This window comes from Streptomyces sp. NPDC102437, assembly GCF_044765565.1.
GTDB lineage: Bacteria > Actinomycetota > Actinomycetes > Streptomycetales > Streptomycetaceae > Streptomyces.
Map to the genome: position 1 here is coordinate 225,347 of NZ_JBIWKI010000008.1, position 44,171 is coordinate 269,517.

The window sequence follows — 44,171 nt, forward strand, 5'->3', positions numbered from 1 at the left end:
CCCGGCCATCCGGGCACTGTTACGCGTCCCCGGCCGTTGTTCCAGCGGCGGCCGGGGACGGTACGGTTGCCGTTCCACCAGCGCCAGTTGCCTGTACGAGACGGAGTGGCACCGGATGCAGCACGCAGTGGGGGCCCCGCTGCCGCCGCCCCAAGGACCCGGAAGCGGACCTGTCGGCTGGTCGCACCAGGCCCAGCACCCCGGCCACCCCGGCCACCCCGGTCCGCCGGGGCCGCCGCCCATGACCCCGCCCGCGCCCGGCGGGTGGAGCGGGCCCGCCCCGCACCATGCCCCGGGCCCTCCCCTCAGGGAGACCACGGGACACGTCCAGCTGCCGCCCGGCGGCCCGGTCCCGCTGCCCGCGCCGCCCGCCGAGCCCGGCACCGGCAGTACGACCCTCGCGGTCCTCCTGATCGGCCCCGCGGGCGCCGGCAAGACCACCGTGGCCAAGCTCTGGGCCAGCCGCCGCCGGGTGCCCACCGCCCATGTCAGCCTCGACGACGTCCGCGAATGGGTCTGCTCCGGTTTCGCCGACCCGCAGGCCGGGTGGAACGACCACTCCGAGGCCCAGTACCGCCTGGCCCGCCGCACCTGCGGCTTCGCCGCCCGCAACTTCCTCGCCAACGGCATCTCCTGCATCCTCGACGACGCCGTCTTCCCCGACCGCCCGGTCGTCGGGCTCGGCGGCTGGAAGCGCCACGTCGGCCCCGGACTCCTGCCCGTCGTCCTGCTGCCCGGCCTGGAGATCGTGCTGGAGCGCAACGCCGCCCGGAGCGGCAACCGCCGCCTCTCGGACGAGGAGGTCGCCAGGATTCACGGCCGGATGGCCGGCTGGTACGGCTCCGGCCTGCCGATCGTCGACAACTCGACGTACGACGTGGAGACCACCGCCCGCGTCCTGGACGACATCCTCGCCCGCTCCATAGCCAGCCCGCCGGCCTGGTGAACCGTCACCGGGTGGTGCATCCGGTGCCCGGTCGCCCCCCGGTCGGGCGCGCTGACCGAGCAGGCCCGCGCCACCGCTCGTAGGCTCGTGACATGTCAGAGGTGTACGCCGTCCGCCGCGGGCTGCTTCGCGACCGGTGCGCCGCCGTCGGATCCGCGGCCGCCCTGGTATCCCGCCCCGCCAACGTCCGCTATCTCGCGGGCGGTGCGCCGCCGGGTGCCGTGCTGCTGCTCGGACCCGCCGGGGACGTCCTGGTCTCTCCCCGGGCCCCGGGCGGCGACCCGGCCGACGGGCGCACCGACGATCAGCTGCGGGTCTCCCTGCTGCCTCCCTCCGACGGCGATCCCGTGGTCGCGGCCGCCGATCTGGCTGGTTCCACGGGCGCGGAGTCGCTGGCCGTCGAGGAGCACCACCTGACGGTCGCGCGCCACCGGGCCATGGGCTCGGTCGCCCCGCGGCTGAGGCTGGCCGACCTCGGGGCCACCGTCGAGCAGCTGCGGGTGGTCAAGGACGAGGAGGAGATCGCCTGTCTGCGGATCGCCGCCGAGATCACCGACCAGGCCCTGGGCGAACTCCTCGAATCCATTCTGGTGGGCCGCACCGAACGGCATCTCGCCCTGGAGCTGGAGCGCCGCCTCGTGGACCATGGCGCCGACGGCCCCGCATTCGCCACCTCCGTGGCCACCGGCCCGAACTCGGGCCAGGGCCGCCACCGCCCCTCGGACCGACGGGTGGAGGAAGGAGATTTCCTCTCCGTCTGCCTCGGCGCGAACTATCGCGGCTACCGCTGCGAGATCGGCCGCACGTTCGTCATCGGGACGACGCCCGCCGACTGGCAGATCGAGCTCTACGACCTGGTTTTCGCCGCTCAGCGGGCCGGCCGCGAGGCCCTCGTACCGGGCGCCGCCTACCGTGACGTGGACCGCGCGGCCCGCTATGTCCTGGACTCGGCGGGGCACGGCCGGGGTCTGGCACCCTGGACCGGGCACGGGGTGGGACTCGAAATCGACGAGGACCCGCAGTTGGCACCTGCGGCCATGGGTAAACTGGACGCTTGTGTGCCGGTCACCGTCGAACCGGGGGTCCACCTCCCGGGCCGGGGCGGGGTCCGGATCGATGACACGCTCGTCGTGCGCCCCGAGGCGGACGGCGGACCCGAGCTACTCACCATTACGACCAAGGAGCTGCTCGCGCTCTAGCGCGCATCCTCGGTCGTTCCACCAGCTTCAGTCCAGGAGATTCCGCAACCGTGGCTTCCACGAACGACCTCAAGAACGGCATGGTGCTCAAGCTCGACGGAGGCCAGCTCTGGTCCGTCGTCGAGTTCCAGCACGTCAAGCCCGGCAAGGGCCCGGCCTTCGTGCGCACCAAGCTCAAGAACGTGCTCTCCGGCAAGGTCGTCGACAAGACGTTCAACGCCGGTGTGAAGGTCGAAACGGCCACCATCGACCGTCGCGACATGGAGTTCTCGTACATGGACGGCGAGTACTTCGTCTTCATGGACATGGACACGTACGACCAGCTCATGGTCGACCGCAAGTCCGTCGGCGACGCCGCCAACTTCCTGATCGAGGGATTCAAGGCCTCCGTCGCTCAGCACGAGGGCGAGGTGCTCTACGTCGAGCTCCCGGCCGCCGTCGAGCTCGTCATCAAGGAGACCGAGCCGGGCGTCCAGGGCGACCGCTCCACCGGTGGCACCAAGCCCGCCACCCTGGAGACCGGTTACCAGATCCAGGTCCCGCTCTTCATCACCACCGGTGAGAAGGTCAAGGTCGACACCCGCACCAGCGACTACCTCGGCCGGGTGAACAGCTAACCGTGGCTGCCCGGAACAAGGCCCGCAAGCGCGCCTTCCAGATCCTCTTCGAGGCCGACCAGCGCGGCGAGTCCGTGCAGACGGTCCTCGCGGACTGGGTGCGGCACTCGCGGGCCGACAACCGTCAGCCGCCGGTCACCGAGTACACGATGGAGCTCGTCGAGGGGTACGCGCAGTACGCGGACCGGATCGACGACCTCATCGTGACCTACGCGGTGGACTGGGAGATCGACCGCATGCCGGTCGTCGACCGGAACATCCTGCGGCTCGGTGCCTACGAGCTGATCTGGGAGGACGGCACCCCGGACGCGGTGGTCATCGACGAGGCGGTCCAGCTCGCCAAGGAGTTCTCCACCGACGACTCCCCGTCCTTCGTGAACGGGCTGCTGGCCCGCTTCAAGGACCTCAAGCCGAACCTCCGCCGGGAGCAGTAGCTCCGGCGGCGTTCAGCCGCCGAAGGGCCCACGGTCGCTCGACCGTGGGCCCTTCGGCGTGCGTGGGCCCGTCACACACGCTCCGCCGCGGGCTGCCCGGCGCACACGAAAAAGCCGTGTCGGCGCGGGCACCCGATGGGGTGAACCGCACCGACACGGCGGTACGTTTCTTCAGGGGGCCGTCAGCCCTCTTCGTGGGCCACGGCGCGACGCGCGTCCGCGTCCAGCACACCCCAGCTGATCAGCTGCTCCGTGAGCACGGAGGGCGACTGGTCGTAGATCACGGCCAGTGTGCGCAGGTCGTCCTGGCGGATCGAGAGCACCTTGCCGTTGTAGTCACCGCGCTGGCTCTGGATCGTCGCCGCGTAGCGCTGCAGCGGACCGGCCTTCTCCGGCGGGACGTGGGCAAGGCGCTCCAGGTCCAGGACGAGCTTCGGCGGCGGCTCGGCGGCGCCGCCGGGCGTCGTACCGGGCAGGAGCTCCTGGACGGGGACCCCGTAGAAGTCCGCGAGCTCAGCGAGGCGCTGCACGGTCACGGCGCGGTCGCCGCGCTCGTACGAGCCGACCACGACGGCCTTCCAGCGGCCCTGGGACTTCTCCTCCACGCCATGGAGGGAGAGGCCCTGCTGGGTGCGGATGGCACGGAGTTTGGCCCCGAGCTGTTTTGCGTATTCGCTGGACATAAGGCTCCCCGGACGCTGGGACGTTTCGCGGCTCCGCCGCGTTGCTGGTGACTCACTGTGAGGTTACGCAGCGTTACTTGGATGCGTCAAGCCGAATGGTCCGGACCGGCATCTCCCGGGGGCGGGAGCGGGAGCCGGCGCAAGCCCTGGTAACGTGGTTGACGCAATTTCGACGTCCTTTAAGGTCCGTCCCGTGAGACGGAGAAGGAGGTCCGTTTCTTATGGACGCACAGCACGAAGCCACCGGCAATGCGGCACGCCCCGTTCTTGAGGCTCCCGACATCGCCCGGGTACTGACCCGGATCGCCCACGAGATCGTCGAACGCGCCAAGGGCGCCGACGACGTGGTTCTCCTCGGCATCCCGACGCGAGGCGTCTTCCTCGCCCGTCGGCTCGCCGAGAAGCTCGAAGAGATCACTGGCGGGAAGATGCCGGTCGGCTCCCTCGACATCACCATGTACCGCGACGACCTGCGGCTGCGCCCGGCGCGCGCCCTGGCCCGCACCGACATCCCCGGAGAGGGCATCGAGGGCCGCCTGGTCGTCCTCGTCGACGACGTCCTCTTCTCGGGCCGCACGATCCGCGCCGCCCTCGACGCACTGGGCGACATCGGCCGGCCCCGCGCCGTGCAGCTCGCGGTCCTCGTCGACCGCGGTCACCGCGAACTCCCGATCCGCGCCGACTACGTCGGCAAGAACCTCCCCACGTCGCTGCGGGAGACGGTCAAGGTCCAGCTCGCCGAGGAGGACGGCCGGGACGCCGTGCTGCTCGGTGTCGAGCGGACCGCACCCACGGGCGAGCAGTAGCCCCACCACACCCGTACGGCGCACCACGAGCCCGTACCGCTGCTTCCGCACGCCCGCATGCCTGAACCCTCCAGCCACCCGGAGAACACCCAGATGAAGCGCCACCTCATCTCGGCCGCCGATCTCACCCGCGACGACGCCGTCCTGATCCTCGACACCGCCGAGGAGATGGCCAGGGTCGCGGACCGGCCGATCAAGAAGCTCCCCACCCTGCGCGGCCGCACCGTCGTCAACCTCTTCTTCGAGGACTCGACCCGCACCCGCATCTCCTTCGAGGCCGCCGCCAAGCGTCTCTCCGCGGACGTCATCAACTTCTCCGCGAAGGGCTCGTCCGTCTCCAAGGGCGAATCGCTCAAGGACACCGCGCTGACCCTGGAGGCGATGGGCGCCGACGCCGTCGTCATCCGGCACGGCGCCTCCGGCGCCCCGTACCGCCTCGCCACCTCCGGCTGGATCGACGGCGCCGTCGTCAACGCCGGCGACGGCACCCACGAGCACCCCACCCAGGCCCTCCTGGACGCCTTCACGATGCGCCGCCGCCTGGTCGGGACCGACAGCGGTCTCGGCCGGGACCTCGAAGGCCGCCGGATCACCATCGTCGGCGACATCCTGCACAGCCGGGTGGCCCGCTCCAACGTGCACCTGCTGACCACGCTCGGCGCCCACGTCACCCTGGTGGCCCCGCCGACCCTCGTCCCGGTCGGCGTCGAGCGGTGGCCCTGCGACGTCAGCTACAGCCTCGACGACGTGCTGCCGCAGTCCGACGCGGTGATGATGCTGCGTGTGCAGCGTGAACGGATGAACGCCGCGTACTTCCCGACCGAGCGCGAGTACTCCCGCCGCTACGGCCTGGACGCCGACCGCATGGCGCGGATGCCCGAGCACGCCGTCGTCATGCACCCCGGCCCGATGGTGCGCGGCATGGAGATCACCGCCGAGGTCGCCGACTCCGACCGGTGCACGGTCGTCGAGCAGGTCGCCAACGGCGTCTCGATCCGCATGGCCGTCCTGTACCTGCTGCTGGGCGGGTACGAATCCGCCGCCCCCGCCGCCCCGTCCCGTACCGAGGAGAACAAGTAACCATGAGCAAGATCCTTATCCGCGGCGCGAAGATCCTCGGCGGCGAACCCCAGGACGTCCTGATCGACGGCGAGACCATCGCCGCCGTCTCCACCGGCATCGAGGCCGGCGACGCGACCGTCGTCGAGGCCGAGGGCCTGATCCTGCTGCCCGGCCTGGTCGACCTCCACACCCACCTGCGCGAGCCCGGCCGCGAGGACTCCGAGACAGTTCTCACCGGCACCAAGGCCGCGGCCGTCGGCGGCTTCACCGCTGTGCACGCGATGGCCAACACCTTCCCGGTCGCCGACACCGCCGGCGTCGTCGAGCAGGTCTGGCGGCTCGGCAAGGAGTCCGGCTACTGCGACGTGCAGCCGATCGGCGCCGTCACCGTCGGCCTGGAGGGCAAGAAGCTCGCCGAGCTCGGCGCCATGCACGATTCGGCCGCCGGTGTGAAGGTCTTCTCCGACGACGGCAAGTGCGTCGACGACGCGGTGATCATGCGCCGCGCGCTGGAGTACGTGAAGGCATTCGACGGCGTCGTCGCCCAGCACGCCCAGGAGCCCCGCCTCACCGAGGGTGCCCAGATGAACGAGGGCGTCGTCTCCGCCGAACTCGGTCTCGGCGGCTGGCCCGCCGTCGCCGAGGAGTCGATCATCGCCCGCGACGTGCTGCTCGCCGCCCACGTCGGCTCCCGGGTCCACATCTGCCACCTGTCGACCGCCGGCTCCGTCGAGATCGTCCGCTGGGCCAAGTCCAAGGGCTGGAACGTCACCGCCGAGGTCACCCCGCACCACCTGCTCCTCACCGACGAGCTCGTACGGTCCTACAACCCGGTCTACAAGGTGAACCCGCCGCTGCGCACCGAGGCCGACGTCATGGCCCTGCGCGAGGCGCTCGCCGACGGCACCATCGACTGCGTCGCCACCGACCACGCCCCGCACCCGCACGAGGACAAGGACTGCGAGTGGGCCGCCGCCGCCATGGGCATGGTCGGCCTGGAGACCGCGCTCTCCGTCGTCCAGCAGACGATGGTCGAGACCGGAATGATCGACTGGGCGGGCGTCGCCGACCGGATGTCGTTCCGTCCGGCCGCCATCGGACGGCTCGACGGACACGGCCGGCCCGTCTCGGCCGGTGAGCCCGCCAACCTCACCCTGGTCGATCCGGCTTACCGTGGTGTCGTGGACCCCGCGGGCTTCGCCTCCCGCAGCCGCAACACTCCGTACGAGGGGCGCGAGCTGCCGGGCCGAGTCACCCACACCTTCCTGCGGGGCCGTGCCACGGTCGTCGACGGGAAGCTCGCGTGACATCACTCACCTCTCTGTACCAGCTCGCCGCCGAACGGAAGTCGGCCGAAGTGACCGACTGGTCCGCCCGGATCAGCTGGGTCATCGGACTGATCGTCCTCATCGCCTTCGTCTACTGGCTGATGCGCCAGGGATGGAAGTGGCGGGGCAGCCTCCAGTCCGACCTGCCGGAGCTCGCCGCCACCCCCGAGGGGTTCGCGGACGGCGAGAAGCTGCTCACACTGTCCGGCCGGTACCACGCCTCGACCACCGCCGGGCAGTGGCTCGACCGGATCGTCGCCCACGGCCTGGGCACCCGAAGCCGCGTCGAGCTCACCCTGACCGAACAGGGCCTGGACGTCGTACGGCCCGGGGCCGCGGACTTCTTCTTGCCGGCCGCCGCCCTGCGCGGGGCCCGGCTCGACAAGGGCATCGCCGGCAAGGTCCTCCCCGAGGGCGGCCTGCTGATCATCACCTGGGCGCACGGCGACAAGCTGATCGACTCCGGATTCCGCTCCGACCGCTCCGCCGAGCACCCGGCCTGGGTCGAGGCCATCGACCAACTCACCAGAACTACGGAAGGCACCGCACGATGACGATCTCCACCCGGGGAGCCGCCAAAGCTCCCGCCGTACTCGTCCTGGAGGACGGCCGCGCCTTCCGCGGCCGCGCCTACGGGGCCGTGGGGGAGACCTTCGGCGAGGCGGTTTTCTCCACCGGCATGACCGGCTACCAGGAGACGCTGACCGACCCCTCGTACCACCGCCAGGTCGTCGTGATGACCGCCCCGCACGTCGGGAACACCGGGGTGAACGACGAGGACCCCGAGTCCGGACGGATCTGGGTCTCCGGCTACGTCGTCCGCGACCCCGCCCGGGTCCCCTCCAACTGGCGCTCGCAGCGCTCGCTCGACGAGGAACTGGAGCGCCAGGGCGTCGTCGGCATCAGCGGTGTCGACACCCGCGCGCTCACCCGCCACCTGCGCGAGCGCGGCGCCATGCGCGTCGGCATCTTCTCCGGTGACGCCGTCGCCGACGAGGCCACGCTGCTGGCCCGGGTCCTGCGGGCCCCCGAGATGGTCGGCGCCGACCTCTGTGCCGAGGTCGCCACCAAGGAGACGTACGTCGTCCCCGCGATCGGCACCAAGAAGTTCACCGTCGCCGCGATCGACCTCGGCATCAAGGGCATGACCCCGCACCGGATGGCCGAGCGCGGCATCGAGGTGCACGTGCTGCCCGCAACCGCCACCCTGGAGGACGTGTACGCGGTCGAGCCCGACGGCGTGTTCTTCTCCAACGGCCCCGGCGACCCGGCCACCGCCGACCACCCGGTCTCCGTCATGCAGGGCGTCCTGGAGCGGAAGACCCCGCTCTTCGGCATCTGCTTCGGCAACCAGATCCTCGGCCGCGCCCTCGGCTTCGGCACCTACAAGCTGAAGTACGGCCACCGCGGCATCAACCAGCCCGTGCAGGACCGCACGACCGGCAAGGTCGAGGTCACCGCGCACAACCACGGCTTCGCCGTCGACGCCCCGCTCGACAAGGTGTCCGAGACGAAGTTCGGCCGCGCCGAGGTCTCCCACGTCTGCCTGAACGACCAGGTCGTCGAGGGGCTCCAGCTCCTCGACCAGCCCGCCTTCAGCGTCCAGTACCACCCCGAAGCAGCCGCCGGCCCGCACGACGCCGCGTACCTCTTCGACCGTTTCGTCTCCCTGATGGAGGGCCAGCGTGCCTAAGCGCTCCGATATCCAGTCCGTCCTGGTCATCGGCTCCGGCCCGATCGTCATCGGACAGGCCGCAGAGTTCGACTACTCCGGCACGCAGGCCTGCCGCGTCCTCAAGGTCGAGGGCCTGCGCGTCATCCTGGTGAACTCCAACCCGGCGACGATCATGACCGACCCGGAGATCGCCGACGCCACGTACGTCGAGCCGATCACCCCCGAATTCGTCGAGAAGATCATCGCCAAGGAGCGCCCCGACGCGCTGCTCCCCACCCTGGGCGGCCAGACCGCGCTCAACACCGCGATCTCCATGCACGAGAACGGTGTCCTGGAGAAATACGGCGTCGAGCTCATCGGCGCCAACGTCGAGGCCATCAACAAGGGCGAGGACCGCGACCTCTTCAAGGGCGTCGTCGAGGCCGTCAAGGCGAAGATCGGTTACGGCGAGTCCGCCCGCTCGGTCATCTGCCACTCCATGGACGACGTCCTCGCGGGCGTCGAGACGCTCGGCGGCTACCCCGTCGTCGTCCGCCCCTCCTTCACGATGGGCGGCGCCGGCTCCGGCTTCGCGCACGACGAGGACGAGCTGCGCCGCATCGCCGGACAGGGCCTCACGCTCTCGCCGACCACCGAGGTGCTCCTGGAGGAGTCCATCCTCGGCTGGAAGGAGTACGAGCTGGAGCTGATGCGCGACAAGAACGACAACGTCGTGGTCGTCTGCTCCATCGAGAACTTCGACCCGATGGGTGTCCACACCGGTGACTCGATCACCGTCGCGCCGGCGATGACGCTCACCGACCGCGAGTACCAGCGGCTGCGCGACGTCGGCATCGCGATCATCCGCGAGGTCGGCGTCGACACCGGTGGCTGCAACATCCAGTTCGCCATCGACCCGACCGACGGCCGGGTCATCGTGATCGAGATGAACCCGCGCGTCTCCCGCTCCTCGGCGCTCGCCTCCAAGGCCACCGGCTTCCCGATCGCCAAGATCGCCGCCAAGCTGGCCGTCGGCTACACGCTCGACGAGATCCCCAACGACATCACCGAGAAGACGCCGGCCTCCTTCGAGCCGACCCTCGACTACGTCGTGGTCAAGGCCCCGCGGTTCGCCTTCGAGAAGTTCCCCTCCGCCGACTCCACCCTCACCACCACCATGAAGTCGGTGGGCGAGGCCATGGCGATCGGCCGGAACTTCACCGAGGCGCTCCAGAAGGCGCTCCGCTCGCTGGAGAAGAAGGGCTCGCAGTTCTCCTTCGTCGGCGAGCCCGGCGACAAGGCCGAGCTGCTGGCCGAGGCGGTCCGCCCGACCGACGGCCGGATCAACACCGTCATGCAGGCGATCAGGGCCGGCGCCACCCAGGAAGAGGTCTTCGAAGCCACGAAGATCGACCCCTGGTTCGTCGACCAGCTCTTCCTGATCAAGGAGATCGCCGACGAGCTCGCCGCCGCCGACGAGCTGGGCCCCGAACTGCTCGCCGAGGCCAAGCGGCACGGCTTCTCCGACGCGCAGATCGCCGAGATCCGCAGCCTGCGCGAGGACGTCGTGCGCGAGGTGCGGCACGCGCTGGGCATCCGCCCGGTCTACAAGACGGTCGACACCTGCGCCGCCGAGTTCGCCGCGAAGACGCCGTACTTCTACTCCTCCTACGACGAGGAGAACGAGGTCGCGTCCCGTACCAAGCCCGCGGTGATCATCCTCGGCTCCGGCCCCAACCGTATCGGCCAGGGCATCGAGTTCGACTACTCCTGCGTCCACGCCTCCTTCGCGCTGAGCGACGCGGGCTACGAGACCGTGATGGTCAACTGCAACCCGGAGACCGTCTCCACCGACTACGACACCTCCGACCGCCTGTACTTCGAGCCGCTGACGCTGGAAGACGTGCTGGAGATCGTGCACGCGGAGACCCTCGCCGGACCGGTCGCCGGTGTCATCGTCCAGCTCGGCGGCCAGACCCCGCTGGGCCTGTCGCAGGCGCTCAAGGACAACGGCGTGCCGGTCGTCGGCACATCTCCGGAGGCCATCCACGCCGCCGAGGACCGGGGCGCCTTCGGCCGCGTCCTGGCCGAGGCCGGACTCCCTGCCCCGAAGCACGGCACCGCCACCACCTTCGACGAGGCCAAGGCCATCGCCGACGAGATCGGCTACCCCGTCCTCGTCCGCCCCAGCTACGTGCTCGGCGGCCGCGGCATGGAGATCGTGTACGACGAGATGCGCCTCTCCTCGTACATCGCCGAGTCCACCGAGATCAGCCCCACCCGGCCGGTCCTGGTCGACCGCTTCCTCGACGACGCCATCGAGATCGACGTCGACGCGCTCTACGACGGCACCGAGCTCTACCTCGGCGGCGTCATGGAGCACATCGAGGAGGCCGGTATCCACTCCGGCGACTCCGCCTGCGCGCTGCCCCCGATCACGCTCGGCGGCTACGACATCAAGCGGCTGCGGGCCTCCACCGAGGGCATCGCCAAGGGCGTCGGCGTACGCGGGCTGATCAACATCCAGTTCGCGCTCTCCGGCGACATCCTCTACGTCCTGGAGGCCAACCCGCGCGCCTCCCGCACCGTCCCCTTCACCTCGAAGGCGACCGCGGTCCCGCTCGCCAAGGCCGCCGCCCGCATCTCGCTGGGCGCGACCATCGCCGAGCTGCGCGCCGAGGGCCTGCTCCCGGCCAACGGCGACGGCGGCACCCTGCCGCTGGACGCGCCGATCTCCGTCAAGGAGGCCGTCATGCCGTGGTCGCGCTTCCGCGACATCCACGGCCGTGGTGTCGACACCGTCCTCGGCCCGGAGATGCGCTCCACCGGTGAGGTCATGGGCATCGACTCGGTCTTCGGCACGGCGTACGCCAAGTCGCAGGCCGGCGCGTACGGCCCGCTGCCCACCAAGGGCCGCGCCTTCATCTCCGTCGCCAACCGCGACAAGCGCTCGATGATCTTCCCGGCGCGCGAACTCGTCGCCCACGGCTTCGAGCTGCTCGCCACCTCCGGCACCGCCGAGGTCCTCAAGCGCAACGGCATCAACGCCAAGGTCGTGCGCAAGCAGTCCGAGGGCGTGGGCCCGCAGGGCGAGAAGACCATCGTCCAGCTGATCCACGACGGCGAGGTCGACCTCATCGTCAACACGCCGTACGGAACGGGCGGCCGTCTCGACGGCTACGAGATCCGTACCGCGGCCGTGGCCCGGTCCGTGCCGTGCCTGACGACGGTCCAGGCGCTCGCCGCCGCCGTCCAGGGCATCGACGCACTCACCCACGGAGGCGTCGGCGTCAGTTCCCTCCAGGAACACGCGGAACATCTGACCGCGGCCCGCGACTAGCAGACCGACAGGGGGACACCGGAAACGGTGTCCCCCTCTCCGTGAGGACACCGAGGACACCCCGATGTACAAGTTCTTCTTCCGGCTGGTCTTCAAGCGGATGGACCCGGAACAGGCCCACTACCTGGCCTTCCGGTGGATCCGCCTCGCCGCCCGGACCCCCGTGCTGCGCACCTTTGTCGCCGCCGCGCTCGCGCCCCGGTACAAGGAGCTGCGCACGGAGGCCCTCGGCCTGCGGATGCACGGCCCGTTCGGCCTCGCCGCCGGCTTCGACAAGAACGCCGTCGCGATCGACGGCATGTCGATGCTCGGCTTCGACCACATCGAGATCGGTACGGTCACCGGCGAGCCGCAGCCCGGCAACCCCAAGAAGCGCCTCTTCCGCCTCGTCGCGGACCGCGCGCTGATCAACCGCATGGGCTTCAACAACGAGGGCTCGGCCGCCGTCGCCGCCCGCCTCGCCGCCCGCAGGCCGGTCTTCCGGACCACGGTCGGCGTCAACATCGGCAAGACGAAGGTCGTGCCGGAGGCCGAAGCGGCCGACGACTACGTGAAGTCCACCGAGCGGCTCGCCGCCCACGCCGACTACCTCGTCGTGAACGTCTCCTCGCCCAACACCCCGGGGCTGCGCAACCTCCAGGCCACCGAGGCGCTGCGGCCCCTGCTCAGCGCCGTGCGCGAAGCGGCCGACCGGACCGTCACCGGACGCCGGGTGCCGCTGCTGGTCAAGATCGCCCCGGACCTCGCGGACGAGGACGTCGACGCGGTCGCCGACCTCGCGGTCGAGCTGGGCCTGGACGGCATCATCGCCACCAACACCACCATCGCCCGCCAGGGCCTCGGCCTGAAGTCCCCGCCGTCCCTGGTCCAGGAGACCGGCGGACTCTCCGGCGCCCCCCTCAAGTCCCGCTCGCTGGAGGTGCTGAGCCGCCTCTACGCGCGCGTGGGCGACCGGATCACCCTGGTCGGCGTCGGGGGCATCGAGAACGCCGAGGACGCCTGGCAGCGCATCCTGGCCGGCGCCACCCTCGTCCAGGGCTACAGCGCCTTCATCTACGAGGGCCCGTTCTACGCCCGCGCCATCCACAAGGGCCTGGCCGCGCGCCTCGCCGCCTCCCCGTACGCCACCCTCGCCGAGGCCGTCGGCGCTCAGACCAGGAAGGCCACCGCATGAGCACCGAACACTTCGGCGTGCGCCTGCGCCGCGCCATGGACACCCGCGGCCCGCTGTGCGTCGGCATCGATCCGCACGCCTCGCTGCTCACCGCCTGGGGCCTGAACGACGACGTCGCCGGGCTCGAACGCTTCACGCGCACCGTCGTGGAGGCACTGGCCGACCGGGTCGCCGTGCTCAAGCCGCAGTCCGCGTTCTTCGAGCGCTTCGGCTCGCGCGGCATCGCAGTCCTGGAGAAGGCGGTCCAGGAGGCGCGGGCGGCCGGCGCGCTGGTGCTGATGGACGCCAAGCGCGGCGACATCGGCTCCACCATGGGCGCCTACGCGGCGACCTACCTGGAGAAGGACTCGCCGCTGTTCTCGGACGCGGTCACCGTCTCGCCGTACCTCGGCTTCGGCTCGCTGCGGCCGGCGCTCGACGCGGCGGTCCTCTCCGGTGCGGGCGTCTTCGTGCTGGCCCTCACCTCCAACCCGGAGGGCGCCGAGGTGCAGCGCGCCACCACCGCCGACGGCCGCTCGCTGGCCCAGCTCATGCTCGACCACATGGCCGCCGAGAACGAGGGGATGGCCCCGCTCGGATCCGTCGGCGCGGTGGTCGGAGCCACGCTCGGGGACGCGGGAGCGAACCTGGCGATCAACGGGCCGCTGCTCGCTCCCGGGATCGGGGCGCAGGGCGCCACGCCCGCGGATCTGCCCAAAGTCTTCGGCGCCTCGGTGGGCAATGTGGTGCCCAGCGTGAGCCGCGGCGTGCTGAGTCAGGGACCGGACGCGGCGGGACTGAGGCAGGCCGCCGAACGGCTCACGGACGAGATCCGGGCAGCCGTGGCGGGTAGCTGACCATGCCATGTAACCGGGTGTTGACTCTTTCCTGACCAAAAAACTCGGTTGTTATGCCGGAAATGTCCTGGTCGGCCAAGGCTGACCAGGACTTTTCGTTGGTTCTCGCTGACTCGGGCGGCCTTGGCCGCTAGTCTCCGACGAGAGCCGACGTACACAAGTTGTCCGTCGCTCACCTGGTGTGGAGCGTTCAGCTTCCGCACTGGTCCGTATCCGACAGATCGACATCCGAGGTGACGTAGGCGTGGCTCTTCCGCCCCTTACCCCTGAACAGCGCGCAGCCGCGCTCGAAAAGGCCGCCGCGGCTCGCCGGGAGCGGGCCGAGGTCAAGAATCGACTCAAGCACTCCGGCGCCTCCCTCCACGAGGTCATCAAGCAGGGCCAGGAGAACGACGTCATCGGCAAGATGAAGGTCTCCGCCCTCCTGGAGTCCCTGCCGGGCGTGGGCAAGGTCCGCGCCAAGCAGATCATGGAGCGGCTCGGCATCTCCGAGAGCCGCCGGGTCCGGGGTCTCGGCTCCAACCAGATCGCATCCCTGGAGCGCGAGTTCGGCGGCAGCGCCGCCTGACGTTCTCAGGCACTCCTGAGAACCTGGATAATCGCTCCATGGCTGCAACATCCCGGGGGACGTCCCCCGTACCCCCGGACGTACGTCCGCGGCTGACCGTGCTCTCCGGCCCCTCCGGGGTCGGCAAGAGCACGGTCGTCGCTCATATGCGCAAGGTCCACCCCGAGGTCTGGCTCTCGGTGTCGGCGACGACCCGCAAGCCGCGCCCCGGCGAGCGCAACGGTGTCCACTACTTCTTCGTGGACAACGAGGAGTTCGACAAGCTGATCGCCAACGGCGAGCTGCTGGAGTGGGCCGAGTTCGCGGGCAACCGCTACGGCACGCCCCGCCGCGCCGTGCTCGACCGCCTGGAGGCGGGTGAGCCGGTGCTGCTGGAGATCGATCTCCAGGGTGCCCGGCTGGTCCGGCAGTCGATGTCGGACGCCCAGCTGGTCTTCCTGGCCCCGCCGAGCTGGGAGGAGCTGGTCCGCCGGCTCACCGGCCGAGGGACCGAGGCGCCCGAGGTGATCGATCGCCGGCTCGCCGCCGCCAAGGTCGAACTGGCCGCCGAGGCCGAGTTCGACACGACGCTGGTCAACACCTCCGTCGAGGACGTGGCCCGTGAGCTGCTAGCCTTGATGCTGGAGGCTTCCGGCCACCGTGCCGACAGCGACTGACGGACGCTGAAGAATTCGGTACGCGCCACCGCGGAACTCCGCACCGTCAAAGATTTCTTTGATCTTTACCCCCTTCGGAAGGCAGAGAGTGTCCTCTTCCATCACCACGCCCGAGGGCATCATCAACCCGCCGATTGATGAGCTCCTCGAGGCCACCGACTCGAAGTACAGCCTCGTGATCTACGCCGCCAAGCGCGCGCGCCAGATCAACGCGTACTACTCGCAGCTCGGCGAGGGTCTCCTGGAGTACGTCGGTCCGCTCGTCGACACCCACGTGCACGAGAAGCCGCTCTCGATCGCGCTCCGCGAGATCAACGCGGGCCTGCTCACCTCCGAGGCCATCGAGGGCCCCGCGCAGTAAGCAGGAATTGCACCTTCACCTCAGGCCCGGCGGCCGCGACCGCCGGGCCTGAGGTGTGTCCGGGGCGACAGCGGCGGACCGGCCCCGGTGAGGCAGCATGGGGGTGTTCGTATCCGAGTGCGGGGAGACGCAGTGGACAAGCCGAAGGTCGTTCTGGGGGTCAGCGGAGGCATCGCCGCGTACAAGGCGTGCGAACTGCTGCGCCGGCTGACCGAGTCCGGTCATGACGTGCGCGTCGTACCGACCGAGTCGTCGCTGCACTTCGTGGGAGCGGCCACGTGGTCCGCGCTCTCCGGCCACCCGGTCTCCACCGAGGTCTGGAACGACGTCCACGAGGTGCCGCACGTCAGGATCGGGCAGGGCGCCGACCTGGTGGTCGTCGCCCCCGCCACCGCCGACATGCTCGCCAGGGCGGCCCACGGCCTCGCCGACGACCTGCTCACCAACACGCTGCTCACCGCCCGCTGTCCGGTCGTCTTCGCGCCCGCCATGCACACCGAGATGTGGGAGCACCCGGCCACCCAGGAGAACGTCGCCACGCTGCGCCGCCGGGGCGCCGTCGTGATCGAGCCCGCCGTCGGCCGGCTGACCGGCGTCGACACCGGCAAGGGCCGGCTGCCCGATCCCGGGGAGATCTTCGAGGTCTGCCGCCGGGTACTGGCCCGCGGACCCGTCGAACCCGATCTGGCCGGCCGCCATGTGGTGATCAGCGCGGGCGGTACGCGCGAGCCGCTCGACCCGGTGCGCTACCTCGGCAACCGCTCCTCCGGCAAGCAGGGCTACGCCCTGGCGCGCACCGCGGTCGCCCGCGGTGCCCGGGTCACCCTCGTCGAGGCCAACACCGGCCTGCCCGACCCGGCCGGCGCCGACGTCCTGCACGCGGGGACCGCCGTGCAGCTCCGCGAGGCCGTGCTGAAGGCCGCGGCGGACGCCGACGTGGTCGTGATGGCGGCGGCGGTCGCCGACTTCCGCCCCGCCGAGTACGCCACGGGGAAGATCAAGAAGAAGGACGGCCAGGAGCCCGCGCCCGTCACGCTGGTCCGCAACCCCGACATCCTCGCCGAGGTGGCCGGCGAACGCGCCCGGCCGGAGCAGATCGTCGTCGGATTCGCCGCCGAGACCGACGACGTCCTCGCCAACGGCCGGGAGAAGCTCCGCCGCAAGGGCTGCGACCTCCTCGTCGTCAACGAGGTCGGGGAGCGCCGGACCTTTGGTTCGGAGGAGAACGAGGCCGTGGTGCTCGCCGCCGACGGCGGCGAGACCCAGGTGCCGTACGGACCCAAGGAAGCACTCGCCGACACGGTCTGGGATCTCGTGTCGTCACGTCTCGGATGAATTCTTGTGACGTGCCCGTAGCCGGGCCGAAACCCTTGGGATATGGGCATAAATGGCATCGCCCGAGGGGAATCGGCCCGCTCCGGAGGGCCGTGCCGCAGGTCACAGAACTCCCAAAGGGCGAGACACGTGGTCCGCCGGACGGGCGCGAACGATAAACTGACCCCCGGACCGTGCCGGGCGCAGCTCCCGGCGGTCCGCCAAATGATCAGCCAGCAGCCGCTGCAACCCCAGGGAGCGATGTGTCCCGCCGTCTCTTCACCTCGGAGTCCGTCACCGAGGGTCACCCCGACAAGATCGCTGACCAGATCAGCGACACCATTCTCGACGCGCTGCTGCGCGAGGACCCCCGGTCCCGCGTCGCCGTCGAGACCTTGATCACCACCGGTCTGGTGCATGTTGCGGGTGAGGTCACGACCAAGGCCTACGCCGACATCCCGACCCTTGTACGCAACAAGGTCCTGGAGATCGGCTACGACTCCTCGAAGAAGGGCTTCGACGGCGCCTCCTGCGGTGTCTCGGTGTCCATCGGGGCGCAGTCTCCCGACATCGCGCAGGGTGTCGACACCGCGTACGAGAAGCGGGTCGAGGGCGATGAGGACGAGCTCGACAAGCAGGGCGCCGGCGACCAGGGCCTGATGTTCGGCTACGCCTGCGACGAGACGCCCGAGCTGATGCCGCTCCCGATCCACCTCGCGCACCGGCTCTCCCGCCGGCTCTCCGAGGTCCGCAAGAACGGGACCATCCCGTACCTGCGCCCCGACGGCAAGACCCAGGTCACCATCGAGTACGACGGCGACAAGGCCGTCCGCCTCGACACGGTCGTCGTCTCCTCGCAGCACGCCAGCGACATCGACCTCGACTCGCTGCTCGCGCCCGACATCCGCGAGTTCGTCGTCGAGCACGTGCTCGGGCAGCTGATCGAGGACGGCATCAAGCTGGACACCGACGGCTACCGGCTGCTGGTCAACCCGACCGGCCGCTTCGAGATCGGCGGCCCGATGGGCGACGCCGGTCTGACCGGCCGCAAGATCATCATCGACACCTACGGCGGCATGGCCCGTCACGGCGGCGGCGCCTTCTCGGGCAAGGACCCGTCGAAGGTCGACCGCTCGGCCGCCTACGCCATGCGCTGGGTCGCCAAGAACGTCGTCGCCGCGGGCCTCGCCGCCCGTTGCGAGGTGCAGGTCGCTTACGCGATCGGCAAGGCCGAGCCGGTCGGCCTGTTCGTCGAGACGTTCGGCACCGCCGCCGTCGACACCGAGAAGATCGAGCACGCCATCGGCGAGGTCTTCGACCTCCGCCCGGCCGCGATCATCCGCGACCTCGACCTGCTCCGCCCGATCTACGCCCAGACCGCGGCCTACGGCCACTTCGGCCGTGAGCTTCCCGACTTCACCTGGGAGCGCACCGACCGCGTGGACGCGCTGCGCGCGGCGGCCGGGCTGTAGGCCCGCCGCTCTTTCGTCCGTACGCCGGGGCCCGGACACCGCACATGGTGTCCGGGCCCCGGTGCGTCCCGTCCCGTCCCGGCACCGCCTCGAGGCGCCGCTGTCAGTCGTGTCTGGTAGGAATTTGGCTGTGAGCAGCGAGAACGAGCGGTCTGCGGACCCCGGAGACGGGGCCCCGGAGCAGCTTGCGCTGATCCGGGAGACGGTGCGCAAGGCCAAGGTGCCCCGGGCCAAGCCGCGGACCTGGCGCGGCGCCGCGCTCGCCAAGGAGCTTCCCGTCGCCCGGGTGCTGGTCAACAAGGGCGTGCTCCACCTCGACCAGTACTTCGACTACGCGGTGCCCGAGGAGCTCGACGCCGAGGCCCGGCCGGGAGTGCGGGTGCGGGTCCGCTTCGGGGCAGGCGGACGCAATGTGCGCGGCGGCAGGCGCGAAGGCGGCGGACTGATCGACGGCTTCCTCGTCGAGCGGCTCGCCGAGTCGGACTACCCGGGTGCCCTCGCGGCGCTCGCCTCCGTCGTATCGACCGAACCGGTGCTGGGCCCCGAGCTGCTCGCGCTCGCGCGGGCCGTCGCCGACCGCTACGCGGGCAGCCTCGCCGATGTGCTCCAACTCGCAGTGCCGCCCCGGAACGGCAGAGCCGAGTCCAGACCGTCGCCCGAGCCGCTGCCCCCGCCGCCCGCGCCGTCGGCCGCGAGCTGGGAGCGGTACGCACAGGGGCCGGCGTTCCTGCGGGCGCTGGCCGAGGGCGGTGCCCCCCGGGCCGTCTGGACCGCGCTGCCCGGACCCCACTGGCCCGAGGAGGTCGCCAGAGCCATGGCCGCGACCCTCGCGTCCGGGCGCGGCGCCCTCGTCGTCGTCCCCGACGGCCGGACCGCCGGGCGGGTGGACGCCGCACTCACCGCGCTGCTCGGCCCCGGGCGTCACGCTCTGCTGACCGCCGACTCCGGGCCGGAGAAGCGGTACCGGGAGTGGCTCGCCGTGCGGCGCGGCTCGGTACGGGCGGTCGTCGGGACGAGAGCGGCGATGTTCGCGCCGGTCGCGGACCTCGGCCTGGTCGCGGTCTGGGACGACGGGGACGCCAGCCACAGCGACGACAACGCCCCCTTCCCGCACGTCCGCGAAGTGCTCGAACTTCGGGCCGCGCACGGCCGCTGCGCCTTCCTGCTCGGCGGTACGAGCTGCACGGTGGAGGCCGCCCAGCTGGTGGAGAGCGGCTGGGCGCTGCCGCTGCGCGCGGACCGGGAGCAGCTGCGGACCGCGGCGCCCCTCGTCCGCACGGTCGGCGACGGCGAGCTGGCGCGGGACGGGGCCGCGAGGGCCGCCCGGTTGCCCAGCCTGGCCTGGCAGACGGTACGGGACGGGCTGCGCAGCGGTCCCGTCCTGGTCCAGGTGCCGCGCCGGGGATACGCGCCGCGGCTGGCCTGCGAGCGCTGCCGTGAGCCTGCCCGGTGCCGGCACTGCGCGGGCCCGCTTCAGGCGCCGGACCAGCAGGCGCTCGACTGCGCCTGGTGCGGTCGGGCCGAGACCTCCTGGCACTGCGCCGCCTGCGGTTCCAACCGGCTGCGGGCCCAGATCGTCGGCGCTCGCCGCACGGCCGAGGAGCTCGGCCGGGCGTTCCCCGCCGTGCCGGTGCGGACCTCCGGCCGCGACCACATCCTCGACTCGGTGCCGGGCACGCCCGCGCTGGTCGTCAGCACCCCCGGCGCCGAGCCCGTGGCCGAGGGCGGCTACGCGGCCGCGCTGCTGCTGGACGGCTGGGCGATGGTCGGCCGCCCCGACCTCAGGGCCGGCGAGGAGGCGCTGCGCCGCTGGACGGCCGCGGCCTCGCTGGTGCGCGGCCAGCCGGAGGGCGGCACGGTGGTGGTCGTCGCCGAGCCGACGCTGCGGCCGGTGCAGGCCCTGGTGCGCTGGGACCCGGTCGGCCACGCCCGTCGTGAGCTGGCGGAGCGGGCCGAGCTGGGCTTCCCCCCGGTGTCCCGGATGGCCTCGGTGACCGGCACGCCCGAGGCGCTGGCCGGGTACCTCGCGGCGGCCGAGCTGCCGCCGGAGACCGAGGTTCTGGGCCCGGTCCCGGTGCCGGTCACCGGACCGGGCAGGCCCCGCAGACCCGGGGACGCGCCCCCCGGGGAGTCCTGGGAGCGTGCGCTGCTCAGGGTGCCTCCGGGCAGCGGGGCGGCGCTGGCGGCCGCGTTGAAGGCCGCGCAGGCGGCCCGGATGTCGCGGGGGAGCGGCGAGCAGGTCCGGATCAGAGTGGATCCGCCGGACATCGGGTGACGGGGCGGGCCGGGCGACGCGACGGAGCGCGTGACGCCCGGGGCCGTTCGGCGGCCGGGAGCCCGGAGGCGGTATGCGGCTGCCCCGCCGGGCGTCGGGCGCGGCGGGGCAGTGGGCGGGGCGGTCAGCCGTTGCGCGGGCCGGGGAAGACGCCCGGGCGCAGGTCATCGCGCAGTGACGGACGGTCCGACGGCTGCGGCGGCATGGAGCGCGCGGCGGGCACGACGGGCGGCAACGCGGACGGGTTGGCGGAGCCCGGCAGCGGGCGCGGCACCGCGGTCTCCGCGCCGGAATCGGCCGCTCCCGGCTGGCGGGCGTTGCGGCGCGCGCCGTAGCGGCGGTGCACCGCCTGCTTGGTGACCCCCAGTGCGGAGCCCACCGCGTCCCAGGAGAAGCCCAGCGAGCGGTCGAAGTCGACCGCGGCGGTGACCAGGGTCTCGACGCTGTCGCGAAGTTCCTGGGCCAGTCTGACAGTGGGGGCCGGGGCCCTGCCGTAGACGACGAAGCCCGTGGACGGGCCGGAGCGGCGCGGACGGTAGACGTTGCCCAGTTGGGCGGTGAGCGTGCGCAGCGCGTCCACCTGCCGCCGGACCCGCTCGATGTCGCGCACCAACAGATGCAGACTGGCCCTCGCTTGGGCGTCGTGGGTTGCGTGGTCGGCCATGAAGAAGCCTCTCGAACCGGCATTGAAAGGGATCGGGCCGCACCGTGGCGGCTCGCTTCGGTCAATCTCTCTTGACCAACGCCTCAGCTGTGGATCTGGTCACGCTTCAGGGGCGCGTGCGCCCTCCAAAGGGGCGCGCGGTCATGCGTACGCCCCCCGGCCGCCGGGCCAATAGACTTGTGCGTTGCTCGTCACCGTACGTTCCGGCCCGAGAGGCAGTCAGCCACCCATGAAGCTCGTCTTCGCAGGCACCCCCGAGGTAGCCGTACCCGCCCTGGACGCCCTGATCGCCTCCGACCGGCACGAGGTGGCCGCCGTCGTGACCCGGCCCGACGCCCCCGCCGGGCGCGGCCGCCGACTGGTCGCCAGCCCCGTCGCCGAGCGCGCCGAGGAAGCCGGTATCGAGGTGCTCAAGCCCGCCCGGCCGCGCGACGAGGACTTCCTCGCCCGGCTGCGGGAGATCGCCCCGGACTGCTGCCCGGTCGTCGCCTACGGTGCGCTGCTCCCCAAGGAGGCGCTCGCCGTCCCCGCCAGGGGCTGGGTCAACCTTCACTTCTCGCTGCTGCCCGCCTGGCGCGGCGCGGCCCCCGTACAGCACGCGGTCATGGCCGGGGACGAGGTGACCGGCGCGTCGACCTTCCTGATCGAGGAGGGGCTCGACTCCGGCCCGGTCTACGGCGTACTCACCGAGGAAGTGCGTCCCACCGACACCAGCGGCGACCTGCTCACCCGGCTCGCGTTCGCCGGTGCGGGGCTGCTCGTCGCCACGATGGACGGCATCGAGGACGGCACCCTGCACGCCGTGCCGCAACCAGCCGACGGGATCACCCTCGCACCGAAGATCACGGTCGAGAACGCCCAGGTGGACTGGTCCGCCCCGGCCCTGCGGGTCGACCGCGTGGTGCGCGGCTGCACGCCCGCGCCCGGCGCGTGGACGCTGTTCCGGGGGGAGCGGCTGAAGCTGATCCAGGCGGTGCCCGTGCTGGACCGTGCCGATCTGGCGCCCGGCGAGCTGTCGGCGGCCAAGAACAACGTGTATGTGGGCACCGGATCGCACGCGGTCGAGCTGCTCTGGGTCCAGCCCCAGGGCAAGAAGCCGATGCGGGCCGCGGACTGGGCCCGCGGGGTGCGGATCGCCCACGGCGAGCTGCTGGAGAGCTGAGCCCCTCGGGCGCCGAGGCTCTGGGGGACCGGGGCGGCGACGTAGGGTGGGAGGGTTCGCCCCCTCACCATCAGCGGAGCACCTTTCACGTGAACGACCAGCAGCGTCGCCGTCCCGCCAAGCCGCACCGCCGCCCCAAGAAGGACCCCGTCCGGTTCCTCGCCTTCGAGGCCCTCAGGGCCGTCGACGAACGGGACGCGTACGCCAACCTCGTCCTGCCCCCGCTGCTGAAGAAGGCCCGCGCCAAGGGCGACTTCGACAACCGGGACGCGGCGCTGGCGACCGAGCTGGTCTACGGGACGCTGCGCCGCCAGGGGACGTACGACGCGATCGTCGCGGCCTGCATCGACCGGCCGCTGCGCGAGGTCGACCCGCCGGTCCTGGACGTGCTGAACATGGGCGTCCACCAGCTGCTCGGCACCCGGATCCCCACCCACGCGGCGGTCTCCGCCAGCGTGGAGCTGGCCCGGGTGGTGCTCGGCGAGGGGCGCGCCAAGTTCGTCAACGCGGTGCTGCGCAAGGTCTCCGCGGACGACCTTGACGGCTGGGTGGCCAAGGTCGCCCCCTCGTACGAGGAGGACGCCGAGGACCACCTCGCGGTCGTGCACTCACATCCGCGGTGGGTGGTCTCCGCGCTGTGGGACGCGCTGGGCGGCGGCCGCGCCGGCATCGAGGACCTGCTGGAAGCGGACAACGAGCGGCCCGAGGTCACCCTGGTCGCTCGCCCCGGCCGCTCCACCACCGAGGAGCTGCTGACCGTTCTCGGCGACGAGAACGGCCTGCCGGGCCGCTGGTCCCCGTACGGCGTACGAATGGCGGAGGGCGGCGAGCCCGGCGCGCTGACCGCCGTCCAGGAGGGCCGGGCCGGGGTCCAGGACGAGGGCAGCCAGCTGGTGGCCGCCGCCCTGGCCAACGCGCCCGTGGAGGGCGGCGACAGCCGCTGGCTCGACGGCTGTGCCGGCCCCGGCGGCAAGGCCGCCCTGCTCGCCGCGCTCGCCGCGGAACGGGGCGCCGCCCTGCTCGCCGCCGAGAAGCAGCCGCACCGGGCCCGCCTCGTCGAGCGCGCGCTGGCCGGCAACCCCGGCCCGTACCAGGTGATCACCGCCGACGGCACCCGCCCGCCGTGGCAGCCCGGAAGCTTCGACCGGGTCCTCATGGACGTGCCGTGCTCGGGTCTGGGTGCCCTGCGCCGCCGCCCGGAGGCGCGCTGGCGCCGCCGCAAGGAGGACCTGGAGAACTTCGCTCCGCTCCAACGGGGCCTGCTGCGCGAGGCGTTGAAGGCGGTGCGGGTCGGCGGCGTGGTCGGCTACGCGACCTGCTCGCCGCACCTCGCGGAGACCCGGGTGGTCGTCGAGGACGTGCTCAAGGGGCGCGGTGGTCAGCCCGTGGAGGCCGAGTGGGTGGACGCCCGCCCGCTGATGCCGGGTGTGCCCGCGCTGGGCGACGGCCCCGACGTCCAGCTGTGGCCGCATCTGCACGGCACCGACGCGATGTACCTGGCACTGCTGCGACGTACCGCCTGACCCCTTCGACGGCGGCGGACCTCGGGGCCGCACCCGTTCCGGCAGCGGCGGGCCCCGAACCACCCGCCCGGGACCGAAACGCCCGGATCGTGCGGCCGGGAGCACCTGGATCGCGCGAACTGTAATGATCCCGTGAGGCTTTGGCCCGCACCGGGGCGGGGAAGTGGCGCGGAGCATGGCAGGCTTGGGACATGGCCCAGATCAACCCCAGCATCCTGTCCGCCGACTTTGCCCGTCTCGCCGAGGAGGCGAAGGCGGTCGAAGGCGCCGACTGGCTCCACGTCGATGTGATGGACAACCACTTCGTGCCCAATCTGACCCTCGGCGTGCCCATCGTCGAATCGCTCAGCCGGGCCACGGAGACCCCGCTGGACTGCCATCTGATGATCGAGGACCCGGACCGCTGGGCGCCCCAGTACGTCGAGGCCGGCGCGGGTTCCGTCACCTTCCACGTGGAGGCCGCGGCGGCGCCCGTGCGGCTGGCCCGGGAGATCCGGGCCAAGGGCGCCCGTGCCTCCATGGCGCTCAAGCCGGCGACGCCCATCGAGCCGTACGAGGACCTGCTCCCCGAGCTCGACATGCTGCTGATCATGACGGTGGAGCCGGGCTTCGGCGGCCAGGCCTTCCTGGACATCATGCTGCCGAAGATCCGCCGCACCCGTGAGCTCATCTCCAAGCACGGCCTCGAACTGTGGCTCCAGGTCGACGGCGGCGTCTCCGCCTCCACCATCGAGCGGTGCGCCGAGGCCGGTGCGGACGTCTTCGTCGCGGGTTCGGCGGTGTACGGGGCGAGCGACCCGGCCGAAGCCGTGCGGGCCCTGCGCGCCGAGGCCGACAGGGCCACCGCCTCGGCGGCCTGGGCGTGCGGTCACTGACACCCGAACCGGTTCCCGTACCCGATTGCGGGTCGGCCCGGCCAAGGACAGATGAACTCGGTCCGACGGGACCGATCAAGGAACGCCGGATCTGACAGGATGAACGGCGTATCGAGAGTGTGAACAGCAGTGAGGAGATCGCGGTGTCTGCAATGTCGGCGGGCCGGTCCGCCCTGCGGATGGGGCCCGCGGAGCTGGTGCAGGCGGCGGCCATGGCCCGCCGCTTCTACCTCGAGGGAAAGTCGAAGATCCAGATCGCGGAGGAGTTCGGCGTCAGCCGCTTCAAGGTGGCCCGGGTCCTGGAGACGGCTCTCGAGCGCGACCTCGTACGGATCGAGATCCGCGTCCCCGCCGAACTGGACGCCGAGCGCTCCGACGCGCTCCGCGCCCGCTACGGACTGCGCCACGCGGTCGTGGTCGAGTCCCCGGCCGAGGAGCAGGACGACGCACCGGACCCGGAGAACCTGGGCGAGGTCGCGGCCGATCTCCTCGGCGAACTGGTGAACGAGGGCGATGTGCTCGGGCTGGCCTGGGGCCGGTCCACCATCCACATGGCCGCGGCGCTCGACCGGCTGCCGCCGTGCACGGTCGTCCAGCTCACCGGGGTGTACGACGCGGGGACGGCCGAGCGCGGCTCCGTCGAGGCGGTACGGCGCGCCGCCCAGGTCTCCGGCGGCGAGGCCCACCCCATCTACGCACCGATGCTGCTGCCCGACCCGGCGACGGCCGCCGCGCTGCGCCACCAGACCGGGATCGCCCGCGCCTTCGAGTACTTCGACAAGGTGACCGTCGCGGCGGTCTCCATCGGCTCCTGGGAGCCGGGCATCTCGACCGTGCACGACATGCTCAGCGACGAGGAGCGGGCGCACTACGCCTCGCTCGGCGTCGCGGCGGAGATGTCGGCACACCTCTTCGACACCGAGGGGCGGCGGGTCGGCCGGGACCTGGGGGAGCGGTGCATCACGGTCGAGGCCGACCGGCTGCGCCGGATCCCCGAGGTGGTGGCGATCGCGGGCGGCCAGCGCAAGGCCGCGGCGATCGGGGCGGTGCTGAGGTCCGGGCTGGTCACCAGCCTGGTGACGGACACGGCGGCGGCCGAATATCTGCTGACGGAGTCGGCCGCACCGCAGCGGCCGGCGCTGGAGCGGGCCGACCCGGACGGCGACTGAGCGGCAGCACGACGCCCGGACGGCACGATGTCCGGACAGCACGACGCCCGGACGGCGCACACGTCGTCCGGGCGTCGTACTGTGCGGCGGCTCAGTCCCGGACCGTGCCCAGGACCGCCGCCTCCAGGTACTCCTCGGGCTCCTCGTACTGGCTCACATCGGCGGGGTTGTAGCGCGGGGTCTGCCGCGACCAGTCCAGGTTGCCGCGCATCCAGCTCTGCATCCCTTCCAGGTACGGGGTGAGCATCCAGGACAGCTGCGGGTACGCCGCCAGGAGCTCGGCCTCGGCGGTGAGGAAGCGCTCCGTCTCCCTCGCGATCTCCGCGCAGACAAGTTCGAGTGCCTGCCGCTTTCCGTAGCCGCGATGGTGCCGGACCAGATGGACGAGGTTGTGGATCTCGCCGAGCACCTGCTCCTTCTCGTACGAGTACACGTCGTTGGCCCAGCACACGACGTTGCACGAGGCTTCCAGTGCGGTGATGAACCGGGAGTCGTTGTGGATCGACTCGGGAGCCTCGATCCCGGCCACGATCTCTATCAGGTCCATGCAGACATGTATCGCGCCGGTGTGGCGCCGCTTGGCGATGTACGTCTCCTCGGACGGCACCACCCCGGCGGCCCGGTTTCCCGCCTCCCAGGTGGTCGTCGTCATGAGATACGTGGTGAGATGCCACCCGAACCGGGTGCGCCAGTGCGGGGCCGCGGCCGGCGTCGTCCGCTCCCACAGGTCGGCCAGGGCGACCACGGCGGCGGGCAGCCGCCCGTCCGGCAGCGGGGCCGGCTCCTTGCCCGCGATGACGGTCCGCATCAGCTCGACCACGTCCCGCACCCTTTCCGGGCTGCGGCCGAGGTGGCCGTCGTCGAGCTGGTCATCGACGAGAAACAGCCATACGAACCAGTCCGCGACGAGGTCGAGACTCTTGCTGTCGGCGGTCGGGTACACCATGCCGACGAAGGCGCCGAAGTCCGCCTGCTCGAAGCGTTCCCTGGCTGAATCTCGGTGCACCAGGCCGGTGTTGCGGGTCCATTCGTCGAGATGGGCCCGGGTGCTTCCGACGTTCGGGTTGGTGCGCTGGGGGAACGGGCAGTAGATGTCCGGCAGTTCGCTCTCCACGAGTGGGTCGTGATCCTCTCCGGTCGTACGGGTGACGGAAGTTGTGACCCTTCCGGCTGTTCCTCCGGGGCGTAGACGAGACCCACGGGACCTGCGGATTTGAAGCTACCCGACCCCTTGTCACCAGGTCCAGGGAAGATGATCGCGAATGATTCCAATGCCTTTCGGGTAGGGTCCGCGGGCAAGGCGAGGTTTCACCTGCCCGGGACGCCCGTCCGGTTCCCTCGGAGGAATATACGAACACGGGTGCCATTTGTTGTGTTTTCGTGGAGGCGACCTGCTCCGTTTCGTATGAAAAAATGAGCGTTATGCGTTTCCTAGAGCCCGGTACTGGTCGTTACACAGAGTCCCCCTCGGTCCCGTACGACCTCACGTACGACGACGTCTTCATGGTCCCGGGCCGTTCGGCAGTCGGTTCCCGCCAGGGTGTCGATCTCTCCTCGCCCGACGGCACCGGCACCACCATCCCTCTCGTCGTCGCGAACATGACGGCCATCGCGGGCCGCCGGATGGCCGAAACGATCGCCCGCCGCGGCGGCATCGTCGTCATCCCGCAGGACATCCCGATCGAGGTCGTCACCGACGTCATCTCCTGGGTGAAGACGCGCCACCTGGTGCTCGACACGCCGATCGTGCTGGCCCCGGGCCAGACGGTCGCCGACGCCCTGTCACTGCTGCCGAAGCGCGCGCACGGCGCGGGCGTCGTCGTCGACGAGGAGCAGCGGCCCGTAGGCGTCGTCACCGAGCACGACCTGATCGGCGTGGACCGCTTCACCCAGCTCTCCGAGGTCATGTCCAAGGACCTGGTGCTGCTCGACGCGGACATCGACCCGCGCGACGCGTTCAACAAGCTGGACGGCGCCAACCGCAAGCTCGCCCCCGCGGTCGACGCGGACGGCCGGCTCGTCGGCATCCTCACCCGCAAGGCCGCCCTGCGCGCCACCCTGTACACCCCCGCCACCGACGCCGAGGGCAGGCTGCGGATCGCCGCCGCCGTCGGGATCAACGGCGATGTCGCGGGCAAGGCCAAGCAGCTCCTGGACGCGGGCGTCGACACGCTCGTCGTGGACACCGCACACGGCCACCAGGAGTCCATGATCGACGCCGTCCGGGCCGTCCGCGCGCTCGACCCACAGGTCCCGATCGTCGCGGGCAACATCGTCGCCGCCGAGGGCGTGCGTGACCTCATCGAGGCCGGCGCGGACATCATCAAGGTCGGTGTCGGCCCCGGCGCCATGTGCACCACCCGGATGATGACCGGCGTGGGCCGGCCGCAGTTCTCCGCCGTCCTGGAGTGCGCCGCCGAGGCGAAGAAGTACGGCAAGCACGTCTGGGCGGACGGCGGCGTCCGGCACCCGCGCGATGTCGCCATGGCGCTCGCCGCGGGCGCGTCCAACGTGATGATCGGCTCCTGGTTCGCCGGTACGTACGAGTCGCCCGGCGACCTCCAGCAGTCCGCCGACGGCCGCTTCTACAAGGAGTCCTTCGGCATGGCGTCCGCGCGTGCCGTGAAGAACCGCACGTCGGACGAGTCCGCCTACGACCGGGCCCGCAAGGCGCTCTTCGAGGAGGGCATCTCCACCTCGCGGATGTTCCTCGACCCGGCCAGGCCCGGCGTCGAGGACCTGATCGACTCGATCATCGCGGGTGTCCGCTCCTCCTGCACCTACGCGGGTGCGGCCTCCCTGGCGGAGTTCGCCGAGAAGGCGGTCGTCGGGGTGCAGAGCGCCGCCGGCTACGCCGAGGGCAAGCCGCTGCACGCCAGCTGGAGCTGATCCCGCGGCCCGATGAATTCCGGTGCCCCTCCCGGCCGCTTCGGCCCGGAGGGGCACCGGCGTTTCCGGGCGGCTGCGACGGGGCGTGGGGATGACCGGTTCCGGCCGTCCGGCGGCGCGCCTGCCCGCTTCAACCCCTTTGGAATATAAGTAACATGAACCCCAGTCAGCCGCCCGTTCCTCCGTGGTAAGGGATCTCATGTCCTTCTTCACCGACCTGGCCCATCAGTACATCGACGGAGAGTGGAGACCGGGCAAGGGGTCCTGGGACATCATCGACTTCAACCCGTACAACGGTGAGAAGCTCGCCTCGATCACGGTCGCCACGGCCGACGAGGTTGACCAGGCGTACCGGTCCGCGCAGGACGCCCAGCGGCCCTGGGGCGACACCAACCCGTACGCCCGGCGGGCGGTACTGGAGCGGGCGCTGCGGGTCGTCGAGGAGCGCGAGTCCGAGATCGGTGACGCGATCGTCGCGGAGCTGGGCGGCACCCGGCTGAAGGCGGCCTTCGAGCTGCACCTCGCCAAGGAGTTCCTGCGGGAGTCGGTCCAGCTCGCGCTGCGGCCCTCCGGACAGATCCTGCCCTCGCCGACCGAGGGCAAGGAGAACCGCGTCTACCGGGTGCCCGTCGGCGTCGTGGGCGTCATCAGCCCCTTCAACTTCCCGTTCCTGCTGTCCCTGAAGTCGGTCGCCCCCGCCCTGGCGCTCGGCAACGCGGTGGTGCTCAAGCCGCACCAGAACACCCCGGTCTGCGGCGGCACGCTGGTGGCGAAGGTGTTCGAGGAGGCCGGGCTGCCGGCCGGCCTGCTCAACGTCGTGGTCACCGACATCGCCGAGATCGGCGACGCCCTGCTGGAGCACCCCGTTCCGCAGGTCATCTCCTTCACCGGCTCGGACAAGGTGGGGCGGCACGTCGCCACGGTCTGCGCGGCGAACCTCAAGCGCGCCGTGCTCGAACTCGGCGGCAACAGCGCGCTGATCGTCCTCGACGACGCCGATCTCGACTACGCCGTGGACGCGGCCGTCTTCAGCCGGTACGTGCACCAGGGCCAGGTCTGCATGGCCGCCAACCGGATCCTGATCGACCGGTCGGTGGAGCGGGAGTTCACCGAGAAGTTCGTCGCCAAGGTCGCCTCGCTCAAGGTCGGGGACCCCGCCGAGCCGGACACCGTGATCGGCCCGCTGATCAACTCCTCGCAGGCCGAGGCCATTTCCTCGCTCGTCGACCAGACCGTGGCGGCCGGTGCGACGGCGCTGCTGCACGGCCGGGCCGACGGCAATCTGGTGAGCCCGTCCGTGCTGACGGGCCTGGCCGCCGATTCCCCCGTCCTGGCCCAGGAGATCTTCGGGCCGGTCGCGCTCATCGTCCCGTTCGACGGCGAGGACGAGGCGGTACGGATCGCCAACGACACCCCGTACGGCCTGAGCGGCGCGGTGCACACCGGCGACATCGAGCGCGGCGTACGGGTCGGGCAGCGCATCCACACCGGCATGATCCACATCAACGACGGCACGGTCCACGACGAGCCGATCGTCCCCTTCGGCGGCGAGAAGAGCTCCGGCCTCGGCCGGCTCAACGGCGAGGCCATGGTCGAGGCGTTCACCACCCAGAAGTGGATCTCGGTGCAGCACGGCCGTTCGCGGTTCCCGTTCTGACCGGTCGCACACTGCCGTGAGCGCGTCCGGGCGGGCGGCGCCATGGTCTACTTCGGGGGCGGCCCGTGCCGCCCCCGAAAACCGGCCATCGCAGAGAAGTGAACCGCCCGACGTGCGCCTGAACGACCTCGACGAACGCATCGTCCACGCCCTCGCCGAAGACGCCCGGCGCTCCTACGCGGACATCGGCGCGATGATCGGCCTGTCCGCGCCCGCCGTGAAACGCCGGGTGGACCGGCTGCGCGCCGAGGGCGCCATCACCGGCTTCACCGTCCGGGTCGACCCGGCGGCGCTGGGCTGGGAGACCGAGGGGTTCATCGAGATCTACTGCAGCCGCAACACCTCGCCGGAGGCGATCAAGCAAGGGCTCGCCCGCTACCCGGAGATCGCCTCGGCCTCCACGGTGACGGGGGAGGCCGACGCGATCGTGCAGGTCTTCGCCGCCGACATGCGCCACTTCGAACAGGTCCTGGAGCGGATCGCGGGCGAGCCGTACGTGGAGCGGACGAAGTCCGTGCTGGTGCTGTCGCCGCTGCTGCGGCGGTACTCCTCGGGCGCGCCGTAGCAGTTCCCGAGCGCCGGTCCTGGTGAGACCCAGGTCACCCTTTTGACCTGCGCAGACGTCGCACGCAACGAATCGCCGCCGGTGGCCTTCGGCGCGCAATGGATCGACGGTGCACGCGCAACGCTCGCGCCTTGTCCGGCGTGATCGGCGGACCGTACCTTCGATACGTCCCCGCCAGCCCGCACCGCCCGAGGTCAGCCATGCCGCCGTTGCGCACCGCCCTGCTCCAGAACTCCGGACGACCCGGGCACGTGGCAGAGAACCTCGAGGTGCTCGACGGGGCGGCGCGGCGGGCGGCGGACGCCGGGGCGCGGCTGCTGGTCTGCCCCGAGCTGTTCCTGACCGGCTACGCGATCGGGGCCGAGGTACCCCGGCTGGCCGAGCCGGCCGACGGGCCGTCCGCCCTGGCCGTCGGTGAGATCGCGGCCCGGCACCGGCTCGCCGTCCTCTACGGGTACCCCGAGCGCGCCGGCGAGCGGATCTTCAACGCCGCACAGCTCGTAGGCCCGGACGGGACACCGCTCGCCAACTACCGCAAGACCCATCTCTTCGGCTCCTTCGAGCACGAGTGGTTCACCCCGGGCGAGCAGACCGTGGTCCAGGCCGAGCTGGACGGCGTACGCATCGGGATCATGATCTGCTACGACGTCGAGTTCCCGGAGAACGTCCGCGCCCACGCCCTCGCCGGCACCGATCTGCTCCTGGTGCCCACCGCGCAGATGCACCCCTTCCAGTTCGTCGCCGAGTCCCTGGTGCCGGTCCGCGCCTTCGAGAACCAGATGTACGTGGCGTACGTCAACCGGACCGGACCGGAGGGCGAGTTCGAGTTCGTCGGGCTGAGCTGCCTGGCCGGTCCCGACGGCGCCGTCCGCAGCCGCGCCGGACGCGGAAAGGAACTGGTCGTCGGCGAGGTGGATCCCGCGCTGCTGAGCGCCTCGCGGGCCGCGAACCCGTATCTGCACGACCGCCGGCCCGGCCTGTACGGCTCCCTCGTCTGAGCCCGCCCCACCGTTCCACTGTCATTCGCGCAAGGAGTCCCCACCCCATGACGTCCACGGTGCCCAACGCCGTCCAGCACACCGACGCCGCCGAGCCGATCACCATGTTCGGGCCGGACTTCCCCTACGCGTACGACGACTTCCTGGCGCACCCCGCGGGCATCGGGCAGATACCGGCGACCGAGCACGGCACCGAGGTCGCCGTCATCGGCGGCGGGCTCTCCGGCATCGTGGCCGCGTACGAGCTGATGAAGATGGGCCTCAGGCCCGTCGTCCACGAGGCGGACGAGATCGGCGGCCGGCTGCGCACCGTCGGCTTCGACGGCTGCGATCCCCAGCTCACCGCCGAGATGGGCGCGATGCGCTTCCCGCCGTCCTCCACGGCGCTCCAGCACTACATCGACCTGGTCGGCCTGGAGACGAAGCCGTTCCCCAACCCGCTCTCCCCGGCGACCCCGTCGACCGTCGTCGACCTCAAGGGCGAGTCCCACTACGCGCGCACCATCGACGACCTGCCGCAGGTCTACCGCGATGTGATGGACGCCTGGAACCGCTGCCTGGAGGAGGGCGCGGACTTCTCCGACATGAACCGCGCGATGCGTGAGCGCGACGTGCCGCGGATCCGGGAGATCTGGGCGAAGCTCGTCCAGAAGCTCGACAACCAGACCTTCTACGGATTCCTCTGCGACTCCGACGCCTTCAAGTCGTTCCGGCACCGGGAGATCTTCGGCCAGGTCGGCTTCGGTACCGGCGGCTGGGACACCGACTTCCCCAACTCCATCCTGGAGATCCTCCGCGTCGTCTACACCGAGGCGGACGACCACCACCGGGGCATCGTCGGCGGCAGCCAGCAGCTCCCGCTTCGGCTCTGGGAGCGCGAGCCGCAGAAGATCGTCCACTGGCCGCTCGGTACGTCGCTGTCCTCGCTGCACAACGGCGAGCCGCGCCCCGCCGTTACCCGGCTGACCCGCACCGCCGGCAACCGGATCACCGTCACCGACGCCACCGGCGACATCCGCACCTACCCGGCCGCGATCTTCACCGGGCAGTCCTGGCTGCTGCTCTCGAAGATCGACTGCGACGACGCGCTCTTCCCGATCGACCACTGGACGGCGATGGAGCGCACCCACTACATGGAGTCGTCCAAGCTCTTCGTCCCCGTCGACCGGCCGTTCTGGCTCGACAGGGACGAGACCACGGGGCGGGAGAGCATGTCGATGACACTCACCGACCGGATGACCCGGGGGACGTACCTCCTGGACGACGGCCCCGACAAGCCCGCCGTCATCTGCCTCTCGTACACCTGGTGCGACGACAGCCTGAAGTGGCTGCCGCTCTCCCCGAACGAGCGCATGGACGTCATGCTCAAGTCGCTCGGCGAGATCTACCCGGACGTGGACATCCGGAAGCACATCATCGGCAACCCGGTGACGGTTTCCTGGGAGAACGAGCCGTGGTTCATGGGCGCGTTCAAGGCCAACCTGCCGGGCCACTACCGCTACCAGCGACGGCTGTTCACCCACTTCATGCAGGACCGCCTGCCCGCCGACCGCCGCGGCCTGTTCCTCGCGGGCGACGACATCTCCTGGACGGCCGGCTGGGCCGAGGGCGCCGTACAGACCGCGCTCAACGCCGTGTGGGGTGTGATGACCCGGTTCGGCGGCGCGACCGATGCGACGAACCCCGGCCCCGGCGACGTCTTCGACGACATCGCCCCGGTCGAACTCCCGGAGGACTGAGGGGCGTTACAGCTGTCCGTTACGCGGGCCGGCAGACGCTGCGCTGCCGGCCGAGGCCCGAGATCTCGACCTCCATCACATCGCCCGGTCCCAGGTACGGGAAGCGGCCGGACAGCGCCACGCCCTGCGGGGTGCCGGTGTTGATGATGTCGCCGGGCTCCAGCACCAGGTACTGCGACAGGTGGTGCACCAGGTGCGCCACGCTGAAGATCATGTCCGCGGTGGAGGAGTCCTGCCGGGACTCACTGTTGACGTAGCTGCGCAGCCGCAGCTGCTGCGGGTCGCCCACCTCGTCGGCCGTCACCAGCACCGGGCCCAGCGGATTGAACGTGGCGCAGCTCTTGCCCTTGGACCACTGTCCGCCCGATTCCTCCAGCTGGAAGGCCCGTTCGGAGACGTCGTTGCTGACGGCGTAGCCGGCGATGTGGGCGGCGGCGTCGGCGGGGGAGTCCAGGTAGGAGGCGCGGCGGCCGATGACGACGGCCAGCTCCACCTCCCAGTCCGTCTTCTTCGAGCCGCGCGGGATCAGCACGTCGTCGTACGGGCCGACGACGGTGTTCGGCGACTTGTAGAAGAGGATCGGCTGCTCGGGCGGCTCGGCACCCGACTCCGTCGCGTGGGCCGCGTAGTTCTGGCCGATGCAGAGCAGCGCGGAGGGCCGGGCCACGGGGGCGCCGATCCGTTGGCCGGTGATGTCGGTCTCCGGGAGCACCGGCTCGGCGGGCACCAGGTGCGGGTTGTCGGCGAGCGCGGCAAGGAACGCGCCGTCGATGTCGTCGGTGATGCCGGACAGGTCGTAGTGACGGCCCTCGGGGCAGACGAGGACCGGGCGCTCGTGGCCCGGCTCGCCGATGCGCATCAGTCGCATGTGGTGAAATCTCCTGAACGGTACGGGTATCGGGGGCTCCGCGAGCCTCAGTGCAGGCGGGTCAGGGCGTCGGCGGTGACGGCGTGGACCGGGGGTCGCCCGGCGAGCAGCCGCAGCACCTCGTTGACGGCGCTGGTGCCCAGCCGCTGCCGGCACTCGACGCTGCCCGCCGCCTGGTGCGGGGTGAGCAGCACGTTCGGCAGGGCACGGAACGGGTGGTCGGCGGGCAGCGGCTCGTCGTCGAACACGTCGATCGCGGCGTCCAGCCGGCCCGTGGCCAGCTCGGCGAGGAGCGCGTCCTCGTCGACCAGCCACGACCTGGCGGTGTTCACCAGGCCCGCCCCGTCCGGCATCAGCGCCAGCTGTCCGGCGCCGATCATCCGGCGGGTCTCCTCGGTGACGGGTGCGTGCACGGCCACGATCCTGCTGTGCGAGAGCAGCGTTTCGAGAGGTACGCACTCCACGCCGAGCTCCTCGGCGTCGGCGGCGGACAGGTACGGGTCGGTGACGCTCACCCGCGCCCCCATCGCCCGCACCAGGGCGATGTAGGCACGCCCGGTGCGGGAGGCGCCGATCACGCCGATGCGGCTGCCGTGGATCTCGTGGCGCGGCGGGGCCTCGCTCGCCGCCGCCCACTCCAGCCCGCCGCGCAGGGCGTGGTCGAAGCGCTGGATGCGGTGGAGCAGCGAGAGCGTGAAGGCGAGGGCCACCTCGGCGACCGGGCGGGCCATCTCGTCACCGGCCTGGGTGACCAGGATCCCCCGCCGGAACACCTCTTCGGTGACATAGGGCGCGACCGCCGAGCCGGTGTGCGCCACCAGCTCCAGCCGGTCGGCCGGTCCGAGGAGCCCGGCGTCCACCTTGGGCGCCCGCCACGAGGTGATCAGCGCACGGGCGCCGGGCAGCGCGGCCGCGACCGCCGCCCGGTCCCAGTGGTCGTCGATGACGGTGAGTTCGGCCGCCCGCTCCAGCTCCCGCCACACCTCGGCGGTGAAGAACTGGGCCCGCAGGCCCGGCGGTACGGCGACGACCACCCGGGAGCGGTCGGCAGGATCAGGAGAGCCAGGCATCGAGGTGCTCCGCAACGAAGGCGTCATCGGTCAGCCAAGGGTAGGCCGCGGCCACCCGGCTGATCTCCTCGGCCTGTCCGGGGGAGAGCGTCTCGGCCGGGTCCAGGCACCGGATGTTCGCCAGCAGACCCTGGCGGCGCAGCACTTCGTGGACCCCGGCGATGCAGCCGCGGAACGCGCCGCGCACATCGAAGACCGCGCTGTTGGCGTCGGTCAGTTCGGGGCGCCGGGCCAGGCAGCGCACCATCGCCTCGTGGTCCCCGCCGCGCGCCCTGCGGACGTCGTCGAGGAGGGTCACCGCGGAGCGGGTCCACACGGCCCACTGGCCGAGGAGCCCGCCCGCGAACCAGCGCGGCCCGCCGCCCGCGGTCTCGTACGGGGTGAGCAGATCACCGATGATGTCGTCGTCGTTGCCGGTGTACAGCGCCACCTCGTCGGCCCGGTCGGCGGCGGCCACGGCGCGTACGACATCGGCGGTGCGGTAGCGGTCGAACGGAGCGATCTTCACCGCGGCCGTGTTGGGCAGATCGGTGAACGAGGACCAGAAGTGCGGCGAGAGGTAGCGTCCGCCGACCGCCTCCTGGAGGTAGAAGCCGATCACCGGCAGCACCTCGCCGACCGCCCGTGCCCGGTCCAGCAGGCCCTTCTCGTCCGCGCCGGGCACGGCCGGGCTGAGCAGCACCGCGTCGTAACCGAGCTCGGCGGCGGTCTCGGCCTCGGCGACGGCCTGCGCTGTGTAGCCGCAGGCACCGGCGACCTTGATGAACGGCCGGCCGGCCTCGGCGTCGATCGTCTCGGCGGCGAGCTCCAGGACCGGCCGGAACAGGCCGACCTCCGGTTCACGGATCTCGAACTGGGTGGTGTGCACGGCGACGGCGACGCCGCCCGCGCCCGAGGCGAGGTAGTAGCGGGTCAGCGCACGCTGCCGGCGCTCGTCGAAGGAGCCGTCGTCGTGCAGGGCGAGCGGGTGCGCGGGGATCACCGCACCGTGGGCGAGCGCGTCCAGGGCGGGGGTCGGCGCGAGGGAGGGAGTGGACATGGAGTGGATCAGAACCTTCCGTCACGGACCTGGAACTTGGTGGGCTTGCCGGACAGCGGCAGCCCGCGGCGCAGCCAGTCGGCCTGCCACTCGACGAGGGTGCGCAGCGTGACGTCCGGGTAGCCGAACAGCGAGTGGCAGCGGCTCGCGTCGGAGAGCAGCGCGGTCGGTGCCTCCTCGCCGGCGAAGACCGGCTCCTTGCCGAACTCCTCGCCGAACCAACGGGCGATGCGGCGTACCGAAGCGGTCTCCGGGCCGGTGAGGTTGAGGGTGAACGCCTCGCCGTCGGTGGCGTGCAGCAGCGAACGCAGCGCGACCTCGTTGGCGTACCCCTGCCACACGACATTGGCGTGACCGGTCGTCACATCGACGGGCTCGCCCGCCTGCACCCGGTAGGCGATGTCGGCGAGGACGCCGTAGCGCAGGTCGACCGCGTAGTTGAGGCGGATGTTGGCGACCCTGGTGCCACGGGTCAGCGCCGCGTGGCCGAAGATCCGCTCCCGGCCCAGGCACGACATGGCGTACTCACCGACCGGGCCCACCGGGTCGCTCTCGGTGCAGCCGCCGGAGGAGACCGGCACCAGCGGGTACACATTGCCGGTGGAGAACGCGGCGATCCGCGCCCCCGACCAGCGGCGCGCCACCCGGTCCGGCATCGCGGCGTTCACCGCCCAGGCGTGCGAAGGGGCCCCGGCGGAGCCGAACTTGGCGCCGACCATGAAGACCACGTTCCCGGCGTCCGGCAGTTCGGCCAGGTCGGCGGCCGGGTCCATCAGGTCGAAGGCCACGGTGGAGACCCCGGCGGCCTCCAGCTCATCGGCGGCGGTCCTGTCGGACCAGCGGGAGACCGCGTACACGGTCACGTCCTGGCGGCCCGCGGCGTCCAGCGCCCGGCGGGCCAGCCGGCACAGGCTGGGGCCCATCTTGCCGCCGGCGCCGAGCACCAGCAGATCGCCTTCGAGACGGCCGAGATCGGCGACGAGCGCGGGGGAGGGGGTGGCGAGCCGCTCTTCGAGCGCGGCCTCATCGGTGAACATTGGTTGCTATCCCTTGATTCCGGACGCGGTGACGCCCTCGGTGAAGTAGCGCTGGCCCACCATGTACGCGGCGAAGATGGGCACGAACGCGATGACGGAGCCGGAGAGCACCACATTGAGCGGCACGTTCTGCTGCTGTAGAGAGGCGATGCCGACGGTCAGGGTGCGCATGTCGGTGGACTGGCCGATGACCAGCGGCCACAGGAAGTCGTTCCAGTGCCACAGGAAGACGAAGACACCGAGGGTGGCCAGGATCGGCTTCAGCAGCGGCAGCACGATCCGGTAGAAGATCTGCCACTCGTTGCAGCCGTCCAGCCGGGCCGCCTCGAAGAGTTCGTCCGGCAGCCCCTGGATGAACTGCCGCATCAGGAAAACCGCCTGGGCGTTGGCCAGGGTCGGCACGATCAGACCCCAGTACGTGTCCACGCCGCCGAGTTTCGCGATCATCGCGAAGGTCGGGATCATCGTGACGTGGTACGGGACCATCACCATCGACAGGAACGACCAGAACATCGTCTCCCGGCCGGGGAACCGCTTCTTGGCGAAGGCGTACCCGGCGAGCGAGGCGAGCAGCAGCACGCCGACGACCGAGACGACCGCGTAGATCAGCGTGTTGAACAGCCAGCGCGGCACGTCCTGGGCGTTCATGACGGTGTCGTACGCCTCGCCGGTCAGCGGCCACGGCAGCAGGCTGCCGGGGAACTCGACCGCCGCGGACGGCTTCAGGGAGAGCACGACCATCGCGTAGAACGGGAAGACCGTCACGATCGCGGCCACCGTCAGCAGCACGGCGCGGCCGATCCGGCCGGCCCGGCTGGGCCGCATGCCGTGCGGGACGGTGTCCTGCTCCGAGAGCTTTCGCAGCTTGCGCGCGGCGCGGCGCCCGGCCCGGTCGGGGGCCGCGGGAGTCTTCGGCGCGGGCGGGGTCTCGGTCTGGGCGGGTGCTGCGGTCATGGTCACTGGTCCTTCCCGATCACGAGCCGCTGGATCACCGCGACCACCACGGTCAGCGCGAAGAGCGCGACGCCGATGGCGGAGGCGTAACCCAGGTCGAAGTACTTGAAGCCCGCGTCGTAGAGCTGGAAGACGAGCGTGTAGCTGGCGTTGGCGGGGCCGCCGCCGGTCATCGTGTAGACCGCGTCGAAGACCTGGAACGAGGCCGTCGTCTCGATCACGGCGAGGAAGAACAGGGCGGGCTTGAGCTGCGGCAGCACGATGTACCGGAACCGCTGCCAGGGGCCCGCGCCGTCGGTGAGCGCCGCCTCCTCCAGCTCACGTGGAATGTCCTGCATCCGGGCCAGCAGGATGAGCATCCCGTACCCGAAGCGGGACCAGACGCCGACGATCGCGAGTGCGGGGAGCACCAGCACGTCGTCGGAGAGCCAGGAGCCCTCGGACATCCCGAACCAGCTCATCAGGGTGGACCATGGCCCACCGGTCGAGAAGATCCAGACGAAGACGGTGGCGGCCAGCACCAGCGAGGTGACGACCGGCAGGAAGAACACCGAACGGAAGAACTTGGCGCCGCGGAACGCGCGGCGGGTGATCAGGGCCAGGGACACCGAGGCGATCAGCGTGCCCGGCACGGCGAGCACGGTGTAGAGGACCGTGACCTTGAGTGCCTGCCAGAACAGCGGGTCGTCCCACAGGCGGGTGAAGTTGTCCAGCCCGATGAAGCTGCCGCCGCCCGTCAGGGAGTAGTCGGTGAAGCTCATCAGCACCCCGGCGATGCCCGGACCGAACCGGAACGCCAGGAAGAGCAGGAAGCACGGAAGGACGAAGAGCAGGCCGATCCGGGCCTCGCGGCGCGCCTGCGGCCCGCTGCGACGGCCCCGGCGGGTTGGTTCCGCGACGACTGCCACGGGGATCTCCTTGCGGTACGGGGGAATTGCGGGGGTCGGGGATGCCTCCGGGGAGGGGGCGGTGCCGGTCCGAGTGCGGCCGGACCCGGCACCGCGCCCGGTCGGTCAGCGGCCGAGCATCGCCTGCGCGGCCTTCTGCGCGGCGTTCAGCGCCTCCTGCGGGCTCTTCTTGCCCAGCAGCGCCGCCTGGATCTCCGGCGCCAGGACGCCCTGGACCTCACGGGCCTTGTCCTGGAGCGGGCCCACGTCCATGGTCGGCAGCGTGGCGCCGACCGCGCTCTGGAGGGCGTCGCCCGGGTACAGGTCGCCGCCGGACTTGCGGGCCGGGAAGTAGCCCGCGCCCTTTTGCAGGCCGGCCGCGTTCTTCGACTCGGCGACGAAGTTCAGCCAGTCGCCGGTGTTCTTCTTGTCGGCGCCCTTCAGCATCGACAGCGCGCCGACCGTGCCGTAGCCGACCGACTTCGCGTCCTTCAGCGGCGGCTGGACGACGATGTTCTCCTTGCCCCAGAACGGCTCGACGTCCGCCGGGGTGTTCTGCCAGGTACAGGCCACCTTGCCCTTGGCGGTCGGGGTCTGCTCCAGCTTGGGCGTGGTGGTGACCAGGTCCTTGTCGGTGTAGCCGCCGTCGACCAGCTCCTTCAGGTACGTCAGCGCCTTGACGCCGGCCGCGTCGTTGAAGGTGACGGTCTTGCCGTCCTCGGAGAACACGTTGCCGCCGGCCTGCCACAGCAGCGGGTAGAAGGTCATGTTCAGGGTCTGCTGGGTGTCGCCGCTGTAGCTGGTGGCGTAGTAGCCCTTCTCCTTCAGCTTCGGGGCCAGTGCCTCCAGCTCCGCCCAGCTCGTCGGGTAGGTCTTCTCACCGATCGCGGCGAACACCCGCTTGTCGCAGATCAGCGGGTTGGCGCTGGTCAGGACCGGGGTGCCGAGCGCCTTGCCGTCGATCGTGACGGACTTCAGCGCGAAGTCGGTGTAGTCCGACTTGGCGTCGGCCGGCATGTAGTCGTCGGCCGGGACGATGCTCTTGGCGTACTTCGGCAGCTGGTCCGGGATCAGGTAGACCGCGTCCGGGCCTTTGCCGGAGGCGATCGCGGTGGCCAGCGCGGTGTCGCGGTTGGCCCACGGGAAGGTCTCCACCTTCACCTTGACGCCCGAGTGCTCCTTCTCGAACGCCTTGACCAGGCCGTCCCAGTACGCCTTGTTCTTGGCCTCGTCGAAGATGACCGGGTAGGTCCACATGGTGACGGTGTTGTCGTCGCTGCCGCTGCCGGAACAGCCGGCCAGCACACCGGCGGCGAGCGCGGTGGCCAGCACGGGGGCGGCGACGGCGCGGACTCTGGAACGGCGGGTGAGGAGACGGGACATGGTGTGGTCCTCCGAGGACGTGAGGGTGGGGCGGGGAAGAGAGTGAGTCACTGGGCCGGGACCGTCTGGACGGTGCCGGTGTGGCGGGCGCGTTCGGCGGCGAACGCCGCGAGATGGCTGCCGAGCGAGGTGGCGGGACCGGAGCGGACCGCCCCGGCGTCACCCGTGGCGACGGCGGTGACGAACGCCTCGACGAGCGCGGCGTCCCCGCCACCGTGCCCGTCAGCCGCGTTCGAACCGGAGGCGCCGAGTTCATGGACGGTGGTTTCGCCGGTACGGAAGTCCTGCACCGTGACCCGCTCGCCGTCGCCGATCAGCCAGCCGTGCGAGCCGAAGATCCGGGTCTGGCGGTGCGTCTGCTCGGTGAACGCCACCATCTGGAAGGTCGCGGTCACCCCGTCCGTCAGCTGCATTGCGAGGACCTGGTGGTCGACCACGTCGTTGTCGCCGCGGTACGCGCAGACGCCGTACGGGCCCTCACGCAGAGCCTGCACGAGACCGGCCTCGTCGGTCGCCTCGGTGACATGGGTGACCGGCCAGACCGCGCCCTTCTCGCGCAGCGTCGGCATGTAGAGCTTCAGCGCGCTGTACGGGCAGTCGGACTCGACCGCACAGTCGAGACAGCGCCCCGCGGATCCGGCCGGGGCATTCTCGGGCCGGAAGTGCTTCAGGGAGCCGAAGCTGGAGACCCGCTCGATCCGGCCGCCCATCACGTACGTGATCCAGTCCAGGTCGTGGCAGGACTTGGCGAGCAGCATCGGCGAGGAGTCCTTCTCGCTGCGCCACGGCCCGCGCACATAGCTGTGGGCATAGTGCCACCAGCCGACCGGCTCCAGATGGTCGAGGGAGACCAGCTGACCGAGCACGCCGGAGTCCACGACCTCCTTCACCAGGTCGGTGTACGGGGTGTATCGCATGACGTGGCACACCGCGAACAGGACCCCGGACCGCTCCACGCCCTCGACGATCCGCCGGGTCTCCTCCTCGGTCGGGGCGAGGGGCTTCTCGGCGAGGATCGCGTAACCGGCCTCGGCCAGCGCCAGCACCGGCTCCACATGGAAGCGGTCCTGGGTGGCGACGACGACGGCGTCGGCAATGCGGTTCTCGACCAGCGGCCGCCAGTCGTCGAACTCGACGGGTGCGCCGGCCGCGGCCCGCGCCGCGGGGCGCGGGTCGGCGACGGCGACGAGCTCGGCGCGCTCGGGGTGCGCCTTGATCCACTCGGCGTACGTCAGACCGCGGTTGCCTGCGCCGACGAGCGCGACCCGTACGGGCCGGCCGGTGATCGGGGTATGCGTGGACACGGGAATCCCTGGTGCTCGGTGGTGCTCGATGAACGGGGTGGTCAGACGCGCAGCGTGGCCGCGGTGTGGGCGACGCGGTCGCCCTCGTCCGGCAGCGCGGTGCGCTCGGTGCCGTCCTCGACGCAGCCGGTGTGCAGCAGATGGCTGTCGCCGGTGAACGCCGCGGGCCGCAGTTCGAGCCGGCCGCCGGTGAAGGTGGAGCCGGTGTTCCGGTAGCGGTTGGGGCCTTCGGTGACCAGCACATGGGCGGTGCCCTTGGGCGCGGTCGAGTCGAGGCCGGTGAGCTGCCAGTCGACGGTCCGTCCGGAGCCGGTGCGGGCGAGCAGTGCGCCGTCCTTGTTGGTGCCGCTCAGCCGGGTGCCGTCGACGCGCAGCCGCTGGTCCTTCGCCGAGGTCAGCTTCAGCCCGGTGTCGCGGAGTTCGCCGCCGAGCACGGTGATGTCGGTGTGCGCGAGCGAGACGGGGGCGGTGTCCTTGGAGCCGGTCAGCGTGCACTGGTCCAGGGTGAGCGGGCCGGTGCCGTTGAGGACCGCGCCGTCGACGCCCTTGAGGACGCTGCGCTGGACGGTGAGCGGGGCGGTGACGTTGGCCTGGGTGATCTCGGCGCCCGCCGCGAACGCGAACGAGGAGTCGGCGATCACATTGGGCCGGGCGGAGAGGTCCGAGGCCCGGGAGACGATCAGCGGCCCGGTGGCCGTACAGCCGCGCATCTGCACACCGTCGGCGTTGACCCAGAGCATCCCGGAACCGGCGAGGGACTTCTTGCCGATGACCAGGACGTCCTCCAGGGTCAGATCGGTGATCTTTACCCGGGCCACGAACCAGGAGCAGGCATGCCGGCGTACGGTGATCCGCTTGGCCCTGCCGCCCCAGGCCGCTCCGGAGTTGGCGAAGGTCATCAGCCCGGAGTTGCCGGTGTACACGAGGTCGTGCTCGAACTGGCCGTGCGTCACGAACGGGCCCTCGTCGTCACCGTCGCCGTGGCAGTTGGTGACGTAGCAGTAGGCGGAGGCCGTGAAGTCGTTGAGATGACGGGCGTTGGAGGTGTGACAGTCCTCGACGTGCCCGTACAGGCAGTAGATCTGCTGGGTGAGGTAGCCCGCGCCGCCGTAGGTGACGGACTTCGGGTTGGTCAGCGAGCACTGCTCGGTGCGGTAGTACGTGCACCAGCGGCGCATCACGACCGGCCAGAAGGTGCCGATGGCCTCGATCCCGGAGACGTCGCAGCGCACCGCGTACTCGTACGCGATTGGGTGCGAGCCGGTCATCTCGTCCTCGCCCCAGCCCTCGAAGACCATGTTGCGGACGTGGGCGCGGTCGACGGGCTCGACGTGGGTCCAGGTCAGGGTGCGACCCGCGGCCAGGTCCCAGCCGATCTGGTAGTTGACCCGGATGTGCGTCGCGTCGACGACATCGGTGACCTGGACGAGCCGCTGGATCTCCTTCTCGTACTTCCCCGCCAGGGCGTTGATCTCCACGGCCCACCACTGGCCCACGGCGAACTTCGAGGAGTCACCGACCTCGAAGAGGTCCGAGAGGTCCGGCATCGCCGCGCTCAGGGAGTGTCTGACGGTGGTGTCGGTGACGGTGCCGCGGAAGGAGAGGACGGCGCCGAAGGGGTTGTCGTGGGTGTTCTTCTCGATGCCTTCGGTGCGTATGCGGT

General features: G+C 71.1%; 39 protein-coding genes. 27 read left to right on the plus strand and 12 right to left on the minus strand.

All coding sequences use genetic code 11. The annotated features are described in order from the left end of the window. The first annotated feature begins 115 nt into the window (after positions 1-115). From ACIRJP_RS13335 to nusB, 4 genes are all read left to right on the plus strand, one after another. Positions 116-946 carry a Pro-rich N-terminal domain-containing protein gene (locus ACIRJP_RS13335; RefSeq protein WP_404172199.1) on the plus strand — a complete coding sequence of 277 codons (831 nt, stop codon included), beginning with the start codon at positions 116-118 and terminating at the stop codon, positions 944-946. A 92-nt stretch (positions 947-1,038) separates the two neighbouring features. Continuing rightward, complete coding sequence (locus ACIRJP_RS13340) at positions 1,039-2,145, plus strand: aminopeptidase P family protein (RefSeq protein ID WP_404172202.1); 1,107 nt, start codon at positions 1,039-1,041, stop codon at positions 2,143-2,145. Positions 2,146-2,195: 50 nt separating this feature from the next. After that, positions 2,196-2,762, plus strand: coding sequence for an elongation factor P (gene efp, locus ACIRJP_RS13345; protein WP_404172205.1), 567 nt, complete (start codon positions 2,196-2,198; stop codon positions 2,760-2,762). Positions 2,763-2,764: 2 nt separating this feature from the next. Further along, complete coding sequence (nusB, locus tag ACIRJP_RS13350; RefSeq protein WP_266735866.1) at positions 2,765-3,196, plus strand: transcription antitermination factor NusB; 432 nt, start codon at positions 2,765-2,767, stop codon at positions 3,194-3,196. 182 nt (positions 3,197-3,378) lie between these two features. Here nusB and bldD read toward each other — a convergent pair whose 3' ends face one another. After that, positions 3,379-3,879, minus strand: a complete 501-nt coding sequence (bldD, locus tag ACIRJP_RS13355) for a transcriptional regulator BldD (RefSeq protein WP_014044812.1) — start codon at positions 3,877-3,879, stop codon at positions 3,379-3,381. A gap of 221 nt (positions 3,880-4,100) precedes the next feature. On the opposite strand from bldD, the gene pyrR reads away from it, so the two are divergent. From pyrR to ACIRJP_RS13425, 14 genes are all read left to right on the plus strand, one after another. Then, positions 4,101-4,685 carry a bifunctional pyr operon transcriptional regulator/uracil phosphoribosyltransferase PyrR gene (gene pyrR / locus ACIRJP_RS13360; RefSeq protein ID WP_072484539.1) on the plus strand — a complete coding sequence of 195 codons (585 nt, stop codon included), beginning with the start codon at positions 4,101-4,103 and terminating at the stop codon, positions 4,683-4,685. 93 nt (positions 4,686-4,778) lie between these two features. Continuing rightward, positions 4,779-5,765 carry an aspartate carbamoyltransferase catalytic subunit gene (locus ACIRJP_RS13365; RefSeq protein WP_404172307.1) on the plus strand — a complete coding sequence of 329 codons (987 nt, stop codon included), beginning with the start codon at positions 4,779-4,781 and terminating at the stop codon, positions 5,763-5,765. 2 nt (positions 5,766-5,767) lie between these two features. Continuing rightward, complete coding sequence (locus tag ACIRJP_RS13370; RefSeq protein WP_356089922.1) at positions 5,768-7,054, plus strand: dihydroorotase; 1,287 nt, start codon at positions 5,768-5,770, stop codon at positions 7,052-7,054. Further along, the gene (locus tag ACIRJP_RS13375) at positions 7,051-7,629 is read left to right on the plus strand and encodes a hypothetical protein (RefSeq protein WP_404172210.1); all 579 of its coding nucleotides are present in this window, start codon (positions 7,051-7,053) and stop codon (positions 7,627-7,629) included. The genes ACIRJP_RS13370 and ACIRJP_RS13375 overlap by 4 nt, the downstream gene beginning before the upstream one ends. Further along, a complete protein-coding gene (carA, locus tag ACIRJP_RS13380) occupies positions 7,626-8,768 on the plus strand; it encodes a glutamine-hydrolyzing carbamoyl-phosphate synthase small subunit (RefSeq protein WP_404172213.1) in 1,143 nt (380 codons plus the stop codon). Before ACIRJP_RS13375 ends, carA begins: the two co-directional genes overlap by 4 nt. Next, complete coding sequence (gene carB / locus ACIRJP_RS13385) at positions 8,761-12,069, plus strand: carbamoyl-phosphate synthase large subunit (protein WP_404172216.1); 3,309 nt, start codon at positions 8,761-8,763, stop codon at positions 12,067-12,069. The genes carA and carB overlap by 8 nt, the downstream gene beginning before the upstream one ends. A 64-nt stretch (positions 12,070-12,133) precedes the next feature. Next, positions 12,134-13,243 (plus strand): quinone-dependent dihydroorotate dehydrogenase, encoded by a 1,110-nt coding sequence (locus ACIRJP_RS13390; protein WP_404172219.1) that lies wholly within the window; start codon positions 12,134-12,136, stop codon positions 13,241-13,243. Further along, on the plus strand, positions 13,240-14,079 hold the full coding sequence (gene pyrF, locus ACIRJP_RS13395; RefSeq protein WP_404172222.1) for an orotidine-5'-phosphate decarboxylase: 840 nt from the start codon (positions 13,240-13,242) through the stop codon (positions 14,077-14,079). Before ACIRJP_RS13390 ends, pyrF begins: the two co-directional genes overlap by 4 nt. 244 nt (positions 14,080-14,323) lie before the next feature. Continuing rightward, positions 14,324-14,647, plus strand: coding sequence for an integration host factor (locus ACIRJP_RS13400; protein WP_014157387.1), 324 nt, complete (start codon positions 14,324-14,326; stop codon positions 14,645-14,647). A 38-nt stretch (positions 14,648-14,685) separates the two neighbouring features. Continuing rightward, positions 14,686-15,303 carry a guanylate kinase gene (gene gmk, locus ACIRJP_RS13405; protein ID WP_266735855.1) on the plus strand — a complete coding sequence of 206 codons (618 nt, stop codon included), beginning with the start codon at positions 14,686-14,688 and terminating at the stop codon, positions 15,301-15,303. A gap of 88 nt (positions 15,304-15,391) precedes the next feature. Continuing rightward, positions 15,392-15,664: a DNA-directed RNA polymerase subunit omega gene (gene rpoZ / locus ACIRJP_RS13410; protein WP_003970369.1), complete on the plus strand. Its 273-nt coding sequence runs from the start codon at positions 15,392-15,394 to the stop codon at positions 15,662-15,664. Positions 15,665-15,796: 132 nt separating this feature from the next. Next, the gene (coaBC, locus tag ACIRJP_RS13415; RefSeq protein WP_404172225.1) at positions 15,797-16,999 is read left to right on the plus strand and encodes a bifunctional phosphopantothenoylcysteine decarboxylase/phosphopantothenate--cysteine ligase CoaBC; all 1,203 of its coding nucleotides are present in this window, start codon (positions 15,797-15,799) and stop codon (positions 16,997-16,999) included. Between the two features lie 242 nt (positions 17,000-17,241). Beyond that, positions 17,242-18,450 carry a methionine adenosyltransferase gene (gene metK, locus ACIRJP_RS13420; protein WP_266735852.1) on the plus strand — a complete coding sequence of 403 codons (1,209 nt, stop codon included), beginning with the start codon at positions 17,242-17,244 and terminating at the stop codon, positions 18,448-18,450. 130 nt (positions 18,451-18,580) lie between these two features. Beyond that, positions 18,581-20,725 carry a primosomal protein N' gene (locus ACIRJP_RS13425; protein ID WP_404172229.1) on the plus strand — a complete coding sequence of 715 codons (2,145 nt, stop codon included), beginning with the start codon at positions 18,581-18,583 and terminating at the stop codon, positions 20,723-20,725. 124 nt (positions 20,726-20,849) lie between these two features. On the opposite strand, the gene ACIRJP_RS13430 is transcribed toward ACIRJP_RS13425, so the two are convergent. After that, positions 20,850-21,389, minus strand: coding sequence for a hypothetical protein (locus ACIRJP_RS13430; RefSeq protein ID WP_404172232.1), 540 nt, complete (start codon positions 21,387-21,389; stop codon positions 20,850-20,852). A gap of 229 nt (positions 21,390-21,618) precedes the next feature. Between ACIRJP_RS13430 and fmt the strand changes: the two genes are divergently transcribed. The 4 genes from fmt (at position 21,619) to ACIRJP_RS13450 (ending at position 26,118) form a co-directional block, all read left to right on the plus strand. After that, positions 21,619-22,551, plus strand: coding sequence for a methionyl-tRNA formyltransferase (gene fmt, locus ACIRJP_RS13435; RefSeq protein WP_358948482.1), 933 nt, complete (start codon positions 21,619-21,621; stop codon positions 22,549-22,551). Between the two features lie 89 nt (positions 22,552-22,640). Continuing rightward, on the plus strand, positions 22,641-24,074 hold the full coding sequence (locus ACIRJP_RS13440) for an RsmB/NOP family class I SAM-dependent RNA methyltransferase (protein WP_404172235.1): 1,434 nt from the start codon (positions 22,641-22,643) through the stop codon (positions 24,072-24,074). Between the two features lie 191 nt (positions 24,075-24,265). Further along, positions 24,266-24,949, plus strand: coding sequence for a ribulose-phosphate 3-epimerase (gene rpe / locus ACIRJP_RS13445; protein ID WP_404172238.1), 684 nt, complete (start codon positions 24,266-24,268; stop codon positions 24,947-24,949). Positions 24,950-25,101: 152 nt separating this feature from the next. Beyond that, positions 25,102-26,118, plus strand: a complete 1,017-nt coding sequence (locus ACIRJP_RS13450; protein ID WP_376624388.1) for a sugar-binding transcriptional regulator — start codon at positions 25,102-25,104, stop codon at positions 26,116-26,118. A 91-nt stretch (positions 26,119-26,209) separates the two neighbouring features. Here the strand turns inward: ACIRJP_RS13450 and ACIRJP_RS13455 are convergent, their stop codons facing one another. After that, positions 26,210-27,232: a terpene cyclase gene (locus ACIRJP_RS13455; RefSeq protein ID WP_404172241.1), complete on the minus strand. Its 1,023-nt coding sequence runs from the start codon at positions 27,230-27,232 to the stop codon at positions 26,210-26,212. A 308-nt stretch (positions 27,233-27,540) separates the two neighbouring features. Here ACIRJP_RS13455 and ACIRJP_RS13460 point away from each other — a divergent pair, with 308 nt between their 5' ends. The 5 genes from ACIRJP_RS13460 (at position 27,541) to ACIRJP_RS13480 (ending at position 33,966) form a co-directional block, all read left to right on the plus strand. Continuing rightward, complete coding sequence (locus ACIRJP_RS13460) at positions 27,541-29,007, plus strand: GuaB1 family IMP dehydrogenase-related protein (RefSeq protein ID WP_376624315.1); 1,467 nt, start codon at positions 27,541-27,543, stop codon at positions 29,005-29,007. Between the two features lie 199 nt (positions 29,008-29,206). Continuing rightward, complete coding sequence (locus tag ACIRJP_RS13465; RefSeq protein ID WP_404172244.1) at positions 29,207-30,664, plus strand: aldehyde dehydrogenase family protein; 1,458 nt, start codon at positions 29,207-29,209, stop codon at positions 30,662-30,664. A 112-nt stretch (positions 30,665-30,776) separates the two neighbouring features. Further along, complete coding sequence (locus ACIRJP_RS13470) at positions 30,777-31,229, plus strand: Lrp/AsnC family transcriptional regulator (protein WP_356089938.1); 453 nt, start codon at positions 30,777-30,779, stop codon at positions 31,227-31,229. A 200-nt stretch (positions 31,230-31,429) separates the two neighbouring features. After that, positions 31,430-32,227, plus strand: a complete 798-nt coding sequence (locus ACIRJP_RS13475; RefSeq protein WP_404172247.1) for a carbon-nitrogen hydrolase family protein — start codon at positions 31,430-31,432, stop codon at positions 32,225-32,227. A gap of 47 nt (positions 32,228-32,274) precedes the next feature. After that, on the plus strand, positions 32,275-33,966 hold the full coding sequence (locus tag ACIRJP_RS13480; RefSeq protein WP_404172250.1) for a flavin monoamine oxidase family protein: 1,692 nt from the start codon (positions 32,275-32,277) through the stop codon (positions 33,964-33,966). Positions 33,967-33,985: 19 nt separating this feature from the next. Here ACIRJP_RS13480 and ACIRJP_RS13485 read toward each other — a convergent pair whose 3' ends face one another. The 9 genes from ACIRJP_RS13485 to ACIRJP_RS13525 form a co-directional block, all read right to left on the minus strand. Continuing rightward, a complete protein-coding gene (locus ACIRJP_RS13485; protein WP_404172253.1) occupies positions 33,986-34,834 on the minus strand; it encodes a fumarylacetoacetate hydrolase family protein in 849 nt (282 codons plus the stop codon). Positions 34,835-34,881: 47 nt separating this feature from the next. Next, positions 34,882-35,904: a hydroxyacid dehydrogenase gene (locus ACIRJP_RS13490; RefSeq protein ID WP_404172256.1), complete on the minus strand. Its 1,023-nt coding sequence runs from the start codon at positions 35,902-35,904 to the stop codon at positions 34,882-34,884. Beyond that, on the minus strand, positions 35,888-36,943 hold the full coding sequence (locus ACIRJP_RS13495) for a dihydrodipicolinate synthase family protein (protein WP_404172259.1): 1,056 nt from the start codon (positions 36,941-36,943) through the stop codon (positions 35,888-35,890). Before ACIRJP_RS13495 ends, ACIRJP_RS13490 begins: the two co-directional genes overlap by 17 nt. Before the next feature lie 8 nt (positions 36,944-36,951). Continuing rightward, entirely contained in the window at positions 36,952-37,980 is a 1,029-nt protein-coding gene (locus ACIRJP_RS13500; protein ID WP_404172262.1) for an NAD-dependent epimerase/dehydratase family protein, read from the minus strand. 6 nt (positions 37,981-37,986) lie between these two features. Then, the gene (locus ACIRJP_RS13505) at positions 37,987-38,934 is read right to left on the minus strand and encodes a carbohydrate ABC transporter permease (RefSeq protein WP_404172265.1); all 948 of its coding nucleotides are present in this window, start codon (positions 38,932-38,934) and stop codon (positions 37,987-37,989) included. A gap of 2 nt (positions 38,935-38,936) precedes the next feature. Further along, positions 38,937-39,842, minus strand: coding sequence for a carbohydrate ABC transporter permease (locus ACIRJP_RS13510; protein ID WP_093541011.1), 906 nt, complete (start codon positions 39,840-39,842; stop codon positions 38,937-38,939). Between the two features lie 105 nt (positions 39,843-39,947). After that, positions 39,948-41,204: an ABC transporter substrate-binding protein gene (locus ACIRJP_RS13515; RefSeq protein ID WP_404172268.1), complete on the minus strand. Its 1,257-nt coding sequence runs from the start codon at positions 41,202-41,204 to the stop codon at positions 39,948-39,950. Positions 41,205-41,251: 47 nt separating this feature from the next. After that, a complete protein-coding gene (locus ACIRJP_RS13520) occupies positions 41,252-42,508 on the minus strand; it encodes a Gfo/Idh/MocA family protein (protein WP_404172271.1) in 1,257 nt (418 codons plus the stop codon). Between the two features lie 41 nt (positions 42,509-42,549). After that, the coding region (locus tag ACIRJP_RS13525; protein ID WP_404172274.1) for a peptidase C14 at positions 42,550-44,171 on the minus strand (1,622 nt) is incomplete at its 5' end.

Coding starts and splice junctions, on each gene's coding strand:
- ACIRJP_RS13340 (WP_404172202.1), top strand. CDS start 1,039: ATGTCAGAGGTGTACGCCGTCCGCCGCGGGCTGCTTCGCGACCGGTGC.
- rpe (WP_404172238.1), top strand. CDS start 24,266: ATGGCCCAGATCAACCCCAGCATCCTGTCCGCCGACTTTGCCCGTCTC.
- ACIRJP_RS13515 (WP_404172268.1), bottom strand. CDS start 41,204: ATGTCCCGTCTCCTCACCCGCCGTTCCAGAGTCCGCGCCGTCGCCGCC.
- ACIRJP_RS13495 (WP_404172259.1), bottom strand. CDS start 36,943: ATGTCCACTCCCTCCCTCGCGCCGACCCCCGCCCTGGACGCGCTCGCC.
- ACIRJP_RS13490 (WP_404172256.1), bottom strand. CDS start 35,904: ATGCCTGGCTCTCCTGATCCTGCCGACCGCTCCCGGGTGGTCGTCGCC.
- ACIRJP_RS13485 (WP_404172253.1), bottom strand. CDS start 34,834: ATGCGACTGATGCGCATCGGCGAGCCGGGCCACGAGCGCCCGGTCCTC.
- pyrR (WP_072484539.1), top strand. CDS start 4,101: ATGGACGCACAGCACGAAGCCACCGGCAATGCGGCACGCCCCGTTCTT.
- ACIRJP_RS13480 (WP_404172250.1), top strand. CDS start 32,275: ATGACGTCCACGGTGCCCAACGCCGTCCAGCACACCGACGCCGCCGAG.
- pyrF (WP_404172222.1), top strand. CDS start 13,240: ATGAGCACCGAACACTTCGGCGTGCGCCTGCGCCGCGCCATGGACACC.
- ACIRJP_RS13460 (WP_376624315.1), top strand. CDS start 27,541: ATGCGTTTCCTAGAGCCCGGTACTGGTCGTTACACAGAGTCCCCCTCG.
- fmt (WP_358948482.1), top strand. CDS start 21,619: ATGAAGCTCGTCTTCGCAGGCACCCCCGAGGTAGCCGTACCCGCCCTG.
- ACIRJP_RS13430 (WP_404172232.1), bottom strand. CDS start 21,389: ATGGCCGACCACGCAACCCACGACGCCCAAGCGAGGGCCAGTCTGCAT.
- bldD (WP_014044812.1), bottom strand. CDS start 3,879: ATGTCCAGCGAATACGCAAAACAGCTCGGGGCCAAACTCCGTGCCATC.
- gmk (WP_266735855.1), top strand. CDS start 14,686: ATGGCTGCAACATCCCGGGGGACGTCCCCCGTACCCCCGGACGTACGT.
- ACIRJP_RS13370 (WP_356089922.1), top strand. CDS start 5,768: ATGAGCAAGATCCTTATCCGCGGCGCGAAGATCCTCGGCGGCGAACCC.
- ACIRJP_RS13500 (WP_404172262.1), bottom strand. CDS start 37,980: ATGTTCACCGATGAGGCCGCGCTCGAAGAGCGGCTCGCCACCCCCTCC.
- ACIRJP_RS13505 (WP_404172265.1), bottom strand. CDS start 38,934: ATGACCGCAGCACCCGCCCAGACCGAGACCCCGCCCGCGCCGAAGACT.
- ACIRJP_RS13475 (WP_404172247.1), top strand. CDS start 31,430: ATGCCGCCGTTGCGCACCGCCCTGCTCCAGAACTCCGGACGACCCGGG.
- carA (WP_404172213.1), top strand. CDS start 7,626: ATGACGATCTCCACCCGGGGAGCCGCCAAAGCTCCCGCCGTACTCGTC.
- ACIRJP_RS13390 (WP_404172219.1), top strand. CDS start 12,134: ATGTACAAGTTCTTCTTCCGGCTGGTCTTCAAGCGGATGGACCCGGAA.
- ACIRJP_RS13465 (WP_404172244.1), top strand. CDS start 29,207: ATGTCCTTCTTCACCGACCTGGCCCATCAGTACATCGACGGAGAGTGG.
- ACIRJP_RS13365 (WP_404172307.1), top strand. CDS start 4,779: ATGAAGCGCCACCTCATCTCGGCCGCCGATCTCACCCGCGACGACGCC.
- ACIRJP_RS13335 (WP_404172199.1), top strand. CDS start 116: ATGCAGCACGCAGTGGGGGCCCCGCTGCCGCCGCCCCAAGGACCCGGA.
- ACIRJP_RS13450 (WP_376624388.1), top strand. CDS start 25,102: ATGTCGGCGGGCCGGTCCGCCCTGCGGATGGGGCCCGCGGAGCTGGTG.